Annotated in this window: 47 protein-coding genes and 4 pseudogenes; 19 read left to right on the forward strand and 32 right to left on the reverse strand. The window is 72.3% G+C overall.

The features are described from left to right. Window positions 1-226 precede the first annotated feature (226 nt). The 8 genes from ACIP82_RS24855 to ACIP82_RS24890 form a co-directional block, all read right to left on the reverse strand. Window positions 227-439: a DUF397 domain-containing protein gene (locus ACIP82_RS24855; RefSeq protein ID WP_400656353.1), complete on the reverse strand. Its 213-nt coding sequence runs from the start codon at window positions 437-439 to the stop codon at window positions 227-229. Window positions 440-530: 91 nt separating this feature from the next. Continuing rightward, on the reverse strand, window positions 531-743 hold the full coding sequence (locus ACIP82_RS24860; protein ID WP_400656355.1) for a DUF397 domain-containing protein: 213 nt from the start codon (window positions 741-743) through the stop codon (window positions 531-533). Window positions 744-802: 59 nt separating this feature from the next. Next, a complete protein-coding gene (locus ACIP82_RS24865) occupies window positions 803-1,012 on the reverse strand; it encodes a DUF397 domain-containing protein (protein WP_400656357.1) in 210 nt (69 codons plus the stop codon). Between the two features lie 91 nt (window positions 1,013-1,103). After that, complete coding sequence (locus ACIP82_RS24870; RefSeq protein WP_400656359.1) at window positions 1,104-1,298, reverse strand: DUF397 domain-containing protein; 195 nt, start codon at window positions 1,296-1,298, stop codon at window positions 1,104-1,106. Between the two features lie 75 nt (window positions 1,299-1,373). Beyond that, a complete protein-coding gene (locus ACIP82_RS24875) occupies window positions 1,374-1,583 on the reverse strand; it encodes a DUF397 domain-containing protein (protein ID WP_400656361.1) in 210 nt (69 codons plus the stop codon). Window positions 1,584-1,642: 59 nt separating this feature from the next. Next, complete coding sequence (locus ACIP82_RS24880) at window positions 1,643-1,846, reverse strand: DUF397 domain-containing protein (RefSeq protein WP_400656363.1); 204 nt, start codon at window positions 1,844-1,846, stop codon at window positions 1,643-1,645. Between the two features lie 213 nt (window positions 1,847-2,059). Next, a complete protein-coding gene (locus ACIP82_RS24885) occupies window positions 2,060-2,263 on the reverse strand; it encodes a DUF397 domain-containing protein (protein ID WP_400656366.1) in 204 nt (67 codons plus the stop codon). Next, window positions 2,260-3,087, reverse strand: coding sequence for a helix-turn-helix domain-containing protein (locus tag ACIP82_RS24890; RefSeq protein WP_400656368.1), 828 nt, complete (start codon window positions 3,085-3,087; stop codon window positions 2,260-2,262). Before ACIP82_RS24890 ends, ACIP82_RS24885 begins: the two co-directional genes overlap by 4 nt. Before the next feature lie 110 nt (window positions 3,088-3,197). Here ACIP82_RS24890 and ACIP82_RS24895 point away from each other — a divergent pair, with 110 nt between their 5' ends. From ACIP82_RS24895 to ACIP82_RS24915, 5 genes are all read left to right on the forward strand, one after another. Beyond that, the gene (locus tag ACIP82_RS24895; RefSeq protein ID WP_363613922.1) at window positions 3,198-3,467 is read left to right on the forward strand and encodes a hypothetical protein; all 270 of its coding nucleotides are present in this window, start codon (window positions 3,198-3,200) and stop codon (window positions 3,465-3,467) included. 10 nt (window positions 3,468-3,477) lie between these two features. Beyond that, on the forward strand, window positions 3,478-3,699 hold the full coding sequence (locus tag ACIP82_RS24900) for a hypothetical protein (RefSeq protein ID WP_400656370.1): 222 nt from the start codon (window positions 3,478-3,480) through the stop codon (window positions 3,697-3,699). Further along, the gene (locus ACIP82_RS24905; RefSeq protein WP_400656372.1) at window positions 3,696-4,055 is read left to right on the forward strand and encodes a hypothetical protein; all 360 of its coding nucleotides are present in this window, start codon (window positions 3,696-3,698) and stop codon (window positions 4,053-4,055) included. Before ACIP82_RS24900 ends, ACIP82_RS24905 begins: the two co-directional genes overlap by 4 nt. 233 nt (window positions 4,056-4,288) lie before the next feature. Further along, on the forward strand, window positions 4,289-4,660 hold the full coding sequence (locus ACIP82_RS24910) for a hypothetical protein (protein ID WP_400656374.1): 372 nt from the start codon (window positions 4,289-4,291) through the stop codon (window positions 4,658-4,660). 187 nt (window positions 4,661-4,847) lie between these two features. After that, entirely contained in the window at window positions 4,848-5,978 is a 1,131-nt protein-coding gene (locus ACIP82_RS24915) for a methyltransferase domain-containing protein (RefSeq protein WP_400656376.1), read from the forward strand. A gap of 94 nt (window positions 5,979-6,072) precedes the next feature. Here the strand turns inward: ACIP82_RS24915 and ACIP82_RS24920 are convergent, their stop codons facing one another. The 3 genes and pseudogenes from ACIP82_RS24920 to ACIP82_RS24930 all read right to left on the reverse strand — a co-directional run bounded on the left by ACIP82_RS24920 (window position 6,073) and on the right by ACIP82_RS24930 (window position 7,309). Then, window positions 6,073-6,459, reverse strand: coding sequence for a VOC family protein (locus ACIP82_RS24920; RefSeq protein ID WP_363613912.1), 387 nt, complete (start codon window positions 6,457-6,459; stop codon window positions 6,073-6,075). A gap of 41 nt (window positions 6,460-6,500) precedes the next feature. Continuing rightward, window positions 6,501-6,710, reverse strand: a pseudogene (locus ACIP82_RS24925) (hypothetical protein); the annotation flags it as partial. Between the two features lie 56 nt (window positions 6,711-6,766). Next, entirely contained in the window at window positions 6,767-7,309 is a 543-nt protein-coding gene (locus ACIP82_RS24930; RefSeq protein ID WP_400656379.1) for a GNAT family N-acetyltransferase, read from the reverse strand. Between the two features lie 222 nt (window positions 7,310-7,531). Here ACIP82_RS24930 and ACIP82_RS24935 point away from each other — a divergent pair, with 222 nt between their 5' ends. Then, entirely contained in the window at window positions 7,532-9,067 is a 1,536-nt protein-coding gene (locus ACIP82_RS24935; protein WP_400656381.1) for an AMP-binding protein, read from the forward strand. A gap of 30 nt (window positions 9,068-9,097) precedes the next feature. On the opposite strand, the gene ACIP82_RS24940 is transcribed toward ACIP82_RS24935, so the two are convergent. Continuing rightward, window positions 9,098-9,973, reverse strand: coding sequence for a LuxR C-terminal-related transcriptional regulator (locus tag ACIP82_RS24940; RefSeq protein WP_400656383.1), 876 nt, complete (start codon window positions 9,971-9,973; stop codon window positions 9,098-9,100). Between the two features lie 181 nt (window positions 9,974-10,154). Between ACIP82_RS24940 and ACIP82_RS24945 the strand changes: the two genes are divergently transcribed. Together ACIP82_RS24945 and ACIP82_RS24950 are read left to right on the forward strand one after the other, a co-directional pair. Then, on the forward strand, window positions 10,155-10,997 hold the full coding sequence (locus tag ACIP82_RS24945; RefSeq protein WP_363613904.1) for a TIGR03084 family metal-binding protein: 843 nt from the start codon (window positions 10,155-10,157) through the stop codon (window positions 10,995-10,997). A gap of 85 nt (window positions 10,998-11,082) precedes the next feature. Continuing rightward, a complete protein-coding gene (locus tag ACIP82_RS24950) occupies window positions 11,083-11,565 on the forward strand; it encodes a hypothetical protein (RefSeq protein ID WP_363613902.1) in 483 nt (160 codons plus the stop codon). Between the two features lie 406 nt (window positions 11,566-11,971). Here ACIP82_RS24950 and ACIP82_RS24955 read toward each other — a convergent pair whose 3' ends face one another. From ACIP82_RS24955 to ACIP82_RS24985, 7 genes are all read right to left on the reverse strand, one after another. Then, window positions 11,972-14,380: an FtsX-like permease family protein gene (locus ACIP82_RS24955; RefSeq protein ID WP_400656387.1), complete on the reverse strand. Its 2,409-nt coding sequence runs from the start codon at window positions 14,378-14,380 to the stop codon at window positions 11,972-11,974. Next, entirely contained in the window at window positions 14,380-15,054 is a 675-nt protein-coding gene (locus ACIP82_RS24960) for an ABC transporter ATP-binding protein (protein WP_363613898.1), read from the reverse strand. The genes ACIP82_RS24955 and ACIP82_RS24960 overlap by 1 nt, the downstream gene beginning before the upstream one ends. 34 nt (window positions 15,055-15,088) lie before the next feature. Further along, a complete protein-coding gene (locus ACIP82_RS24965) occupies window positions 15,089-15,358 on the reverse strand; it encodes a hypothetical protein (protein WP_400656389.1) in 270 nt (89 codons plus the stop codon). Between the two features lie 128 nt (window positions 15,359-15,486). Continuing rightward, entirely contained in the window at window positions 15,487-16,233 is a 747-nt protein-coding gene (locus ACIP82_RS24970) for a DUF4232 domain-containing protein (RefSeq protein WP_400656391.1), read from the reverse strand. Window positions 16,234-16,308: 75 nt separating this feature from the next. After that, the gene (locus ACIP82_RS24975) at window positions 16,309-19,575 is read right to left on the reverse strand and encodes an error-prone DNA polymerase (protein ID WP_400656395.1); all 3,267 of its coding nucleotides are present in this window, start codon (window positions 19,573-19,575) and stop codon (window positions 16,309-16,311) included. A 66-nt stretch (window positions 19,576-19,641) separates the two neighbouring features. Beyond that, a complete protein-coding gene (locus ACIP82_RS24980) occupies window positions 19,642-21,351 on the reverse strand; it encodes a DNA polymerase Y family protein (protein WP_400656397.1) in 1,710 nt (569 codons plus the stop codon). Between the two features lies 1 nt (window position 21,352). Next, window positions 21,353-22,144 carry a hypothetical protein gene (locus ACIP82_RS24985; RefSeq protein ID WP_400656400.1) on the reverse strand — a complete coding sequence of 264 codons (792 nt, stop codon included), beginning with the start codon at window positions 22,142-22,144 and terminating at the stop codon, window positions 21,353-21,355. Window positions 22,145-22,449: 305 nt separating this feature from the next. Here ACIP82_RS24985 and ACIP82_RS24990 point away from each other — a divergent pair, with 305 nt between their 5' ends. Further along, entirely contained in the window at window positions 22,450-22,848 is a 399-nt protein-coding gene (locus ACIP82_RS24990; protein WP_363613886.1) for a hypothetical protein, read from the forward strand. A 102-nt stretch (window positions 22,849-22,950) separates the two neighbouring features. Here the strand turns inward: ACIP82_RS24990 and ACIP82_RS24995 are convergent, their stop codons facing one another. From ACIP82_RS24995 to ACIP82_RS25005, 3 genes are read right to left on the reverse strand one after another with little or no spacing between them, the layout of a single operon-like run. Beyond that, window positions 22,951-23,805, reverse strand: coding sequence for a class I SAM-dependent methyltransferase (locus tag ACIP82_RS24995; protein WP_400656402.1), 855 nt, complete (start codon window positions 23,803-23,805; stop codon window positions 22,951-22,953). Beyond that, window positions 23,802-25,097 carry an RNA polymerase sigma factor gene (locus ACIP82_RS25000; RefSeq protein WP_400656404.1) on the reverse strand — a complete coding sequence of 432 codons (1,296 nt, stop codon included), beginning with the start codon at window positions 25,095-25,097 and terminating at the stop codon, window positions 23,802-23,804. The genes ACIP82_RS24995 and ACIP82_RS25000 overlap by 4 nt, the downstream gene beginning before the upstream one ends. Continuing rightward, window positions 25,094-25,333 carry a YciI family protein gene (locus ACIP82_RS25005; protein ID WP_400656406.1) on the reverse strand — a complete coding sequence of 80 codons (240 nt, stop codon included), beginning with the start codon at window positions 25,331-25,333 and terminating at the stop codon, window positions 25,094-25,096. The genes ACIP82_RS25000 and ACIP82_RS25005 overlap by 4 nt, the downstream gene beginning before the upstream one ends. A gap of 473 nt (window positions 25,334-25,806) precedes the next feature. Between ACIP82_RS25005 and ACIP82_RS25010 the strand changes: the two genes are divergently transcribed. Further along, entirely contained in the window at window positions 25,807-26,694 is an 888-nt protein-coding gene (locus ACIP82_RS25010; protein WP_400656408.1) for an oxygenase MpaB family protein, read from the forward strand. Between the two features lie 72 nt (window positions 26,695-26,766). Here ACIP82_RS25010 and ACIP82_RS25015 read toward each other — a convergent pair whose 3' ends face one another. Then, window positions 26,767-28,050, reverse strand: a complete 1,284-nt coding sequence (locus ACIP82_RS25015) for an MFS transporter (RefSeq protein WP_400656411.1) — start codon at window positions 28,048-28,050, stop codon at window positions 26,767-26,769. 378 nt (window positions 28,051-28,428) lie between these two features. Between ACIP82_RS25015 and ACIP82_RS25020 the strand changes: the two genes are divergently transcribed. After that, the gene (locus ACIP82_RS25020) at window positions 28,429-29,397 is read left to right on the forward strand and encodes a DUF2332 domain-containing protein (protein ID WP_363613875.1); all 969 of its coding nucleotides are present in this window, start codon (window positions 28,429-28,431) and stop codon (window positions 29,395-29,397) included. 109 nt (window positions 29,398-29,506) lie between these two features. Here ACIP82_RS25020 and ACIP82_RS25025 read toward each other — a convergent pair whose 3' ends face one another. The 3 genes from ACIP82_RS25025 to ACIP82_RS25035 form a co-directional block, all read right to left on the reverse strand. Next, a complete protein-coding gene (locus ACIP82_RS25025) occupies window positions 29,507-29,893 on the reverse strand; it encodes a hypothetical protein (protein ID WP_400656415.1) in 387 nt (128 codons plus the stop codon). A gap of 106 nt (window positions 29,894-29,999) precedes the next feature. After that, complete coding sequence (locus tag ACIP82_RS25030; protein ID WP_363613871.1) at window positions 30,000-30,467, reverse strand: NUDIX domain-containing protein; 468 nt, start codon at window positions 30,465-30,467, stop codon at window positions 30,000-30,002. After that, entirely contained in the window at window positions 30,454-31,038 is a 585-nt protein-coding gene (locus ACIP82_RS25035; protein ID WP_400656417.1) for an XRE family transcriptional regulator, read from the reverse strand. Before ACIP82_RS25035 ends, ACIP82_RS25030 begins: the two co-directional genes overlap by 14 nt. A gap of 248 nt (window positions 31,039-31,286) precedes the next feature. Between ACIP82_RS25035 and ACIP82_RS25040 the strand changes: the two are divergent. The 4 genes and pseudogenes from ACIP82_RS25040 to ACIP82_RS25055 all read left to right on the forward strand — a co-directional run. Next, window positions 31,287-31,595, forward strand: a pseudogene (locus tag ACIP82_RS25040) (TipAS antibiotic-recognition domain-containing protein); the annotation flags it as partial. A gap of 357 nt (window positions 31,596-31,952) precedes the next feature. Next, window positions 31,953-33,005 (forward strand): isopenicillin N synthase family dioxygenase, encoded by a 1,053-nt coding sequence (locus tag ACIP82_RS25045; protein WP_400656420.1) that lies wholly within the window; start codon window positions 31,953-31,955, stop codon window positions 33,003-33,005. Between the two features lie 239 nt (window positions 33,006-33,244). Then, window positions 33,245-33,988 (forward strand): MerR family transcriptional regulator, encoded by a 744-nt coding sequence (locus ACIP82_RS25050; protein WP_363614881.1) that lies wholly within the window; start codon window positions 33,245-33,247, stop codon window positions 33,986-33,988. Window positions 33,989-34,346: 358 nt separating this feature from the next. Further along, window positions 34,347-34,952 (forward strand): hypothetical protein, encoded by a 606-nt coding sequence (locus ACIP82_RS25055; protein ID WP_363614879.1) that lies wholly within the window; start codon window positions 34,347-34,349, stop codon window positions 34,950-34,952. 453 nt (window positions 34,953-35,405) lie between these two features. Here the strand turns inward: ACIP82_RS25055 and ACIP82_RS25060 are convergent, their stop codons facing one another. From ACIP82_RS25060 to ACIP82_RS25085, 6 genes and pseudogenes are all read right to left on the reverse strand, one after another. Then, a complete protein-coding gene (locus ACIP82_RS25060; RefSeq protein WP_400656424.1) occupies window positions 35,406-36,170 on the reverse strand; it encodes a class I SAM-dependent methyltransferase in 765 nt (254 codons plus the stop codon). Between the two features lie 27 nt (window positions 36,171-36,197). Beyond that, window positions 36,198-37,238, reverse strand: a complete 1,041-nt coding sequence (locus ACIP82_RS25065) for a hypothetical protein (RefSeq protein ID WP_363614875.1) — start codon at window positions 37,236-37,238, stop codon at window positions 36,198-36,200. Beyond that, window positions 37,235-38,425 (reverse strand): non-hydrolyzing UDP-N-acetylglucosamine 2-epimerase, encoded by a 1,191-nt coding sequence (gene wecB / locus ACIP82_RS25070; RefSeq protein WP_363614873.1) that lies wholly within the window; start codon window positions 38,423-38,425, stop codon window positions 37,235-37,237. The genes ACIP82_RS25065 and wecB overlap by 4 nt, the downstream gene beginning before the upstream one ends. A gap of 245 nt (window positions 38,426-38,670) precedes the next feature. Continuing rightward, window positions 38,671-40,917 (reverse strand): 3-hydroxyacyl-CoA dehydrogenase NAD-binding domain-containing protein, encoded by a 2,247-nt coding sequence (locus tag ACIP82_RS25075; RefSeq protein ID WP_400656427.1) that lies wholly within the window; start codon window positions 40,915-40,917, stop codon window positions 38,671-38,673. Window positions 40,918-40,953: 36 nt separating this feature from the next. Beyond that, complete coding sequence (locus tag ACIP82_RS25080; protein ID WP_363614869.1) at window positions 40,954-42,168, reverse strand: acetyl-CoA C-acetyltransferase; 1,215 nt, start codon at window positions 42,166-42,168, stop codon at window positions 40,954-40,956. 93 nt (window positions 42,169-42,261) lie between these two features. After that, window positions 42,262-43,377, reverse strand: a pseudogene (locus ACIP82_RS25085) (CaiB/BaiF CoA transferase family protein); the annotation flags it as partial. A gap of 288 nt (window positions 43,378-43,665) precedes the next feature. On the opposite strand from ACIP82_RS25085, the gene ACIP82_RS25090 reads away from it, so the two are divergent. From ACIP82_RS25090 to ACIP82_RS25105, 4 genes and pseudogenes are all read left to right on the forward strand, one after another. After that, entirely contained in the window at window positions 43,666-44,124 is a 459-nt protein-coding gene (locus ACIP82_RS25090) for a hypothetical protein (RefSeq protein ID WP_363614865.1), read from the forward strand. 19 nt (window positions 44,125-44,143) lie between these two features. Continuing rightward, window positions 44,144-46,288: a DUF6571 family protein gene (locus tag ACIP82_RS25095; protein WP_400656429.1), complete on the forward strand. Its 2,145-nt coding sequence runs from the start codon at window positions 44,144-44,146 to the stop codon at window positions 46,286-46,288. A 10-nt stretch (window positions 46,289-46,298) separates the two neighbouring features. Then, a complete protein-coding gene (locus tag ACIP82_RS25100; RefSeq protein WP_400656431.1) occupies window positions 46,299-47,387 on the forward strand; it encodes a hypothetical protein in 1,089 nt (362 codons plus the stop codon). A 611-nt stretch (window positions 47,388-47,998) separates the two neighbouring features. Next, window positions 47,999-53,562: pseudogene (locus ACIP82_RS25105) on the forward strand (hypothetical protein); the annotation flags it as partial.

Here is a 53,562-nt window from a genome sequence, read left to right on the forward strand (position 1 = left end):
AGGCACAAGATCATCCGACACGTGGAGCACTCTGCCGCCCGAACACATCAACTGCCAAGCCCCTGAGCTGAACTCATTTTGAAACGATCAGTAAGAATGATTTGCGGAGCCGTCGGAGGCGGATGATGCTGCAGGCGAGTTCGAGCAGGCCTTGGGGAGAGGGGGACAACGGGGAAATTACGTGACCGTCCACACCCGGTCCGGGTCCGGGTCCGTATGCCGTCGATCAGGCGGTGCCGAACTCCCCGGCCTTGACGCCTGCGACGAACGCGGCGAACGTGGCGGTGGGGAAGACGAGCGCGGGACCCTCAGGGTCCTTGGAGTCACGGACAGGGACAAGCCCGGGGTAGTCGGGGGCCACCTCGACGCAGGAACCGCCGTTCTGGCTGTGGCTCGACTTGAACCACGAAGCAGCGGTCAGGTCTACGGGATCGGTCATGGGTGCCATTCCTCTCGTACCTTGCGGACAGAGACCCCACCACGCCGGAGAGGTGGTGGGGTCTCGGGCGATGTGCATTCAGGACGCAGCATCAGACAGTGCCGAACTCACCGGCCTTGACGCCTGCGACGAACGCGGCGAACGTGGCGGTGGGGAAGACGAGTGCGGGGCCCTCGGGGTCCTTGGAGTCGCGCACGGGGACAAGCCCGGGGTAGTCGGGGGCCACCTCGACGCACGTCCCGCCGTTCTGGCTGTGGCTCGACTTGAACCACGAAGCAGCGGTCAGGTCTACGGGATCGGTCATGGGTGCTACTCCTCTCGCACCTTGCGAACAGAGATTCCTCCACACCGAGAGACATCGCCTCAGACGGTGCCGAACTCGCCAGTCTTGACGCCCGCCACAAACACGCTGAACGCGGCGGCAGGGAAGACGAGCGCGGGACCCTCAGGGTCCTTGGAGTCACGGACAGGGACAAGCCCGGGATAGTCCGGAGCCACCTCGACGCACTGCCCCTCTTGGGCACTGTGTGAACTCTTGCGCCAACGAGCGCCGAACAGGTCCAGGTCGGCCATGGGTGCTGTTCCTCTCATGCCTTGCGAGCAGAGACCCCACCACGCCGGAGAGGTGGCAGGATCTCGGGCGGTGTGCGCTCGGGGCGCAGCATCAGACGGTGCCGAACTCCCCGGCCTTGACGCCCGCGACGAACGCAGCGAACGCATCGGTGGGGAAGACCAAGGCGGGACCCTCAGGGTCCTTCGAGTCTCGGACGGGCACGATGCCCGGGTGGTCGGGCGAGACTTCTACACATGTCCCGCCGTTGCCACTGTATGAGGACTTGTACCAGCGAGGTTCGGTCACGACAGTTCCCTTCGTTGCCGGCTGATCACGGCCACGGAAGCAGTCTTCGACGGTGCTTCGTCCTGTAGTTGATGGTCAGGCGGTGCCGAACTCGCCCAACTTGACGCCCGCGACGAACGCGGCGAACGCATCAGCAGGGAAGATCAAGGCGGGGCCGCTCGGATCCTTGGAGTCGCGGACGGGCACAAGCCCGGGGTAGTCGGGGGCTACCTCAACGCAGGAACCGCCGTTGCCGCTGTGGCTTGACTTGAACCAGGAAGCGCCGGACAGATCTGAGTCGGTCATGAGTGCTATTCCTCTCCTGCCTTGCGAACGGAGATTCCTCCACGCTGGGAGACGTGGCGTCAGGCGGCGCCGAACTCACCGGCCTTCACGCCTGCCACGAACGCAGCGAACGTATCGGTGGGGAAGAGCAGGGTGGGACCGCTGGGGTTCTTGGAGTCACGGACGGGCACGGCACCGTGGGTGCCGGCCAAGTTGGCGGCCACCTCGATGCAGTCACCACCGTTGCTGCTGTAAGAGGACTTGAACCAGCGAGGTTCGGTCACGGTAGTTCCCCTTCATTGCCGGCTGATCACGGCCATGGAAGCAGCCTGCGACGGTGCCTCCACCTGTAGTTGATGGTAGGCGGTCGCATGGGTGCGGACTCGCTGTTTCGTTCCAAACGCCCCGACAGGCGGCACTCGCAGTACGCACCCTGTGTGAGACAGCGAGAGACCCCACCACATCGAGGAGAGGTGGTGGGGTCTCGGGGCGCGGCGTCAGACGGTGCCGAACTCGCCGACCTTGACGCCCGCCACGAACGCGGCAAACGCGGCAGCAGGGAAGACCAGGGCAGGGCCCTCGGGGTCCTTGGAGTCACGCACGGGCACGGCACCGTGGGTGCTGGCCAAGTTGGCGGCCACCTCGATGCAGTTGCCACCGTTGCTGCTGTAAGAGGACTTGAACCAGCGAGGTTCGGTCACGGTAGTTCCTTTCGTAGCTGGCGGATCATGGCCACGGAGGCAGCCTGCGACAGCGCCTCGGCCTGTAGCTGATGGTAGGCGGTCAGCGTAGGTAGTACGGACTCGCTGTCCCGTTCCAGGTGCCCTTGCTGCGCGGACTCCGCGTAGCACGCCAGCGATCTGTCAGGGAGCGTCAAGAGATTCACCGGCAGGTCGAACGATCGGCTTTCACCTATCTCGTACGGGGCCACCTGGAAGACCGTGTGCGGCAGCTCGGCAAAGGCAACCAGCCGATCCAGCTGCGCCGACATGACCGCCCGGCCACCAACCGGCCGACGGATGCAGCTCTCATCGAGCACCGCGTGAATCAGCGGCGGCGAGTCCCGATCCAGGCGGGCCTGTCGCTCCGCGAGGAACGCGACACGCTCGTTGGCCTGTTGCTCGGTAATGCTTCTCCGTCGCACTGCTCCGGCTGCGACGGCCGCAGCGTACTCCGGCGTCTGGAGCAGCCCCGGGATGATCCCCAACTCAAAGAGTCGGATCTCGACCGCTCGGGCCTCGTGGAGCACGTACTCCGGGAAGCCCTCAAGTAGTGCCGCGTGCCGGACCACCCGCCACAGGCGCTCGAACACATCTCCGGTTCCCAGCGCTTCGTCAGCTCTCTTCGCAAATCGACGGGTTGGGGATTTGCGATTTGTTTCAACGGCGGAGACATGCGTTCCCGAGTAGCCCATACGTTCAGCCAGCTCATCCTGAATCCACCCGCGCTCCTCTCGTGAACTGCGGAGTCGTGCCCCGAAGGCGGCACCCGGCGACGAGTCTGGGTCCAGATCCCGGCGATTCATAGTCCACCGCCCCAACTTTTCGTTCTCTTCCGACAGGTTGAAGACGCTTCCAACTGTAAGCCACAGTAGGCAGCCCTGGGTAGTGGATCCACTACGGAGAGGAACGGACGTTGACGCGGCGAACCACCCCCACCGACCCCCTGTACGTCCCCCAGCTCGGCGAAATCGTCAAGGACATGGCCCACCGAGGCGTCCACGGTGCCTACATGGGCACCGAGTCCGGCAAGGTCTACTTGCGGCCGGAACACGGCGGGATCGAGTGGACCACCTACCCGAGCGAGATCCAACCGCTCGTCAGACCAATGGACTCGAAGCCCCCCACGAGTCGGGGCAAGCCCCCCGGACGACTGCCCGAACCCTCGGCCGGCGACGCGGCGTAGGGCACCACCCATGGAGCGCTACACGCTGCCGGACCGGACGGCGTGGAACCTCGGCCGCTGCTTCTGCTGCGACCGGTGGACCCTGGTCGCGCCGGGACCGACCTACGGCCCCCCTGACGATCCGATGACACTCCCCCTGTGCGTGGTCGGGTTCGAGCGCGCCGAACGGAAGCGGCACCGGGCCCGGTTGCGGGCCGGCATGCACACCCGTACCGAGGGGGCCATCGCGTGAACCCCCACTCCCGAATCGCCTTCCTCGGCCGGATGTTGCGCGGGCTGGCCACCGAACCCCGGGTGACGTGGACCTGGGTCTGGGGCGTCTACCTGCAGTTCTGGCCCCCGGTGCTCTGGGTCAGCCCCAGGCGCCGAAGGGCTGCCCGCGAGTACGACCGGATACTCGCGCAGGAACAGTACGAGGCCGAGATCGGCCGCGAGATCACCCGAAGCATGATCCGGCAGGAACTCGACCGCCCGGTGTTCGACCCGCAGACGACCCTCAGCCTGCTCGGCGTGCTGATGGACAACCACCCGGATCACCCGGGCCACCGTCGCCCCCGGGGTGCCTGGCCCCCGGACCGGCCGGTCTGATCTTCCGCGCGGACGACGGGGAGCACGTCGGTTCGCCCGTGCGGAATCGAGGCCCCGCCCGTCACGGACACCCCGGCGGGACGGGTGGGGACGCCCAACTGAGCGTCGCCACAAGGGATGAACAGCAAGGCCGAACCCGGCGCGCACAAGCAGGACGCCTAGAAGCGCGCCGCTGGACGAGTCCAACGGGAAGTCCAGCGAGGACCCGAAGAAGGACCAGCACCGTGCTACCGATGAACTCCCCCAGAATCGTTGCCGACGGGTACGTCCCGCTGTACGCCAACTCAGCTGCATTCGAGAGCGGCGCGCCGACCCTGGCCGCGGTCCCCACGCTGGACTGCGGCTGCCCCCGGCGGGCGGAGGGCGGATGCGTCGAATCCCTCGACCTGCCCGCCCTGCAGGCCGAGGCCACGCTTCCGGACGGGCGGACCGGGGTGTTCCTCGGACGCGAGCGGACCGGAGATCCGATCACCGGAGAGATCCGGTACACCACCGTCGCCTTCCGGAGCCTGGACGAGAACGGCAAGCCCTTCACCTGGGCACTCCGCTGCGCCGGGCCGGCCGTCGTACAGAACCCGTACGAACGGGCCCGCAAGGGGCTCTGAGACTCCCGCCCCGGACGCCGGTCGAGACCCTTCCCCGTCCGGGGCGGGGCACCACCATGCATCAACTCGCCCATGCGAGCGGTGATTTCGTGACCGCGATCACGGAGCCCCAGGTCGGTGAAGCACCCAGGGTGCCTCGCATGACCGAGCCGGAGATCACCGGCAACTACCGGAAAGGAACACGCTGATGAACTGGCAGCACCACGCCGCCGCCCTGGCAGAGCGCGCCACCGAACCCGACTCCCGCTGGCGCGCGGCCGTCGCGGACACCCCTCGGCACACCCTGCTCCCGAACTGGTGGGAGAACGGGCCCGAGGGCTGGACGCTGCACAAGGGCGAGGACGACCCGGAGCGCTGGGCGCGAGTCGCCTACGGCAACGAGTCGGCCGTGACCAGCGTCGGCGGGCACCACGCCGACCACGCCGAGCCCGGTGACCACCCGACCGGGCTCCCCACGTCGTCGGCCACGCTCGCCGCCCTGGTGGTGAAGATGCTGCGGCACGGCCGGATCAACCAGGGGCACGATCTGCTGGACATCGGCACCGGGGCCGGCGGGCTGACCGCCTACGCGGCGCTGCGGCTCGGCTCCGGGCATGTGACCAGCGTGGACGTGGACCCGTACCTGGTGGACGCCGCGCGGGACCGGCTGGCCGCCCTCGGCCTGCACCCGGCGTTCGCCGCCGTGGACGCGACGGGGCCCCTCCCCGGCGACCACGACCGCATCGTCTCGACGGTGGGCGTCCGGCCGGTCCCGGCATCGTGGCTCGCCGCGCTGCGGAAGGGCGGGCGCCTGGTCACCACGATCCGGGACACCGCACTGATCCTCACGGCCTGGAAGACCCCGGACGGCGGAGCGCGCGGGCACATCGAACGCGACCGGGCCGGGTTCATGGGCACCCGGCACGGCGCGAACTACCCACCCGGACCAGCCGAGTTGTTCCGGACCGCCCGCGAGGCGGAGGGCGAGTCCATCACGACCGGCCGCTACCCCGTGAGCGATGTGCGGGAGGCGTGGGAGACCTGGTCGTTCCTGTCGGTCTCGGTGCCCGGCATCGAGTACGACTTCGAAGAGAGGGCCGGGTCCCGGACGGCGTACCTGGTCCACCGCGACGGATCGTGGGCACGGGCCACGGCCGTCCGGTTCGAGCCGCCCATCGTCCACCAGGCCGGGCCCCAGCGGCTCTGGACCGAGCTGGAACGGGTCCGGACCAGGAGCCTGGTCGAAGGCGGCCTGCCGCTGTACGGAGCCGATGCGACCGTCACCCCGGACGGCGTGATCCACCTGTCCCGGGGCCCGTGGTCGGCCACGATCGACTGAGGACGGGTGCGCGGTCTACCGAAGCCCGCGCCACCGAAGCCCGGGTCCCCGGAACGCGGGGACCCGGGCTGCCCGGCCGCCGGGCTGCGCGGTATCAGGCGCCGGTGGTCGCGGCCCGCTCGGCGGCGCTGCGCTCGACGCAGAACTCGTTGCCCTCGATGTCCGCCAGGGTCACCCAGCCGAGCCCGTCCGGGGTGCGGTGGTCCGCCACCAGGGTGGCGCCCAGGGCCAGCAGACGCTCCACCTCCTCCTCCCGGGACCGGTCCTGCGGCTGGAGGTCCAGGTGGACGCGGTTCTTCACCGACTTGCCCTCAGGAACGCCGATGAACAGCAGCGAGGCCCCCGCCGACTCCACCACCGCCTCCGCGTCGCCCGGGTTGTCGTCCTCGCCCACCGTGCCGTCCAGCGCCTGCGCCCAGAACTCGGCGAGGCGGAAGGGGTCGGTGCAATCGATCGTCACATGTCGCACAAGAGAAGCCATGAGACCACTCTGACCTGCTTCTTCGCTTCGGTCCAACCTGTTTACGGGTCTCGTCGATCCTGCCTGACGCCGCACGTGGCCTTCAACCGTCCGAACCCCATGGTCCCGGAGATCCGGATCCTCGGCCCGCCGGAGCCGGAGCGCCGCCGGGTCCTGTAGAGCAAGTCCTTCCACCCGGTGTGCAGATCCTCGACGTCGACGATCGCGTCGCGGGGCACCGTGATCCTGGCCCTGCCGGTGCCGAGCTGCAGAACCTTGACCGCCCGACCCGGCGAACCTGTGCGGCCGGAGCGCTAGCCGGGCGGGGTCACCGTCCGCACATGCAGATGGCCGTCCCGGGGGAACGGCGGCCGGGCGGGCAGGACCTCCGGAAGCGGTAGCCGGACTTCTCCGCCACCCGGCACGAGGCCGGATTGTCCACCTGGTGCAGCAGGTCGAGCCGGACCAGCCCGTCGGCGGCGAAGACCTCGAACGCCCAGGCGGTGAGCGCCTCCACCGCGCGCGGGGCCACGCCGCGGCCCCGGGCGGCGGCCGCCGTCCAGTAGCCCACCTCGGCCGAGGCCCCGCCCGGGGTGCCGCACTTGAGCACCACGTTGCCGACCAACTGCTCCCCCGCGCGCGCCGCGCCGGGCTCCAGCACCGCGAAGCTGTACCGGTCGCCGTCCGCCCGGCCCCGGCGCTGCACGTCCAGCCAGCGGGCCGCGTCCCCGGCGTCCGTCACCGGGAGCCTGGTGAAACGGCGCAGCAGCGGATCGCGGTAGATCTCCACCAGGGCCGGTCCGTCCTCGTCCCGGAACGGGCGCAGGAGCAGTCCGTCGGCCACCGGGAACGTGCCGGTGAGGGTGCTCACCTGAGACCGTCGGACAGGTTCTGGGGCCGTTGGTCGGTCGGTCATGTCCCGGTCTCCCCCGTCGTTCCCACCGCGGATCGGTGCGTTGCGACCTTCCTAGCAGCCGCCCGTTCCCGGCCGCTGGTCGCCCCCGGATCGGCAAGCGAAGGCCGGCCTTCCCCGAACGGGTGACACCCCCGATCGGGGGTGTGCAGGATGTGGAGGGCGGAGGACAGTGGGCGCATGCAGATTCCACTCTCCGTGATGGACTTCCTCGACCGGGCCGAGCTGGTCTACGGCGACCGGGTCGGCATCGTCGACGAGCCGGTGCAGCCGGCCGGATCCTGGGGCGAGCTGAGCTACCGCCGGGTCGCCGAACTGGCACGGGCGCAGGCGGCCGGGCTGGACCGGCTGGGCATCGGGCCGGGTGAACGGGTCGCGATCGTCTCGCAGAACTCGGCCCGGCTGATGACCTCGATGTACGGCGTGAGCGGGCACGGCCGGGTGCTGGTGCCGGTGAACTTCCGGCTGAAGGCGGAGGAGGTCTCGTACATCGTCGAGCAGAGCGGCGCGTCCGTGCTGCTGGTCGATCCCGAGGTCGCCGAACCGCTGGCCGGGGTCGTCGCCGAGCACAAGTTCGTGATCGGCCCGGACAGCGACGCGCTGCTGTACGACTTCGCGCACGCGCCGCGCCGGTACGAGATCGCCGAGAACGACACCGCGACGATCAACTACACCAGCGGAACGACCGCACGCCCCAAGGGCGTTCAGCTCACCCACCGCAACATCTGGCTGAACGCCGTGCTGATGGGCCTGCACTTCGGGGCCGGCGACCGGGACGTCTACCTCCACACGCTGCCGATGTTCCACGCCAACGGCTGGGGCCTGCCGTTCGCGCTGACCGGGCTGGGCGCACGGCACATCGTGCTGCGCAAGGTGGACGGCGCCGAGATCCTGCGCCGGATCGACCGGCACGGGGTGACCTTCCTGTGCGGCGCACCGGCGGTGATCTCGATGGTGCTGGAGGCGGCCGCCGACTGGGACGGGCCCGTCCCCGGCCGGGACCGGGTGCGGATCATCGTGGCCGGCGCCCCGCCGCCGACCTCGGTGGTGCAGCGCATCGAGTCCGAACTCGGCTGGGAGTTCATGCAGATCTACGGCCTGACCGAGACCTCGCCGGTGGTGACGGTCAACCGCACCCGCGCCGAGTGGGACGAACTCCCCTCGGCCGAACGGGCCGAGCGGCTGGTGCAGGCGGGCGCGCCGGCGATCGGCAACCAGGTCCGGGTGGACGACCAGGGCGAGGTGCTGGTGCGCTCCAACGTCGTGCTGAACGGCTACTGGCAGCAGCCGCGGGAGACCGCCGAGGCGATCCGGGACGGCTGGTTCCACACCGGGGACGGCGGCACCCTCACCGACGGCTATCTGACCATCTCGGACCGGAAGAAGGACATCATCATCAGCGGCGGGGAGAACGTCTCCTCGATCGAGGTGGAGGACTGTCTGTACGACCACCCGGCGGTGGGCGAGGTCGCGGTGATCGGTGTGCCGGACGAGAAGTGGGGCGAGACGGTCAAGGCGCTGGTGGTGCTCAAGCCGGGGCAGGGGGCGACGACCGAGGCGGAGCTGATCGCGCACTGCAAGCAGCGGCTCGCGGGCTACAAGTCGCCCACGTCGGTGGAGTTCCGGGACACGCTGCCGCGGACCACCACCGGGAAGCTGCAGAAGTTCCGGCTGCGCGAGCCGTACTGGTCGGGGCGGGACCGGAAGGTCAACTGACCATCGCCGCAACGCTCTTCGACCTTCGACTCAACCCGCCTCGTCGACCAGGCCGGACTCGCGCGCAGCCAGCGCGAGTTCGGTCCGGTTGCGGACGCCGAGCTTGTGCATGGCGCTCTTCAGGTAGCCGGTCACGGTGTTGCGGGTGAGGCCCAGTTGGGCGGCGATCTCCGGGTTGGTCCGGCCGGTCGCCGCCCAGCGCAGCACCTCGTGCTCCCGGCGGGTGAGCGGGGTCGGCAGCGGTGCCGCGGCGGCTCTTCGGGGGCCGGACCCGTTCCAGGGGCCCGGCCCGCTCCAGGCGGCGGCCCCGGCCAGCGCCCGGGTGGCGGCCGCGGCGAGCTTGGTGACGGCGGCGATCCGGACGTCCCCGAACGGGACGACGGCACGCAGCGAGGCGTACACCACCCCGTAGACGGTACCGCCGTGCAGCAGCGGGACGGTGAGCATCGCGTACAGGTCCTCGGCGACGACAGCGGCGTCGTAGTGGTGCGAAATGGTGGTGGCGGCGCGGTAGTCGGGCACCCAGTTGGGGGCGCGTTCGGCCAGCGCGCGGCCGCCGAGGCCGGTCCCGGCGGGGACGGCGAGGTCGTGCAGCAGATCGGCCCGGGTACCGGCCCAGCGGCGCAGCACCATGCCGTCCGGGCCCGCGCCCGCCCGGGCGCGCCGCGCGGGGTCCTCGTCCGGCACCCCGACCAGGCCGACGTCCGCGCCGCAGTCGGCGACCACCCGGCGGGCCAGGTCGCCGAGCAGGGCGTCCCTGACCAACTCGGCGGCCCGGACGGCGAGGTCGTCGGGTCGGTCCGGGGCGAGGCCTCCGGGGACGGGTGCAACGGGTGCGACGGGTGTGACGGCCCGGGTGACAGCGCCGCCGGCCGCCTGGATGGGGGTGTCCGCAGCCCTTGTCATCGCGCGATTGTCACACGCGGTACGGCCGGTGGCGAGAGTCGTGACGTGCGTGTTCCGTGGAGTGTCCGGCGGATCCGCGCGGCGCGTCGTAGGGTGCGGCCCTGGGTCACCGGCGGGTCACCGGCGGGTCACCGGCGGGTCACCGGCGCCCGGGACGACGACCGATGCGAAGGGGATGTCCATGACGAGCCCGAACAGCCCGAGTGAGCCGGGTGCTCCGGACGTGCTGGCCGGCCTGCTGGGCGATCTGCGGGCCGAGAGCGAGGTGCTGGACGGCCTGGTGGCCGCTCTGGCGCCGGCGGAGTGGGCCCGTGCGACGCCCGCCGAGGGGTGGACGATCGCGCACCAGATCGCCCATCTGGCGTGGACGGACGACTGGGCAGAGCTCTCCGCGCGCGACGCGGCGGCCTTCGCGGAGGCGGTCGGCGGGCTCTTCGGGAAGCCGTCGGCGGCGGGGGCGGGCCCGGTGGAGGAGGGTGCGGCGCGCGGCGCGGCCGAGGAGCCCCGGCTGCTGCTGGCGCGCTGGCGGTCCGGGCGGGAGCGGGTGCTGGCGGCGCTGGGTGCGGTGCCGACCGACATCCGGCTGCCGTGGTTCGGACCGCCGATGAAGCCCGCCTCGATGGCGACCGCACGGCTGATGGAGACCTGGGCGCACGGGCAGGACGTCGCGGACGCGCTCGGCGCGGTGCGGGAGCCGTCGGCGCGGCTGCGGCACATCGCGCATCTGGGGCTGCGGACCATGGGGTTCGCGTTCACCCTGCACGGGCTGCCGGTGCCGGAGGTCCCGGTGCGGCTGGAACTGACCGCGCCGGACGGCGGGCTGTGGGTGTGGGGGCCGGAGGACGCGGCGGACCGGGTGAGCGGGCCGGCGCTGGACTTCTGTCTGCTGGTGACCCAGCGCCGGCACCGGGACGATCTGGCCCTGACCGCCTCCGGGGAGACGGCGACGGCCTGGCTGGCGATCGCGCAGGCCTTCGCGGGCGCGCCGGGAAAGGGCCGGGACGCGGGCGAAAATTACATCTGACCAATCGTCAAAGAATATCGCCAGCAGGCTAAACCACCCCTTCCGGCGATATACAGAGTTCGTTGGCGAATGATGGAATTCCCTCATGAATCGCACGAACACCATGCGCGCCGCCCTGGCCGGCGCCGCCGCACTGCTCGCGATCGGCGGCCTGATCGCCGCCCCTGCCCAGGCTCTCGCCCTGCCCGCCGGCACACCCGGTGTGTCCCGGGTGGAGGTCCGGGCCGGCACCCCCGCCGCCCACCAGGTGGTCACCTTCTTCGAGGAGTACCGGCGGGCGGTGCTCGGCGAGAGCGGCGAGACCCCACAGGCCGTCCGCGAGCGCTTCCTCAGCCCACACCTGAACTTCCGCCTCGACGCCTGGGCCAATGAACACGACGCCGACCCGGTGTTCCGCGCCCAGAACGTCCCGGAGAACTGGTCCGTCCAGCAGGTCAACGAAGAGTACGGCTTCGCGTCGGTCCGCCTCACCGAGCTCTGGGGCGGCGGCGGCAGCCAGGACGTCTGGTACACCGTCCGGCTCACCGACCTGCTGATCGTCGAACTCAACGACCAGCCCGCCTTCTGAGCCCTCACCCGCCCACCCACACCCCCACAGACCCGACGCGGCGCAGGCATCCCCCCACGACTGCGCCGCGTCGGTCCACCGAATGCCGACCTGTCGGCCCCGCCGGATTGGATAGCTGCATGAACACACTGCTCAGCCGCCTGCCCGCCGTATCCGACCTTCGCGACCGCTGCCGCGGACTCGCGATGCTCGACGCCACCCTCAGCCCGGACGACTGGGAGAGCCGGTACCACTCCTTCGACTCCCGATGGGCGGAGGGCGAGGAGATGGCGTCGATGCGGAACGGCTCGGGCAGCGACTGGTTCGTGTTCTTCTCCCCCATCGGCGTCTACGACCTGAGGCCCAGGCCCCCCACGACCGGCCTGTCTCCGGGTTCTCGGGCCGGCCCGAGAACCCGGGGGAAGGGTCATTCGCGGTGCAGGAACTCCGCTTTGACCCTGCGCCCCAGGGCCGGGAGCGCGCTGAGGCCGGCCGCCACCGCGCCGAGCACCGCGATGCCGGCAATGCTCGCGAAGGCGTCCAGCGGGACGCCGCCCGGGGTCCCCCCGGTGCGGCCGTAGGCGCGACCCGCCAGGAGGGCCAGGCCCAGGGCGAGCGCGATGCCCGCTCCGTAAGGGACCAGGATCTGGACGAGCTGGGCGCGCCGCATGGTCGGCAGCGGCACACCCACCACCGCCTGCAGCGCGACCTCCCGGCGGCGCTCGATCGCCCGGTCGATCGACCCCACCGCGATGGTGGCGAAGGAGATGACGAGGGTGAGCAGCGTCCCCAGGATCAGCAGGGCCCGGAAGAGCGGGAACTGGTACTGCGCTTCCAGCGCGATGTCCGGGACGGACACCGTCAGGCTCGGGTCCAGGCGGGCCACGGCCGCGTTCAGCGCCTCGTACGTCGCGGACTTCCCGTCGGTGGCGATCAGGTACCTCTCCGCCGGGGCGCTCAGCTCGGACAGGCCAGGGGTGTCGGGCGGGAGCAGGATGTCGGCGGCCAGCGGCGAGTTGTCGGAGACGGCGTAGAGGTCGGGCACCGCGAGGGTGCGGGTGGGAGGGGTGACGGTCACGGCGGCGCCGGGCCGGGTCTGGGCCATGAGCGTCAGGGGGCCCGTGGCGGCGGGGTCGGTTCCCTGGTGAGGCTGGGGAAGCCAGTAGGCGGTGCCTTCCTGGCAGTCCGTGGGCGGCTGCTTGATCAGGGTGGCCAGGTCGGAGCAGGAGAGAACGACCGCGCTGTGCATGCTCAGAGGTGCCGCCGGGAAGCCGGCGGCACCGGCCGGTGTGCCCGGTGCGTTCTGCAGCGCGGCGGGCAGCGGTGTCTGCAGCCGCCGCACCGGGACGACCTCGCGCACGCCGGGCACGTCCCTGAGCGCGGATTCCGGCACGGGCAGGCCTTCGGCCGTCGCCGCCGGGCCCTGGAGGACTCCGGGAGCCATGAGCTGGGTCCAGGACTCGGCGGAGGCACGTGACTCGACGGCGGCGAAGACCGACTGGCCGAGCGTGCTGGCGAAGACGAGCAGGACCAGGCCCGTCACCACCCGGGTCGCGGTGGCGGCCTCGACCTCCAGACGGCGGGCGCCCAGCAGGACGGCGACCGATCGGGCGAGGCGGCCGAGCAGGACGCCGATGGTCCTGGCGATCAGGGGGGTGGCGGCCGTGACACCGACGAAGGTGAGCAGGAGGCCCGCGCCCATCACCAGAAGCATGGGGGTGTTGGGGTCACCCATCTCGGGGGCCGGGCTCAGGGCGGCGTAGCCGCTGAGTGCGGCGCCGAGCCCGAGGGGGGCCAGGCGCCACGGGGACAGGGGCTTGGGAAGCGCGTCCGCGCGGGCTGCCCGGGTGACCCCGGTGACGCGGCGCACCGCGACCGCGCCCACGCAGACGGCCAGCACGGGGACGGCCAGGAGCAGGGCAGCGGTCTGCCACAGCGGGGGCTGGAGGTCGGCGGAGAACCAGCCGTAGCCGGCGACGGTCCAGCTCGACGCGGCGGGCAGCAGGGCTTCGAAGACCGCCAGGCCCACCAGGACGCCCAGTGTCGAGACGACGGCCGTCTCGCCGGCGTTGACGACCTGGGTCTGGCGCGGTGTCAGCCCCAGCAGGCGCAGCGCGGCCAGGCGCCGGTCGCGGGTGGCGGCGGACAGGCGGGCGCAGGAGGCGAGGAAGAGGAGGACCGGGGTGAGGACGGCGATGATCCCGACGATGAGGGTCACGGTGTTCTTGCGGGTGTCCGCGACGGCGCCGGCCTGGGCGACGATGGCTGGTCCAGTCGCGCCGTGGGCCTGGGGCCCGTACCCGGCGGGGTGCTGGACGTAGGCGTCCGGGGTCTGGTCGACGCCGATGTAGGCGAGGAGTTCATCGGGCTGCAGGAGTCCGGACGGTGTGATCACGGCGGTGAGGCGCCCGGGCAGGCGGTCGCGCAGGGCTTGGTTCCCGGGGGTGTCGTAGAGCTTCTTGAGTGCCGGGGAGACGATGAGCTCGCCGGGCCGGGGAAGGCCCGTGAGGCCGGGCGGCGGCGCGGTGGCGCTGTGGGCGGCGGGGACGAGCTGGCGTTGCAGGGGCGTGCCCTGCCAGGTGTCGGACACGCTCTCCCCGATCAGTCCGCAGCCGGCCGCGGGTTGGCCGTCGGTGGCCGCGCACAGGACCGTCCTGGCGTCGGTGCGCTCGGCCCGGTGCCCCAGCATGCCGGGGACGGCGAGGGCCGTGAGCAGGACGACGGCGCCGAGCGCGGTGCCTCCGGTCATCAGGCAGACGCGTGCCCATCCCGAACGGCCGTAGCCGCGGACGAGCCTGAGGCCCAGCAGGAGGGGGAACAGGCGGGCGCGCAGCATCACACCCGTCCCTTCACGCCGACGATCTCGCCGTTGCTCATGAGGACTTCGCGGTCGGCGCAGGCGGCGACGCGGGCTTCGTGGGTGACGATGACGACTGCGGCGCCCTGGTCGCGGGCGGCGGTGGTGAGGGCGGTGAGGACGCGTTCGCCGTTGACGGTGTCCAGGGCTCCGGTGGGTTCGTCGGCGAAGACGACCTTCGGCCGGTGGATCAGGGCCCGTGCCACGGCGGCGCGTTGGGCCTGGCCCCCGGAGACCTGGGAGGGGCGCTTGTCCGCCAGATCCGGTATCTCCAGGCGGGCGAGGCCTTCGGCCGCCCGCTGGGCCGCCGCCTTGCGGGTAGTGCCGGTGAGCCGTAGGGGAAGGGCCACGTTCTCGAGGATCGAGAGTTCGGGGATGAGTTCGCCGAGCTGGAAGACGAACCCGAAGTCCTTGCGGCGCAGTTGGCTGCGCCCGGCCTCGGGGAGGTCGTCGATGCGCTCGCCGTTCAGGTGGACCGTTCCGCTCATCGGCCGCAGGATGCCGGCCAGGCAGTGGAGGAGCGTCGACTTGCCGGAGCCGCTGGAGCCCGTCACGGCGACGATCTCCCGTGGTGCGACATCGAAGGACACCCCGTTCAGGGCTCGGGTCGAACCGAAGTCGAGCCTCAGCTCCTCGGCCACCAGAAGACTCATCGTGCGCCCTCTCTATTGTCACGCTCAGTGCGGATCAACGGCGATCATCCCATCCGGGAGTTCCCTTTGAGAGCGGTTCCACATTCGGAATACTCGCCTCCGCCATGGCTTCGGGGCCGATGAACTCCTTGAACAGATCCTGGTGAACCTTTTCGGCGACCTGGGAGCAGGGGAAATCCGCGACGGCTGCGGCGATCTCCTTGCGATGGAATTCCTGATATCCCGAATCACTCTTCGCCCGGGCCTCCGGTTCGCCATGCGAGAGCTCTCTACCCGAGATCACCCGGCCGCTGATTCTCCTCATCACGCAGCCTGGCACTCCGCGCGCGCAGGTCGGCGATGTGGGAAATCCTGGAGGCGCATCCATATCCGCCGGTCTGAGGAGTGCAGCTTTCTTGACGACGACCCGGACCTATCGGTGAAAGCGCGAGGCTAAGGCCTGCTCTGGGTCTGGGTCTGGGGCTGGGTCTGGGGCTGGGTCTGGGTCTGGGTCTGAGGATAGGCGGGGGCGGTCGGCCGGTTGGTGCTCGGCTTGGTCCAGACGCCGACGCCCAGCTTTCCGGTGGTGCCGAGGTCGAGATAGGCGGGGACGGTGACACGGGGGCGGCCCGGGAGGGGCGCGACATCGAGGTACTGGCCGCTGTCCTTGGTGCCCGAGGTGACGGTGTTGCGCCAGACCAGTTGGAACACGGCGGACTCCTGGGGCTGGAGCGTCACCGGGGCCGGGGCCGCGTCGAAGCCCTCGATGGTCGCGATGCCCGCCGAGCCGCGGCGGACGTTGACGTCGAGTGGCTCGCGTTCGGCGCCGAGGACGCGGACGTCGGGGCGGCCGTTCAGCTTGTAGGGGCGGGTGCCGCAGTTGGTCAGCCGGATCGCCATGACGCGCAGCCCCATCGCGGCGTTCGCCTCCTCGGCGGCCAGCAGGACGCCCTCCGGGGAGCAGGTGGGTTCGGGGGTCGGCGTCGGTGTGGCGGTCGCGGCGGAGGTGGAGGTCGCGGTGCCGGTCGCCGTCGCGCCGGTGGGGCCGCCCGTGCCACGCCCCGGCGCGGGCGCTCCCCCGCCCGCGCCCGTCACCTGCGTGCTGCCGCAGCCTGCCAGCAGGGCGGCGCCGGCCAGCAGCAGGGCCGTGCGGGAGAGGGGCGGTATCCGACGGGTTCCGGTCCGGGGCGTCGCGTCCATGTGGCGATCATCGCACGGACGTTCGGCACCCCTGCCGGATCCCCGTCCACCCTCGGTACCACCCCTGCCACCGCCTCACGGCCCGATGCGGAGAGGGGCGAGCCGGGTGGCGACCAGGTTGGTGGCACCGCGATCGCGTTCGATGCGGCCGTGGACGAGCAGCCCGGCGCGGTCGAGGGCGGTACGGCGCTGAGGCTCCCAGACCGGCCGGCTGCAGATCACATTGATCAGCCCGGTCTCGTCCTCCAGGCTGAGGAACAGCACCCCGCCCGCCGTCGGCGGCCGCTGCCGGTGGGTCACCAGGCCGCCGACCACCACGGCGGTGCCTGGCGGCACGTCCGGCAGTTCGGCCGCACAGAGCGCGCCGCCGCGCTCCAGGTGGGCGCGGAGATGCTGAACGGGATGGCTGGTGGCGGAGGTGCCGGTGGCCCAGAGGTCGGCGATAGTCTCCTCCACCGGGGTCATCTCCGGCAGCGGCGGCGCCTCGGTGCCGGGCGTGGTGCCCGGGATCAGCGCCGCCGTGACCCCGGCGAACGCCCCCGCCGCCCAGAGCGCCTGCCGCCTGCTCAACCCGAAGCAGCCGAACGCCCCCGCCGTGGCGAGGGCCTCCAGCACCGGCGCGGCCAGACCCGTCCGACGGGCGAAGTCCTCCAGGTCCGCGTACGGCTGCCCGGCCGCGATCACCTCGGCCTGCGGAGCGCCGATACCCCGGACGGTCTCCAGGCCCAGCCGGATGGCCGGCTGCGGCTTGCCCGCGGTGAGCGGCGGCTTCGGAGTCGGCCCCCGGTACGGCTCCAGGGTCGGCCGCGGCCCGCTGGCGTTGACGTCCACCCCGCGCACCCGGACGCCGTGCCGCCGGGCGTCCGAGATCAGGCTGAGCGGCGCGTAGAAGCCCATCGGCTGGTTGGCCAGCAGCGCGCAGGTGAAGGCCGCCGGGTAGTGGTACTTGAGCCAGGCGCTCGCGTACACCAGGTAGGCGAAGCTGATCGCGTGACTCTCCGGGAAGCCGTAGTTGGAGAAGGCCTCGATCTTGGTGTAGACGTCCTCGGCGACCTCCTCCGGGATGCCGCGCTCGGCCATACCGTTCAGCAGCCGCTCCCGCAGGCGGGCGACGCGCTCGTGCGAGCGCCTGGACCCCATCGCCTGGCGCAGCCGGTCCGCCTCCGCGGGGGTGAACCCGGCGCAGTCGATGGCCAGTTGCATCATCTGCTCCTGGAACAGCGGCACCCCGAGGGTCTTGCCCAGCGCGTTCTCCATCAGCGGGTGCGGGCAGCCGGCCGGTTCGGTCCCGGCCCGGCGCCGCAGGTACGGGTGGACGGAGCCGCCCTGGATCGGGCCCGGGCGGATCAGCGCGACCTCGACCACCAGGTCGTAGAAGTGGTCCGGCTTCAGCCGGGGCAGGGTCGCCATCTGGGCGCGCGACTCCACCTGGAAGACGCCGACGGTGTCCGCCCGCCGCAGCATCGCGTACACGCCCGCGTCGTCGTCCGGGATGGTCGCCAGGTCGTAGCGCAGGCCGTGGTGTTCGGCGACCAGGTCGCAGGTGTCGTGCAGCGCGGCGAGCATGCCGAGGCCCAGCAGGTCGATCTTCACCAGCCCGGCACCGGCCGTGGAGTCCTTGTCCCACTGCAGCACCGACCGCCCCGGCATCCGGGCCCACTCGGTCGGACAGATCTCGCCGATCGGCTCCCTGGTGAGCACCATGCCGCCCGAGTGGATTCCCAAATGGCGCGGCAACCCGTGGAGTTGCCCGGCCAGCCCCAGAACGTCGGCCGGGATGACGGCGTCCGCGCCGGGTGGGGAGCGGAAGTCGCTCTGCCGGCTGAACGCGTCCACCTGCCCCTGCGGATAGCCGAGCACCCGGGCGGCGTCGCGCAGCGCCAGCCGGGGCCGGTAGGTGATCACATTGGCCACCTGGGCGGCGTGCTCGCGCCCGTAGCGGCGGTAGACGTACTGGATGACCTCCTCACGGCGGCGGTTCTCGATGTCCAGGTCGATGTCGGGCGGTCCGTCCCGGGCGGTGCTCAGAAAGCGCTCGAAGAGCAGCTTGTAGTGCACCGGGTCGACGGCGGTGATCCCCAGGGCGTAGCAGACCGCCGAGTTGGCCGCCGAACCCCGGCCCTGGCACCAGATGGACTCGCGGCGGCAGAAGTCCACGATGTCGTGGACGATCAGGAAGTACCCGGCCAGGTCCAGGTCCTCGATGACGTCCAGCTCCTTGGCGAGCTGCCGCCGGGCCGGCCCGTTCCCCGGCCCGAACCGGGCCGGACCGCCCTCGGCGACCAGCGTCCGCAGATGGCTGATCTCGGTGTGGCCGGGCGGGACGGGGAAGCCGGGCAGCTCGGGGTCGAGCCTGGTGAAGTCGAAGGCGCAGGACCGGGCCAGTTCGACGGTGGCCTGCCGCACCCCAGGGAAGCGGGCCAGCCGGGCGGCCATCTCCCGCCCCGAACGCAGATGCGCGGTGCCGGCCGCCTGCGTCCAGCCCGCCGCGTCCTGGAGCGTGCGGCGCCCGTGCAGCGCGGCGAGGCTCTGCGCCAGCCGCCCCTGGGCCGGGCCCGCGTGGTGGGCGTTGGTGGAGGCGACGACCGGGAGGCCGAGCCCGGCAGCCAGGGCTGCGAGGGCGTCGTTGCGCAGGTCGTCGCCGGGCAGCCACTGGTCGATCAGCTCGACGTACACGTTGCCGCGGCCGAACGCCTCGACGAGGGTGTGCAGTTGAAGCTCGGCGGCGGCGACGGGGGACCGTCCGGAGGGGCCGGGGGCCGCCAGGGCGGCGGGGACCCGGCCGAGGCGGCAGCCGGTGAGCACCGCCCAGTGCCCGTCGTGCGCGTCCGCCAGCGCCGCGAAGTCGTACGCCGGACGGCCCTTGGCTCCGCCCGCCAGCTGCGCGGCACCGATCGCCGCGGAGAGGCGGCGGTAGCCGGCCGGATCGCGGGCCAGGACGAGGAGGTGCTCGGCCTGGGCAGCTTTGTGACGGATCGTCAACTCAGCGCCGAACACCGTGCCGACGCCGGCCTCGCGGGCCGCCTCGGCGAACCGGACCGCGCCGTAGAGGCCGTCGTGGTCGGTCAGGGCCAGCACCTCGATCCCCAGCCGGGCCGCCTCGGCGACCAGCGCCTCGGGGTCGCTGGCGCCGCCGAGGAAGCTGAAGGCGGAGTGGACGTGCAGCTCGGCCCAGGGGACGGGGGGCTCTCCGGTGGGATCGGTGGGGTCGACGGGGTGGACCGGGTCGGCGGGCGGTCGGCGGAGGGGGACGACCTCGCCACCCGCCGGGCCCGGCCGGCCACCGGCCAGGCGTCGGTGCAGCTCGCTCCAGGGGAGCGTGGGGTGGCTGGTGAATCCCATCGGAAGTGCCTTCGTTCCTGCTGTTCGCCCCCCTGGGTTTGCCTCCTGTCGACCGGCCGCCGGACGTCAGTCGTAGCCGGCCTCCATGAACCACTCGCCACCCTCCACCGTCAGCAGCAGGGCACGGCCGTCTGCGGACGCGACCTGGAAACGCGCCCGGCGGCGGGCGAGCGACTGGTCCCACCAGTACTCGACGGCCGGCCAGGGCCCGGTCCAGCCGTCCACCAGCAGCTCCCGCCCCCGCACCACGACGGTGGACGGCCGGGCCGACACCCCTGCCCGGCCGTCCACCGTCACCGGCCGGCCGTCGGCGTCCACCACCGCGACCGGCACCGGGGCCCGGTGCACCACGGCCGGCCACACGTCCCGCAGCCGCCCCGGCCAGGGGGCATCGACCGGTGCCCCCGGCTCGTGGGGTTCACCCCACGGCACCCGGACCGCCTGCTCGCCCGGCCCCCGCCCGCCGGCCGGTTCGATCCGGCGCAGCCCGGCATGCCCGAGCACCGCCTGGACCCGGGCCACCGCGCGCTCCACCCGGTCGTCCACGACCGCCTGCCCCCAGAGCGCCAGTTGCCACCCCTGGTCGGGGGCCAGCCCGTCGGGGACGAGGCGCAGGGCGGTGAAGCCCGCGTCGTGTGCTCCCTCGGGCGCTCCGTCTCGCCCTTCGCCGGGCGCGTCGAACGCGCCCGTGCTCTGCCAGGCCTGGAGCTGCCAGCGAACGCGCTCGGCGAGCGCCGTCGCCGACAGCCGGCCCTCGTGCCGCCAGAGCCGCGAGGCCGTCCGCCCGTCGGCGCACACCACCTCGACGGCAACCCGCCCGCAGGTCAGCCCCGCCCCGGTGAGCCGTTCGTGCAGCCGCTCGGCGAGGGGGCGGGCGACGAACACCAGCGGTTCGGCCAGCGGTTCGGGCGGGTCGAAGCGCTGCTCGACGGAGAGGTCCGGCCCCTCCTCGCGTGGCACCGGCGGACGCGGCTGCAGCCCCCGGGCCAGCCGGTGGGCGGCCGTACCGGCCGGGCCGAAACGGTCCGCGACCGCCTCGGCGGGCAGCGCGGCGAACGCCCCGACGGTGGGCAGGCCCAGCCGGTCCAGCAGTTCCGCCGACACCTCGTCACCGAGCGCGGCCACCGGGTAGGGCGCGAGGAACTCCGCCGTCCGCCCGGCCGGCACCAGCACCCCGGCCCGGGCCGCCAGCACGGCGGCGAACAGGCCGTCGGCGACGCCGACCTGGGCGTGCGGAGCCTCGGCACGCGGACCGGAGGGGTGGTCCAGCCCGGCCGGATCCGCGTCGGCGGGGTGCGCGCCGTCGGCGGGGTGCCCGGGGTGCGCGGAGCCCGTCGCCCACTCCCCCGCCAGCGCGGCCGCCACCGCCGTACGGACCTTCGACGCCAGCGCCTCCTCACCGCCGAAGTACCGGCCCGGCCCCTTCACCGGGATCGCGCACAGACCCGGACGCAGCACCTCCACCCGGGGCGTGAACGCCTCCACCGCCGCGGCCACCGGCTCGAAGCGCCGGGTCTCCGCCTCCGGGTCGCGGTCCCGCAGTTCCAGCGCCGGGCAGAGCCGCTGGGCCAGTTTGAGCCGCTGCCCCTGCCGCACCCCGGCCGCCCGGGCCACCTCCGAGCAGGCCAGGATCCGCCCGCCGGCGGTCACCGCCACCGGGCGCCCGTCGGTCCCCGCGCCCTCGACGGCCGCGACCGGCCAGTCCGGACACCAGACCACCAGCACCCTCGGCGTGCCGGGCGTACCGACCGTCCCGGTCATCGCGCCGTCCGCCATCTCACACCACCGCCATGCGTTCGAGGCCGACCCCGGCCCCCGGCGTCACGTCCTCCCCCATCCCGTGCACCTCGTGCATCTCGTCCGGCCCATCCAGCCCATCCAGCCCAGACGTCCCGGTCACCGCCCGCGCCTCTCCGCGCTCGTCCGGCAGCCAGAGCCTGGCGGCACGGCCGCGCACCGCCGAGCCACGCCCCTCGGCCACCACCTCCACCTGCCGCCCGGTGAGCTGCCCGTGCCCGTCCCCCAGCCCGAACCACCGCCCGGACCGCACCCCCACCCGCAGCACCGCGCCCGGCCACGGCCCGGCCACCAGCAGGACGCACCCGCTGTGCCGCAGCACGGCCGCCAGCCGGGCGGCCGCGCTGGGCGCCACCGGCCCGTCCGGGCGCAGCATGACCAGCTCGACCGCACCGGCCAGGACCGACACCACCTCGGCCCAGTGCGGCCCGGGGTCGTCCGCCACCAGCAGCCGCCGCAGATCCAGCCCGTACCCGGCGGCCGCGGCCAGCCCGAGATCCGGCAGCCCGACCGCGGCGACCCAGCCACCCTCCGCCTCCCCCACCCCGGCCGCCAGCGCCAGCAGCAACCCAGCGTCCCCGCCCCCGACCGACACCGCCGTCCCCCGCCGCAGCCCGCCCTCCGGCAGCACCGCCCCCAGCGCGGGCGGCACCGGCAACAGCCCCCGGTCCCCGGCGACCACCCCGCCCCCACGCGACGCAGCCGTCGACACCACCGGCCGGAGCGGCTCCCGCTCGGCGATGGATTCGAAAGCAGATTCGAAAACGGGCACACCTCAGGATCGAACATTCGTTCGTAAAGATTCAAGTCCGATTCGTCCACCCGCCCGGTCACCCACCGTTGTCCCTCATCGAAGAAGGCGTTCCCCTCCGCCTGCGGCTTGGTCGAGGAAGGTTCCCGAGCCGCCGTCCACGGTCCCGCGCCGGCCGCCCGCAGCATGTGCCCGCGCTCTGCCGCCGACCTGCGCCATGCGCACTTCTACAAGACGCCGTCTCCATCCCGAGCACAGGCTTCTCTCCAGGAACGAAGCCGCCGGGTGTCGCGCGGTTTCGTTGGCACCGAAAGAGGGGCGGGAGAATGAAGATCAAGACGAGCCGACGGCTCACCACTGTCATCGGGGGGCTCGCGGTGGTCGTGGGGGCGGGGGTGGGCCTGGCTCCGGCGGCCAGCGCCTGGGACGGCAACACCCACATCAACCGGTGCGGCGTCTTCCGCACCGAGAACTGTGGTCACGGTGGTGTCGGCGACGGCAACAGGAGGGTGTTCGCCTATGACCAGCGTTCTGACGACGCCGGCTTCCGGACGAACTACCGGATGATCAACGGCGTCGTTGACTTCGTCAAGGACCCCGACGGCAACGGCGGCGGCTCCGGCCAGGTGTGGACACCCGAGCTCGTCTCCGCCTACCAGGTGTGCTCCGAGCAGCCCGGCGGCCCCGCCTGGTGGTTCTGCAGCGACTGGATCTCCGTCATCTAGCCTCGACACCAGTGGCCCGCGCCGTTCACCACCGGCCGGCCACCTGGCGTGACGCCCCGCCCGGGCCGGTGGCGAACACCGGCCCGGGCGGGCCCGGCGCCGTTACGCCCGCCCCGTGAGGAGGGAGACCCTGACCTGCTCGGGGTAGGCCGGACCGGGCGGGAGTGCGGCGCGCAGGCGGGCGGCGAAGGCCGGGCGGGCGGGCGGGGCGGGCAGGTCGGGGGCCGGGATCGCGGAGTAGAGGGAGCCGAGGAGCTGCTCGAAGGTCAGCTCCGCCGCGTAGTCGAGGGTGGTCTCGTGCACGTCGGCGAACCCGGCGGCGGTGAGGGCGCGGGCGTAGCGCTCCCGGTCGTCGGCGGCGGTGCCGCAGGAGGTCGCGAGGGAACCGCCGAAGTGGTCCTCCAGGGCGGTGCGCAGCGCGCGGGACCAGTCCGTCTCCTGGGCCCAGATCGGGGTCCCGTTGGCGATCACCGCGACGCCGCCGCCGGGGCGGGTGAGCGGGCGGATGGCGCGGAAGAGCTCCTCGTACCGCATCCAGTGGACGGCGTTGCCGATCACCGTCAGGCCCAGCCGCGCGGGCAGTACACCGTGGAGCGCGGGGACGTCGGTGTCCGAGCCGAGGACCCAGAGCGCGTTGCCGACCCCGCGCCGGGCGGCCTCCGCCCGGGCCTGGCGGAGCATGTCCGGCTCGGGGTCCATGCCGATCACCGTACGGACGCGGGTGGCGAGCGGGAGGGCGAGCTGCCCGGTGCCGCAGCCGAGGTCGAGGGCGAGGTCGCCGATGGCGGCGTCGGCGTCCAGGGTGAACGCCGTCTGCAGGGCGTCGAGGACCGCCGACGGGTAGCCGCGCCGGAACTCTGCGTAGTACTCGGCCACTTCACCGCTGAAGGCACCGGAGTCGCTGTCGGCGGTGGCGGATCCGGTGCTGCTTCCCTGGGCCTGTGCGCGCGTCGTCATGGTGCGCACTCTGCCACCCCGCCACCCCCGGCGGGGTGCTGATCGCTGTCGGCCGAATCCGCGAGCCGGGCCGCCCGGAGGGTGAGGTAGTGGCGTTCCGGGAGGCTGGCGGTGCGCCGGGCGGCGGTGCGGTAGTCGGCGACGGCGGCCTCGCGGTCGCCGGCCAGCTCGGACAGGTGGGCGCGGACCGCGTACAGGCGGTAGTGCTCCAGCAGGGCCGGGGCGGCGGCGAGGACGGCGAGTCCGGCGGCGGGGCCGTCCACCATCGCGGTTGCGACCGCCCGGTTGAGGGTGATCAGCGGATTGTCGGAGATTCGCTCCAGCACCCCGTACAGGGCGAGGATCTGCGGCCAGTCGGTCTCCCCGGCCGTCGGGGCCTCGTCGTGGACGGCCGCGATCGCCGCCTGCACCTGGTAGGGGCCGACCGGCCCGCGCGGCAGGGCGGCCGTGATCAGTGCGACGCCCTCGGCGATCGCGGCGGCGTCCCAGCGTCCGCGGTCCTGCTCGGCGAGCGGGACGAGTTCGCCGCCGGGGCCGGTGCGGGCCGGGCCGCGGGCGTCGCTGAGCAGCATCAGCGCCAGCAGGCCGGTGACCTCGCCGTCGTCCGGGAGCAGCGTGTGGACGGCCCGGGCCAGCCGGATCGCCTCCCGGGAGAGTTCGACGCGTCGCAGGTCGGGCCCGGCGCTGCTGGTGTAGCCCTCGTTGAAGATCAGGTAGAGCACGTGCAGCACCACGTCCAGGCGGGCCGGCCAGTCGTCGGCGTCCGGCATCCGGAACGGCACGCCGGACGCCTTGATCCGCTGCTTGGCCCGGCTGATCCGCTGCCCCATGGTCGCCTCCGGCACCATGAAGGCGCGGGCGATCTCCCCCGTGGTCAGCCCGCCCACCGAGCGGAGCGTGAGCGCGATCGCCGAGGCGGGCGAGAGGGCGGGGTGACAGCAGAGGAAGAGCAGGGTGAGGGTGTCGTCGTGAGCGGCCTCGCCCCCGGCGTCCGCCGCCGGCGCCGCCTGCCGGTCGGCCGGCACCTGCCCGGCCACCAGGTCCTCCCGGCGGCGGCGGGCCTGCTCATTGCGGACCTGCTCGGTCATCCGGCGGGTGGCGACCTGGATCAGCCAGCCGCGCGGGTTGCCCGGCAGGCCCTCCCCGGGCCACTGGACGGCGGCGTTCAGCAGGGCCTCCTGGACGGCGTCCTCGGCGGTGTCGAAGTCGCCGTAGCGGCGGGTGAGCACGCCGAGGACCTGCGGCGCGAGTTCGCGCAGCAGGTCCTCGACGGTACGGTCGCCGGTGCTCACAACTCGGTGGGCGGCGCCGACATCACCTGGCGCACCTCGATCGGCATGTTCAGCGGCCGCCCCCCGGGGCCGGGGGCGGCGGAGACGTCCGCGGCGATCTCGACCGCCCGCGCATCGCTCTCGCAGTCCACGATCCACCAGCCGGCCAGGAACTCCTTGGTCTCCGGGAACGGCCCCTCGGTGACCACCGGCGCGCCGCCGCTGTGCGAGCGCACGATCCGCGCGGTCTCCGGCATGGCCAGCCCCTGGGCGTCGGCCAGTTCCCCCGGCCTCGGCGAGCTTCCGGTTGGTGTCCTGCATGAAGCGGATGTGCGCCTGGACGTCCTCGGGCTTCCACTCGTCGATCTTGGGGAAGTCGACGGTCTTCTCGCTGAACTGCATCAGCAGCATGTACTTCATGGCCCTGCTCCTCGTTCTCTCCGGTGCCGCGCCCCTCGTCCGTCCCGCCGGGGCACTCTCACGGGCAGGTAGAAGCACGGCCCGCGATTTCGACATCCCCGGCGAGGATTTCCGGAGAAAAGTTAGCGGGCCCCCGGGCGCCGGCCCGGCAGCGACGCCCGGACGGCACCGACGGGACCCGTCCCGCCGGCGTTGGCCCGTTCGCGCTGACCCGTTCCGGCCGAGCCGACCCGTCCGCGTTGACCCGTTCCTGACCGGCCCCTATCGTCGGCCTGTGCAGCGATACGACTGGCTGAAGCGGATTCAGCGGATGGATCCCGAAACCGAGTTCACCGAGATCTACCGGATCAGCAGCTGGTACGAGTTCCCCTGGGACACCACCCAGTCGCTCAGCTTCGCCCTCTACCGCACCTACGCCGTGCCCGGCATCGGCCGGCTGCTGGCCGGGACCGGTGAGTTCACCCGGCGCGCGCAGAAGCGGTACGACGACACCACGCTGATCCTGGAGGCCGTCGTCGAGCACGGCTTCGCCTCGGAGCAGGGGCGGGAGGCGATCCGGCGGATGAACCAGATGCACAGGCGGTACGACATCACCAACGACGACTTCCTGTACGTGCTCGCCACCTTCGTCGTGGTGCCCAAGCGCTGGCTCGACGACTACGGCTGGCGCCCGTACTCGCCGCACGAGGTGCGGGCCACCACCAACTACTACCGGGAACTGGGCCGCCACATGGGGCTGAGCGGGATCCCGGGCACGTACGAGGAGTTCGAGCGGCTGCTGGACAACTACGAGCGCGCCCACTTCGGCTACGACCAGGGCGGGCGGGACGTCTCCGACGCGACGCTCGGGCTGATGGCGTCCTGGTACCCGGCGCCGATGCGGCCGTCCATGCGGACCTCGTCGATCTGCCTGCTGGACGACCCCCTGCGGGAGGCGTTCGGATACGCGAAGCCGCCGGCGGCCCTCCAGCAGGCCGTCCGGGGCGGCATGCGCCTGCGCGGGCGCCTCGTCCGCCTGCTGCCACCGCGCCGCCGGCCCCGCCTGGCCCGGGACAACCGGCAGGTCAGGGGCTACCCCGGCGGCTACCGAATCAGCGAGCTGGGGACGTTCCCGGACGGCGCGGGCCCCGGGCGCGGCTGCCCGTTCCCGGCTGCGGGACCGGGCGCTGTGGGACCCGCCGCCCGTCAGGAGGGCTGAACCCGCGCGGCGCGCGTAGAGCGGAGAGCGGAAGTCCGCTCGGGTCCCCTGCGAAGACCACGGGATGGAACTTCAAGCTCGCTTGAGGTCACGTGCGGGTGACGCGGGAGAGACCACCGCCGCCGGCGGGTCGGGGAGGCGGCGGCGGGTGCGGATCGGCGAGAGGTAGACCGGGAGGAAGGCCACCGCGAGGAGGACGCCGCCGACCCAGAGGGCGGGATGGAGGCCGGCCAGTTCGCCGAGCAGACCCGCCAGGGCGGCTCCGACGGCCATGGCGCCGGTGAGCAGGAAGCGGAAGGTCGCGTTCATCCGGCCGAGCAGGGCGTCCGGGGTCATCCGCTGACGCAGGCTGACGCCGAGCACGTTGTCCATTCCGGTCTTGAAGAGGAGCAGCAGCCAGCCCGCCCCGGCCACGCAGAGCCAGGCGCCGCCGCCGATCAGCGGGACGAGCAGCCCGGCGGGCGCCACGCAGAGGCCGACGAGGCCGAGCGCCCGGCCGTAGCCGAGGCGGGCGGCGATCGGGCGGGCGCAGCGGGAGCCGAGCAGGATGCCGGCCCCGCCCACCGCCCAGAACAGACCCAGGGCGCCTGCCGGGAGATGGAGTTCACGGACGAACAGCACCGGGAGCAGGGTGTTGACGATCTGGAAGCCGAGATTGGTGATGGCGGCGGAGACGGCGAGGGCCCGTAGTTCGGAGTTGCCGAGGACGTGCCGCAGCCCCTCGGCGATCTGCGCGCCGAGGCCGGTCCCGGCGCGGGCGGCCGCCGGGGGCGCGGGGGTTCGGCGCAGGGCGATCAGGCGCAGGGCCGAGCCGAGGTGGCTCAGCGCCGTCGCGCCGATGGCGAACGGGGCGGTCAGGAGCTGGACGAGCGCGCCGCCCGCGCCGCGCCCGGCGATGTTGCCGACGGCCATCAGGCCGACCACGGCGGAGTTCGCCTGCACCAGGTGTGCGCGGCCGACGAGTTGCGGCAGCACGCTCTGCGAGGCGATGTCGAAGAAGACGGTCGCGCACCCGCTCAGCAGCGCGACCGCGTACAGCTGCCAGAGGGTGAGCGCGTCCGCCCACCAGGCGAGCGGGACGGAGGCGTAGAGCGCGGCCTTCACCAGGTCCGCCGCGATCAGCACGCGCCGGTGGCACATCCGGTCCACCCACGCGCCGGCGGGCAGGCCGATGAGGAGGAAGGCGAGGGTGCTCAGGGTGGCGATCGCCCCGACCTGCCCGGCGCTCGCGTCGAGCGCCGAGACGGCGATGAGGGGGACGGCGACGTAGCCGATGTTGGTGCCGAGCTGGGCGAGGGCGGTGGCGGTGAACAGGGTGCGGAAGTCGGCTATCCGCCAGGGTGATTCGGGACGCATGGTCGCTTCGTTCAGTCGGAGGGGCGGCTCGGGAACGGTGCGGGCGGTGCGGGTGGAGCGGGTGGAGCGGGTGGAGCGGGTGGAGCGGGTCGGGCTCGGGGTCGTACGCGAACAGAGGCGATCATGCCGTGTGCACACCGACCGTGGCCAGGGAGATCCGGGCCCGGGCGGCCGCCGTCGGCGCGACGCGGGCGCCGACCTTGGACTTCGGCGGCTTCATGACGGCTCCTGGCGGGGAGGGCTACGGTCGGTTCGGGTGGACTCGATCTCCGGCGACCGGGTCGGCACCCGTACAGCGGACGGCGAAGGCGGACAAGAGTCCGCCGGAATCCCTTGGCAGAGACGGAACAGCGGCGGCCGGGGGTGAGAGGAGAGAACGTGGAACCGGAGACGGGCGAGCTGTACCGGAGGTTCGCGACCCGCGAGGCCCGGGGGAACTCGGCGAGCTATCAGGAGCTCTCCGAACGGTGCGCCGAGGACGTCGAGTTGATGGGGCTGGTCAGCGCGCTGCCGGCCCCGAAGCGGCAGCCGAACCTGCTCTTCGGGGCGGTCCGGTTCCTCGGCGGCCCGGTGGGCGACGGCTACCCGGCCTTCCGTGCCTGGGTGCTGGCCCGCTGGGAGGACGTCCGCGCGGCCATGCTGCGGCGCCGGACGCAGACCAACGAGCCCGGGCGCTGCGCGAGCCTGCTGCCGCTGCTGGCGGCCCTGCCGCAGCCGCTCGCGCTGATCGAGGTGGGCGCCTCGGCCGGGCTCTGCCTCTACCCGGACCGGTACCGCTACCGGTACGACGGACGGCCGGAGTTCGGGCCCGGCGACGGTCCGGCGACGCTGGAGTGCGCCACCAGCGGCCCGGTGCCGTTCCCGGCCCGGCCGCCCGAGGTGGTGTGGCGGGCCGGGGTCGACCTCAACCCGCTGGACGTCCGGGACGAGGAGGACGTCCGCTGGCTGGAGGCCCTGGTCTGGCCGGAGCAGACCGCCCGGCTGGAGCGGCTGCGCGGCGCCGTCCGGATCGCCCGGGCGGACCCGCCGGAGCTGGTGCGCGGCGACCTCAACGAGACGGTCCGGGAGCTGGTCGCCCGGGCGCCGGAGGGGGCCACACCGGTGGTGTTCCACAGCGCGGTGCTCAGCTATCTGCCCCCGGAGGCGCGGGAGGAGTTCGCGGCGACGATGCGCACGCTGCCCGGGCACTGGATCTCCAACGAGTCGCCGGTCATCCTGCCCGAGGTCCTCCGTCGGCTGCCCCGGCCGGCACCGGCCGACCTGGCGGTGTTCGCGCTCGCCCTGGACGAACAGCCGGTGGCGATCGCCGCACCGCACGGGCAGTGGCTGGACTGGTTCGGGGCGTAGCGCGCGGTCCCGGGGCCCGAGGTACGCGCGGCCGCTCCGTACTACGGGATTGGCCGGACCTGCCCACCTTGATTCCCCACCCGTAGGAGGCTGACCGGGACGTCAGGGGTCAGCCTCCGATGGCGGCCTGGAACTCCTTCGCCTGGGCAGGCGTCAGGATCTTCGAGACCCGTAGTGAGTCGGTGAATGTCACCTTCGAGGTGTATTGGCCGGGCCGTCCAAGCAGGTGGTTGGGGTCGTCCTCGGCGGTGACGGTCTTGCCGAGTTTCGCGGTGGGGACGGCCTTGGCGACCGCTGTGAATGCGGCGGCGGCTGCTGCTGGGGTCGCAGTGGTAGTAGCGGTACCCGGTGCGGCGGCTGCCGTGTCCTTGGCGAGGGTGGCGCCATTCGTGGCTGTGGGCGTGCTCGGGCCTTCCGATTTGTCGCTGCTGCTGGAGCATGCGGTGGCTGTGGCGATGAGGCCGGCGGTGAGCAGGGCGATGGTGGCGCGGCGCATGAATGTTCCAGAGCGTGTGGTGAGTGTGGTGAGGGGGACCGTATCGGCGGTGCGGGTGGTGTGGGCACGCCGTGACGGACCTGTGCAAAGAGGAAACGGGCAACGGTCAGCGAACGACAGGGCCCTCACCCGAGCGCCAGTCAGCGAGCCGCTTGCGGATGCTGGCCACCATCGGCAGCTCGTCCGTCTCGGCCGGGGTGACCCAGGCGACCTCGGTCGACTCGTCGGACACCTGGATCTCGCCACCGACCGGGCGCCCGAGAAGGCAGATGGAGAACTCCTGCCGGACCTCGCCGTCGTCGTAGGCGAAGACGTGGCCGGGGTTGGTGTAGGTGCCGACGATGCCGGTGATCTCGACGACGATGCCGGTTTCCTCCAGCGTTTCCCGGATGCCGCAGTCCGCGAGGGATTCGCCCAGGTTCATCTTGCCGCCGGGCAAGGCCCACATGCCGTTGTCGGTGCGGCGCTGGAGGAGGACGCGGCCGTCGTCGTCAACGACTACGACGCTCGCGGCCGGCACCAGCGAGTTGGCCTTGGGAGCGTTGGGGTCGTCTTCGTAGTCACGCCTGGGCATCGGCCGTCACCTCTGCTGTCGGGATTGTCCATACGTCACGGCCGCGTGCCCACAGGTCTTCGACGTGGCCGGCGAAGCGGTCGAAGACGCCGTCATCCTGTGCCCGCCGCAGGTGCATCATCGGGGCATCGTGGCCGATCCTACCGGGCAGCAGCGGTGTGACGATCATGTCCTGGTCGAACCTGAAGACGGACAACGAGACGTGCCCGGTCTCGTACCGCGCCTCGACGGTGGTGTCTTTCAGCTTGGCCAGCTCGGACAGCGTCACCTCGATTCGGGTGGACAAGGTCAGCGGCACGTCCTCCGCCAGCTCGCGCTGCCGGGTGACCGGGCTGGCGGGGTCGCCGAGGACGAATCGCACGCGGCATCCCCGCGCCGTCTTATTCCGTAGGAGGTCGCCGAAGTTCGACTGCTCCAGCCATAGGAAGTAGTTGGTGTAGCCCGCGAAGGTCAGCTCGTGGTCGGCCTGGTGGATGAGCTGCCGCCACAGGGACGTCGGCGCGGCCGACCGGTACGGGTACATCTGCACCAGCGGAGATGCACCGGAATCGTTGACTGGATCACCAATCACGTCGGGTGCGTACGCCCAGCCAGGCCTCAGGTGAGCACTGGCGGCGGCGTGCCTGCGGAGGCCCCGGTCGAGCTGGGTATCTGTCCGAACTGTGGCGCCCGGGTGTACGGGCGGTTCATCGAGGACCTGACCGCCTACACGTCCAGCGTCGAACACGATGGCTGCCCGATTCCGGAGCCCGACGATGTCTGAGTTCGAGACTCCTGGCCGGCCGCGCTGCGGAGCCGGAGCTGGCCGCGACCGTCGAGCGGGTCACCGCGACCATGAGCGAGGCCGAGATCGAGGCCGGGCAGCGCGAGCGCACCGCGCTGATGGTCCGGCTGGCCGAGCTGATGGCCGCCGGCGTGCCCGCCGACGCCGAGGCCGTCCAGGCCGAGGCCGACGGGCAGTACCGGGCGCTGGCCGCGCTCCGGCCGGTCTCCGCCGAGGAGTACCGCGCGATCGGGCGCTCCTGCGTGGAGAACGAGCAGTGGCGCGCGGCGTACGAGGCGATCGCCCCGGGTCTGGCCGCGTACCAGCGGGACGCCATCGAGGCGTACGCCGCCCGGCTGGGCTGAGCCGCACCGGGCCGGGCCGTCGCCGCGGAGGGACGGGCTCCGCGGCGACGGCCCTCGCGCACGCTGCCGGGGCCGCCGACCGCCCCGACTCCGAGGGGGATCTCCCCGCCGCCACGGCCGTCATTTACGCTGGTCACGTGCTCATACTCGTTCGCCGCCGCCACGTGGACCTGCTCCGCGTCACGAGCATGTCCTGTCGACGCTCCGGCTGAACCTCGCGCCTCCCACCCTCAAGCGCGGCCCCACCCGGCCGCCTCCCCCTCCCGGCACCCGGGGCACCCGCCGCACCAGGCGTGGCCCCGGCGCCCCCGGTCGACCACCGGGACCGGCCGGGACGAGACCCAGCGGATGTCATCCATGACGCAGCAGCGCCCCTCCTCCAGCTCCTCCTCCGCCCCCGCGGACGACGCCCTCCCGGTGATCGACCTGTCGCTCGCCGACGGCGGTCCCGACGACCGGCTCCGGCTGCACGACGAGCTGCGGGCCGCGGCCACCGGCGTCGGCTTCTTCCAGCTCGTCGGCCACGGCGTGACCCCGGCCGAGACGGCCGCCCTCACCGACGCGACGCGGGCCTTCTTCGCGCTCCCGGAGGCCGACCGGCTCGCCGTGAGCAACCTGAACTCCCCGCACTTCCGCGGCTACACCCGCACCGGTGACGAGCGCACCGGCGGCAGCCGGGACTGGCGCGACCAGCTCGACATCGGCGCCGAGCTCCCCCCGCACGTACCGGGCCGGGGGGAGCCGCCCTACTGGTGGCTGGAGGGCCCGAACCAGTGGCCCGAGGCGCTCCCGGAGCTGCGCACCGCCGCCCTCGGCTGGATCGACCGCCTCGACGCGGTCGCCCGCCGGCTGCTGCACGAGCTCCTCGCCGCGATCGGCGCCCGCCCGGACTTCTACGACCAGGCCTTCGCCGGCCACCCGCACCTGCGGCTCAAGCTGGTCCGTTACCCCGGCACCGCCCCGGACGGCGCCGGCCAGGGCGTCGGCGCGCACAAGGACTACGGCTTCATCACCCTCCTCCTCCAGGACACCGTCGGCGGCCTCCAGGTGGAGCGCGCGGACGGCAGCTTCCTCGAAGTCCCGCCCATGGCGGGCGCCTTCGTGGTCAACCTCGGCGAGCTGCTGGAGGTGGCCACCGACGGCTACCTGAAGGCCACCAGCCACCGTGTGGTCAGCCCGCCCGGCGCCCGCGAGCGCTTCTCGGTCCCGTTCTTCTACAACCCCCGCCTCGACGCCCACATCGAGCGCCTCGACTTCCCGCTGGCCCACCACGCCCCCGGCGCCACCCAGGACCCGGACAACCCCCTCTACGCCGACTTCGGGCTCAACGAGCTGAAGGGCTACCTGCGCGCCCACCCCGAGGTCACCCGCCGCCACCACCCCGCCCTGGCCGACACCGCCGCACGCTGACCGGCCCGCACCCTCCACCCGGGATTCGGGCTCAACGAGCTGAGGGGCTACCTGCGCGCCCACCCCGAAGTCAGCCGCCGCCGGCCCGCGCCCTCTACCGGCCGAGGGCGCGGGCCGGTTCCGCGTCTCCGGGGTCCACCCGGCCCGGTGGTGACGGGGGCAGGCAGTGGACCGGGGCTGAGCGACACTGTCACACTTCCGCTGTCACAGCAGTGGTGCGACAGAGGTGGAGGCGGCGGATGGGGGCGCGTGAGGTGGGGGTGCGGCTGACGGTGGACGAGTTGGCCGCGCGGGCCGGGGTGACGGTGCGGACGGTGCGGTTCTACGGGACGAAGGGGCTGTTGCCGCCGCCGGTGCTGGGGCCCCGGCGGGTGGGGCTGTACGGGGCGGAGCATCTGGACCGGCTGGGGCTGATCGGGGAGTTGCAGCGGCAGGGGCTGACGCTGGCGGCGATCGAGCGGTATCTGGCGCGGCTGCCGCAGGACAGCACGCCGCTGGATCTGGCGATCCACCGGGCGCTGGTGGCGTCGTGGACACCGGAGGCGGCCGAGGAGGCGGGCCGGGTCCAGCTCGAACGACGGGCCGGGCGGGGGCTGTCGGAGGAGCAACTGGACCGGCTGGTGGCGATGGGGGTGCTGGAGCGGACGGCGGACCCGGAGGTGTTCCGGGTGGATCCGGGGCTGCTGCCGCTGGGGGTGCGGGTCCTGGACGTGCCGATCCCGCTGGAGACGCTGCTGGCGGCACGGACGGTGGTGCTGGAGCACAGCCGGGCGACGGCGCACGAGTTGCAGCGGCTGTTCCGGGAGACGGTGTGGAAGCCGTACCGGGAGAGCGAGCCGGCGCCCGAGGAACTGGAGCGGATGAAGGAGTTGACCGACCACATCCAGCCGATGGTCGCGCAGGCACTGGTGACGGCGTTCCAGCGGTCGCTGCGGGAGGAGTTGGGCGAGGCCGCGCGCGACGGCGCGGGCTCGCCCGGCTGATCGGCGCCGGGCCGGTACCGGTCCCTACCGGCGGCGGTGACGATGGCCGGGTCGGGTGACGGCGGGTTACCGCGTTCGGCCTGCTACCGCGTTCGGCCTGTTACCGGGGTCGGTCGCACACGGTGCGCTCACGCCACAGGCCGGACGGCCTTGGCGGCCGATGCCGGACGGCTGTCAACGGGACGCGCCAAAGTGCCATCCACGCATAAGGATTGACACTTTGTCACCAGGCGACCGCCACGTGTCCTTGCGGGGGTGCGCGGCGCCGTCCGACACTGACGGGATCGTCTCCTCACGGAATGGATCCGTCTCATGGCGCACCGTAAGGTCTACCTCGCGGTTGGCAGGAAGAACACCCGTGCTCAAGCGGAAGGTCTTCCTACCGGCCGAGGCCAGCAAGGCCGGCGGTTCGCGGAAGTCGTACTCGGCCACGTTCTTCGACTCCGTCGGCAACTTCTACGCCCTCGACTCCGCCGGCAACGTCAACCACCTCGACCTCACGGGCGCCACCATCCCCGACCGGGCCGAGCGGATCGGCCACGGAAAGATCCCCGTCGACGAGCTGGAGGTCATGAACGGGGCCGGGCGCATCACACCGATGCCCATCCCGCCCAGCTACGACGAGATCGTCGTGAAGAAGAAGTTCAACGGCTCGTGGGGCAGCAGGACCTACAGCTTCGAGCTGACCCTCACGGCCGTCGGCAGGACCAGCGGCAAGGGCCATGACGTGAGCAGGTTCCGGATCTCGTTCGACCTGCCGACGGTGCCCGGGACGAAGGTCGAGGCATCCGGCGTCGACGTCACCTACGCGGACGGCAAGGCCTACATCGACTCCCAGGCCGATCAGCTGCTGTCGGCGGGGACGTCACGGCCCATCGGCGTACAGATCACCGTCCCCGGCGACCCCGACAAGCTCCCGAAGGAGTACCCGCTCGACGGGCTGAAGGCCACCCGCCTGGCCTGACCCCCGCCCCGGGCCGCCGCGCTCTCCCGCGATCGCGGCGGCCCGCACCCTGTCCGGTCCGGGCGACGCCGGGTGCCGCAGTCGGAGCACTCGGCGGCCTCGGGCGGGGCCCCGGTGCACGGCTCCCGGGCGGACCCTCGGCACGGGCGGCGGCGGGCCGAACCGGGTGCCAGGACCGACCGCCGCTCCGCGCACAGGACTTCGGCAACTTCTTCGCCAAGCACAGCGGCACGGACGATGTCTACCAGGACCTGTTCTCGCTCCTCCACCTCACCCACAAGTCGAACGGGAACATCACCCTGGTGAGCCAGTGGAGCAACGAAGACCCCAAGCTCCTGGAGGCTTTCGTCGACGAAATCGAGAAGGGTGGGCCGGGTCTCCTCGACGGGCCGGCCGGTCGGCGGAGCAGCCGGGGAGGCCCCTGGCTCTCAACGCCGGGGAGGAGACGCCCGGTCAGGAGCGGCCGAGGGTGAGGGTGTAGAACTGCGCCCCGGCGGGGGCCGTGGTGACGCCGTAGTCGTAGCTGGTCGACCGGATGGTGAGGCCTGCGGCTTCGGCGTGGGCGAGGAGGTCGGGCTCGCGGTAGGGACGGATCCGGTCGCAGGTGGTGAACTCCTCGCGCAGGCGGCCGCTGTCGTCGTGGAGGCGGTAGCGGCGCTCGATCCGGTGGCACCCGTCGTCGAGCACGGTGATTCTCTTGTCCCGGGCGAGGAGGCCGTGGGCGTACGGACGACGGTAGTCCGGACGGAACTCCTCGTGGTGCTGGACGGCCTTCGGGACGAAGCCGTCGAGGACGAGGACGCCATCGGGTTCGAGAAGGCCGCGGGCGGCGGCCAGGAAGTGGTGCAGTTCGCCCGGCGTCGTGAGGTAGGTGACGAGCGAGTACGGCGCCAGGACGGTGGTGAACGGCCCGCGCAGAGCAAGGCGCTGGAGGCTCATCCGGGCCACCCGGGGAGTCAGGTCCAGCGCGGCCGCGTTCCGGCGCAGGCGGCGCAGCATCGGCAGGGACAGGTCGATGCCGATGGCGTCCGCGCCGTCCCGCAGGAGCGGGAGCAGGATGCGCCCGGTGCCGCAGCCGAGTTCGAGGGTGCGGCCACCGCGTCGCCGACAGAGGTCCCGGTACCAGCCGATGTCGTCGTGGGGCATGCTGTGCCCCATGTCCTCGGCGTAGATGTCGGCGATCAGGTCGTAGGACCAGGTGTCCGGCTGGGCGTTCACGGCGGTGTCGCTTCCTGCTGGGAGGGGTCAGACGAGGTCGCCCGGCGTGACCCGCAGCGGCAGTCCGGCGGTGCGGGCCTGGTGCCAGGAGAGTGCCTGCTCGGCGAACATGGCGCTCCAGACGTTGAGCTGGAGCGGCCGGGCGGCCGGGTCGAAGGGGATGGCGCCGTCGGCGCGGACCCTGGCGGCGAGTGCGGCGGCCGTCCGGTCGAGGCCGGGTTCGTCGCGGTGCAGGAGCAGGCCGAGGCGCAGGGCCTGGGCCATGACGTCGCTGCGTCGGACGGTGGGCGTGTCGAGTGATTCGGGCAGCGTGCCGGCCGGGTCGCACTGTCCGAGGAGCTCCGCGAGGACGGCGGTGGCTGCGGCGTGGTCGGCACCGGGTGAGGTGAGGTGGCCTTCCAGGAAGTACAGGGTGGGGTGCAGCGGGTGGTCGAAGGCCCGGGCGGGGTCCGGGCGGTGGCGGGTCAGGTGACGGGCACAGGCCTGGGCGAGGGCCGGTGGCAGCGGTACGACGGCCGCGGCGGCGAGGACGCGGGCGGCGGCCTTGGCGAGGAAGGGGCCGCTGCGGGTGGACCAGCGGGGTGCGGGCGGGGCCGCTCCGGGCTCGGGGCGGAACGGGCGGAGCGTTCCGTCGTGGTCCACGAAGTCGACGAGTGCTGTCAGCAGTGCCCGCAGGGCCCGCTCGGGCGGGTTCAGCAGCCCGGCGCGGGTGGCCGCGGTGAGGCCGCCGACGAGCATGGCGAGGTCGAAGAAGAACTGGGCGTCGTTGCGCCAGTCCTTCTCCGCCGCGCCGTGGAGGTGGATGCGGGTCGGCGGCAGCGGGCCGGTGGTGCAGCGGCGTTCGACCCACTCGGCGGCGGCGCGTGCCGCGGGTTCGCGCCGCGGGTCGGCCGGCAGGTGCGGGGAGGCGAGCCAGTGCAGGTAGTAGCCGGTGATCTCGCCGTAGACGTAGGCGGCGCGGCCGTCGGGTGCGAGTGCGCCGGCGACCGCCCCGTGCTCGCTGCCGTGCCGCTGCTGGGCCGGTCCGTCGAGAAGCCATTCGCGCAGGGCGCTGGCGGCGTCGGTCATGCGGTGGCCTCCCGGGCGGGGTTCGGCTGTCCCGGGCCGGACGTCCTCGGCCGGCTGCGGATGAAATGGGCGAGCCGCCGGGCGATCCGCTCTCCGGCCCGGCCGTCCCCGAACGGGGCGGTGCGGTCGAATGCCTGGGCCCTGGGCCTCGGTGCGGCGAGCAACTCGTGCGCGGCGTCGAGGACCAGCTGCGGGTCGGCCGCGACCAGCCGGGTGGTGCCGGTGGTGAGGGCCTCCGGGCGCTCGGTGTTCTCGCGGGCCACGAGCACGGGGACACCCAGGTACGGCGCCTCCTCCTGGATCCCGCCCGAGTCGGTGACCACGAGGGCGGCACGGGCCAGCGCGTGGACGAAGACCGGGTAGGGCAGCGGGTCGGTCAGCGTGATGCGGGGGTGACCGGCGAACCGGCGCTGCAGGCGCGCCCGGACCGCGGGGTTGGGATGCTGGGGGCAGAGCACGTGCAAGTCCGGCCGGGAGCGCAGAAGTTCGAGGACCGCCAGGCAGAGCGGGTCGAGGCGTCGACCGACGTTCTCGCGGCGGTGGAAGGTCACCACGACCAGCGGGGCGCGGGGCGGTACGAGTTCCCGCAGGGCGTGGGGGGCCGGGCGGCCGAGCGTCTCGCGCAGGACGTCGATGATGGTGTTGCCGACGGTCTCGACGCACCTGCCGGTGATGCCTTCACGGCGGAGGTTGGCGGTGGCCTCGGTGGTGGGGGCGAAGTGCAGGTCGGCCAGGGAGCCGACGCGGCGGCGGAACAGTTCCTCCGGGAAGGGGCGTAGCGGGTGCGCCGTACGCAGCCCCGCCTCGACGTGTGAGAGCGGCACACCGGCCGCGCGCGCGGCGAGCGCCCCGGCGTAGGTGGTGGAGGTGTCGCCGTGGACGACCATCAGCCGGGGCGCCAGGCGCCGGATCGCCTCGTGCACGGCCTCGCGCAGGCCCCGTACGGTGGCGGCCAGCGAGCCGGAGCCGCGGGACGGGGCGAGGCCTTCGGTCGGGGCGAGGCCGAAGGGTGCGAGCGCGGCGGCCACCATGCCGGGGTGCTGGCCGCTGTCGACGAGGACCGTCTTCACACCCCGCTCCGGTAACGCGCGCAGCAGCGGGATCAGCTTGAGTGCCTCGGGTCTGGTCCCGGCGAGCAGCACGGCGGGCCCGTGCGGGGGCTGTGGGTCGGGCGAGTCGGAGGTCACGATGGTGTTCTCTTCCCTGGGCCGGATCGGCGTGAACGCGGAATCTCACATTCACTCAGATCTCGTCGGCCGGGCCGGCCTGGCGGCCGGATGCGGGCCGAGGCTTCCGTCGGATCGAGCACCGGAACCGCGCCGGAGCCGGACCAGGGCTGCACGAACCGTCGCGGAGCGGGGCGGTTGCGGGGCGGTTGCAGGACGGTCGCGGCTCAGGCCTGCCGAGCCGCGACCACTGACCACCCGTTGGATCAGCACACCCGACGGCCCGGCACCGGCTGGTCGGTGAAGGTCCGGCCCTCGGCGGCGATCCGTTCCAGCAGGGCGGGCGGTGCGAAGCGCTCGCCGTGGGCGGCGGCGAGTTCGCGGGCGCGGGCCGCGAAGCCGGCCGGGCCGCCCGGGTAGCCGTTGATGTACTGGAGGACGCCGCCCGTCCAGGCCGGGAAGCCGATGCCGAGGATGGAGCCGATGTTGGCGTCGGCGACCGAGGTGAGCACGCCCTCCTCCAGGCAGCGCACCGAGTCCAGGGCCTCGCTGAAGAGCAGCCGCTCCTTGAGGTCCTCGAACGGAACCCCGGAGGGATCTGAGGTGGGCTCTGCGGTGGGCTCTGCGGTGGGCTCTGCGGCGCCCGGGCGGGCGAAGTGCTCGCGCAGGCCGGGCCAGAGCCGCCCGCGCCGGCCGTCCTCGTCGTACTCGTAGAAGCCGGCGCCGCCGCTGCGGCCGGGGCGGCCGAACTCGTCGACCATCCGGTCCACCACGGCGTCCGCCGGGTGGGCCGCCCAGCTGCCGCCGGCCGCCTCGGCGGCGCGCCGGTACTCGTCGCGGATCCTGCGGGGCAGGGTCAGCGTCAGCTCGTCCACCAGCGAGAGCACCTTGGCGGGGTAGCCGGCCTGGGCGGCGGCCTGCTCGACGGTGGCCGGGTCGACGCCCTCGCCGACCATCGCCACGCCCTCGTTGATGAACCGGCCGATGACCCGGGAGGTGAAGAAGCCGCGCGAGTCGTTGACCACGATCGGGGTCCGGTCGATCTGCCGGACCAGGTCGAACACGCGGGCCAGCGCCTCGTCACCGGTCTGCGGCCCGCGGACGATCTCCACCAGGCGCATCCTGTCGACCGGCGAGAAGAAGTGCAGGCCGATGAAGTCGGCGGTGCGCCCGACGCCTTCGGCGAGCAGGCCGATCGGGAGGGTGGAGGTGTTGGAGCAGAGCAGCGCGTCCGGTGCGACGACTCCCTCGATCTCCTGGAACACCTTCTGCTTCAGCTCGGGGTTCTCGAAGACGGCCTCGATCACGGCGTCACAGCCGGCCAGGTCGGCGGCGTCGGCGGTGGGGGTGATCCGGGCCAGCAGTTCGTCGCGCGCCGCCCCGGTGGAGCGTCCGCGCGCCACGGCCTTCTCCAACAGCCCTGCGGAGTAGGCCTTTCCGCGTTCGGCGGCCTCGACGGTGACGTCCTTGAGCAGCACCTCGATCCCGGCCCTGGCACAGGCGTACGCGATGCCCGCGCCCATCATTCCGGCGCCGAGCACCGCGACCCGCCGGACCTCGCGCCTGGGGATGTCCTTCGGGCGTCCGGCACCGGAGTTGACGGCCTGCTGGTCGAAGAAGAGCGCCTGGATCATGTTCGTGCTGGTCTGCCCGCAGGCCAGCTCGGTGAAGTAGCGGGCCTCGGTGACCATCGCGGTGTCGATGTCCACCTGGGCGCTCTCGACGGCCGCCGCGAGGATGTTGCGCGGCGCCGGGTACGGCGCGCCGGCCAGCCGCTTGCGCAGGCCGGCCGGGAAGGCGGGCAGCTGGGCGGCGAGCGCCGGGGTGGCGGGGGTGCCGCCGGGGATCCGGTACCCCTTGACGTCCCAGGGCTGGACGGCGGTCGGGTTGGCCTCGATCCAGGCGCGCGCCCGCGCGGTCAACTCCTCGGGGCTGGAGACGATTTCGTGGACCAGTCCGTGCTGGAGGGCTTGCGCGGGCCGGTACTGGCGGCCTTCGAGCAGCACCTTCAGCAGGGCGTCGGTGATGCCGAACAGCCGTACCGTCCGCACCACTCCGCCGCCGCCCGGGAGCAGGCCGAGGGTGACCTCCGGCAGGCCGATCCGGCTTGCCGGGGCGTCCAGGGCGATCCGGTGGTGGCAGGCGAGCGCGATCTCCAGGCCGCCGCCGAGCGCGCTGCCGTTGACCGCGGCGACCACCGGCTTGCCGAGGGTCTCCAGGCGGCGCAGGGCGCGCTTGATCCGCATCGACTTCTCGAAGACGGCGGCGGCGTCCCCCGGGCGGGCCGCGGAGAGCATCCGGAGGTCTCCCCCGGCGAAGAAGGTCTTCTTCGCCGAGGTGACGACGACGCCGCGCAGTGCGTCGCCGAGGCCGGCGAGCCGCTCGACGGCGGCTTCGAGGTCGGCCGTGAAGGCCTCGTTCATGGTGTTGACGGACTGGGTGGGGTCGTCGAGGACGAGGGTGACCAGGCCGTCCTGGTCCTGCTCCCAGCGGATGGTGGTGGTGTCGCTCATGGGGGTTCGGGTCTCCAGGTGAGCCGGGAACGGAGGTCAGATTCGCTCGACGACGGTGGCGATGCCCATGCCCCCGCCGACGCAGAGGGTGGCCAGGCCGTAGCGCAGGTCGCGCCGTTCCAGCTCGTCGATCAGGGTGCCGAGGAGCATCGCACCGGTCGCGCCGAGCGGGTGGCCGAGGGCGATCGCGCCGCCGTTGACGTTCACCTGGTCGTGCCGGAAGCCGAGTTCGCGGATGAAGCGCAGCGCGACGGCGGCGAACGCCTCGTTGATCTCGACCAGGTCGATGTCGGCCGCGGTCAGCCCGGCCTTGGCGAGCGCCTTGCGGGTGGCCGGGGCGGGGCCGGTGAGCATGATGGTGGGCTCGGAGCCGGAGACGGCGGCGGAGACGATCCGGGCGCGCGGGCGCAGCCCGTACCGTTCGCCGATCTCGCGGTTGCCGATGGCGACCAGGGCGGCACCGTCCACGATGCCGGAGGAGTTGCCGGCGTGGTGGACGTGGTCGATGGCCTCCACCCAGTGGTACTTCTGCAGAGCGACGGCGTCGAAGCCGCCTGCCTCGCCGATGGTCGCGAAGGACGGCTTGAGGCCGGCCAGGGTCTCCACGGTGGTGCCGGGCCGGACGAACTCGTCGCGGTCCAGCACCACCAGGCCGTTGCGGTCGCGGACCGGGACGAGCGAGCGGTCGAAGAGGCCGTCGGCCTGGGCCTTGGCGGCGCGTGCCTGCGACTCGGCGGCGAAGGCGTCGACATCGGTGCGGGAGAAGCCCTCGATGGTGGCGATCAGGTCGGCGCTCACGCCCTGCGGGACGAAGCCGGTCGCGTAGTTGGTCATCGGGTCCATCGCCCAGGCGCCGCCGTCGGAGCCCATCGGGACCCGGGACATCGACTCGACGCCGCCCGCGAGGACGAGGTCCTCCCAGCCCGAACGGACCTTGGCGGCGGCCAGGTTGACGGCTTCCAGACCGGAGGCGCAGAAGCGGTTCTCCTGGACGCCGGCCACCGTGTCGGGCAGGCCGGCCGCGATGGCGGCGATCCGGGCGATGTCGGAGCCCTGGTCGCCGATCGGGCTGACCACGCCGAGCACGATGTCGTCCACCGCGGCCGGGTCCAGCCCGGGGAGCCGGCGGCGCAGTTCGTGGATCAGGCCGACGACGAGGTCGATCGGCTTGGTGCCGTGCAGTGAGCCGGTGGCCTTGCCCCGGCCGCGCGGGGTGCGGATCGCGTCGTAGACGTACGCTTCGGTGGTCACGGTGGAGTGCCTTTCAGGCTCGGGGGACTGTCCGAGTTCGCGAGAGGTGGTCGGGGACTGTCCGGGGCGGGGCGGGGGTGTCGGGGCAGGGCTCGGGGCGGGGCCCAGGGCGGGCACGTCCCAGTCGCGGGCGACCTCGGCGGTGTGGACCCCCGGCCGGGCGGGCGGGCGGCGCAGCGCGCCGGGGGTGACGGAGAACCGCGGGGCGGGGGCGGGCTGGGTGACGCCCTCCTCCTCGACGTAGGTGCCGCGGGCGGCCAGGTGCTCGTTCACCGCTGCCTGACGTAGCGTCAGCACTGGTTCCACGCAGGCGTCGGACCCGGCGAAGACGGCCTCCCACTCGGCGCGGGTGCGGGTGGCGAAGCGGGCGGCGATCCGGGCGCGCAGTTCGGGCCGGCGGGCGGTGTCGTACTGGCCCGGCGCGTCCGGGCCCAGCTCCAGCAGACGGGCGAACTCGGCGTAGAACCGCGGTTCCAGCGCGCCGACGGCGAGATGGCCGCCGTCCGAGGCCCGGTACACCGAGTAGCAGGGCTCGCCCCCGTCCAGCAGGTTGGCACCCCGGCGGTCCTGCCAGTGGCCGGCGGCGAGCAGACCCCAGAGCATGCTGGTGAGGTGGGCGGCGCCGTCCACCACGGCGGCGTCGACGACCTGGCCGGCGCCGGTCGCGCGGGCGTGGTGCAGGGCGGCGAGCAGGCCGACGACCAGGTAGAGCGAGCCGCCCGCGTAGTCGCCGAGCAGGTTGACGGGGATGGCGGGCGCTTCGTCCGGGGAGCCGATCAGGCCGAGGACGCCGGCGACCGCCGTGTACCCGATGTCGTGGCCGGCCGTGGCGGCGAGCGGCCCGTGCTGGCCCCAGCCCGTCATCCGGCCGTAGACCAGGGCGGGGTTGCGGGCGAGGCAGGCGTCCGGGCCGACGCCGAGGCGTTCGGCCACGCCCGGGCGGTAGCCCTCGATCAGCAGGTGGGCCCGGTCGACGAGGTCCAGCACCAGGCCCGGCCCCGCGGGGGACTTGAGGTCGATCAGCACCGAGCGCTTGTTGCGGTTGGTGATGTCGTACGCCGGGTCGGTGCCGAGCGGCGAGGGGTCGGGCCGGTCGACGCGGACCACGTCGGCGCCGAGGTCGGCCAGCAGCATCGCGGCGAAGGGGCCGGGACCGATGCCGGCGAGTTCGACCACCCGGACGCCGGCCAGTGGGCCGGGGCCGGTCACGTCGGGGCTGTCTGTGTCACTCACCTGCTACTGCCCCTTCAAGGGTTTGACAGTAAAGCTGTAACACTCGCGATGATAGGGAAGCGACCGGCGGGTAACAAGACCTTCACCCCTCGCCCGGGACCGTGCCGGACTCCTCCACGGAATCCCTGGCAAACCCCTGTTGCGGCCCCCGCAACCCGAGGCCCGGAGGGTGCGTCAGTACACCGACGGACGTCCCGGTACGGTCGTCTCTGCTGTGGGAGGGGTTCTGACCTCTCGTCGGAGGAGAAGGAAGCAGACGCACACATGGTTTACCCAGGGTTCACCACCGGGCCGGTCGCACCGGCCCCCGCCACACCGTCGCCCAGCACGTCACCACTCGCCCGGCCGGTCAGCACGTCGGCCGGCACGCCGAGCCCTTCGCCCGGCCCGGCCCCGTCCGCGCCCACCACCCAGCTGGACAGCCCGCACGAGCTCAACGCCTCGGCCGGCATAGCCCGCCAGATAGCGACCGACCTCGACAACGCCAACGGCAAGGCCGGCCACGGCGCGCACAGCCTCGGCGAGTACGCGAGCACCGCCGCCACCAAGATCCGCGGGTTCTCCTTCGGCGGCGCCCTCACCAGCGCCACCGAACGCTGGACGCAGCAGTGCAAGACGCTGCACGACAAGCTGACCGGCACCGCCGACAAGCTCGACGAGACCCAGCGCAACTACGCCGCCAACGAAGCCCGCACGGCCGGCCAGTTCGGCTCGTCGCACTGAGGGAGGGGACCTCACGGACATGGTGTCATTCAAGGAACTGCACGAAGCCGACTTCTCCGGCGTCACCGACGCCGCCGAGGCCTGGGCCGGGGTGGCCAAGGCCCTCGGCTCGCTCGAGGGCCGGGTCGGCAAGGAGCTCACCAGCACCCCCCAGCGGGCCGGCTGGAAGGGCGCGGCCGCCGACGACGCGGGCCGGACGCTCCAGGGCATCGACACGGACTTCAAGCAGGCCGCAGGCGTCGCCACGGCCCTCTCGGCGATCATCCGCGACGCGGCCGAGGACTTCGCCGCCGCGCGCAAGGACCTCGACAACGCGATCCACGACGCGGAGTCGCAGCAGCTCACCGTCGCTGCCGACGGCACGGTCAGCTGGCCGCCGATAACCGGGCTGCCGCACAACGACCCCGACTCGCAAGAGGTCCAGCGCAAGTACCAGGCCGATATGAAGGGCAAGGCCGAGGGGATATCCACCCGGCTGACCAAGGCCGTCGAGAAGGCCACCGCCGCCGACCAGCGGGCCACCACCGCCCTGCAGACCGACATCGGCACCAGCACCACGTCCTTCAACGCCCACCCGCTCGGGGGCGGCGACGCGGCCGACGCCGACCGGGCCAAACTGCTGCTCGCCAAGGCCGGCAGCCTCTCCGACGAGGAGCTCAAGCGGCTGCAGGACCTGATGTCCGCCAACGCGGACTCCAAGGAGTTCTCCACCACCCTGCTCAACGGCCTCAACGTGGGCGGCAAGACCGGCCCGGAGGCGCTGCTGGAGTACTCCAAGGTCTACGGCGACCTCGCGCACGGCAACCACAACGCCAAGGGCTACGAGGACGTCTACGGCAGCCTCTCCCAGGTCCTCGCCACCGCCACCAAGGACGGCGGCATGGGCAAGGAGTGGGGGGACAAGCTGCTCAAGGCCGCCCGCAAGCCCGGCGGTTCGGCGGCCGGGTACAACGACAACTACCCGGCGCTGACCGAACTGATGGGCGCCCGGGGCACCTTCGACAAGTCGTTCCTGGAGAAGGTCGGCAACGACCTGGTCGACTACGAGCGCAACAGCAAGCTCAAGGGCGAGGAGCTCTGGGGTCCCGCCTACACCGCGATCACGGGCAAGCAGGGCGACCCGATGGGCGGCCTGATGCGGGCGATGAGCCGCAACCCGGAGGCGTCCAAGGAGTTCCTCGACCCGGGCAGCAACAAGAACCTCGACTACCTGCTCAAGGACCGCAAGTGGCCCAACCAGGGCTACGAGCAGAACCAGATCGACGCCTTCGCCCGGCAGTCGTCGCGTGGTGCCTTCGGCGACGCCCTGGAGGCCGCCACCACCGGCCGCGACCCGCACGGCAACCAGCCGCCGGCCCGCCCGCACGACGAGGCGATGGCACGGATCATGTCCGAGACCATCACCACGATCGGCGGGGACAAGCCGGGCAACGAGAACAACCTGCCGGCCGGTCTGCGGCGCCCGCTGGGCAACATGATCGCCGACTACGCTCCGGACACGTACGAGATCCTCGGCAAGAACACCGGCGGCACCTCCGAAACCAGCAAGCTGACCATCGGACGCGATCAGCTCATCCGGACCATCAGGGGCGTCGCCGAGGACCCCGAGGCCTTCCGGGCCATCCACTACGCGGAGAGCCAGGAGATCGCCCGGCGACTGGACGGCTACCCCGCCGAGGCGTTCAGACCCGACTCCACCGGCCGCCCCGATCACCGGATCGAGGGATTCACGCAGGAGGCCGGCCAGGTCATGGGCGTACTCAGCGGCACCCGGTCGGACGTCGTCACCGATCACCGCGACGACGAGATCTTCAAGAACAACTGGCGGGCCAAGATGGACTACCACGTGATCGGCACGCCCCTGACGGCCATCCCCGTCGCCGGCGACCTGGTCCAACGGCTGGTCGACGTCGGCACGTCCGAGTACGCGAACGGGCTCAACGCCGACGCCGAGCTGAAGGCCTCGCAGGAACTGTCGAAGACGTTCTCCTCGGGCTACAACCAACTGGATGTCATGATCCGGGAACGCGCCCAGATCGCCGGACTGAGCACGGATGAGATCAACAGAACCGGTGGCGTGACCCAGAACCTGCTGCACCAGGTCGACACCAGCTACCACACCGGGGTCAACGAGACCTACCGCATGGCACTGGGCCGGAGCTGAGGAGCACCAGATGAATCAGCGAACGAACACCTCCAGCGACCAGCACCCGGACGCCGAGGGGATCGGTCCAAGGCTCGACTCTGCTCTCACCCGACGCGGTTTCACCACCCGGCGGCTGCGCCTGCGGGCGGCGGCCGTGATCGTGGCGATCACGGCCGGGGTCTCGGGGGTTCTGCTCTACAACCTGACCAACGTGCTCGGGCCGGACACGGTGTGCGGTGGCGCGGCAACGGCCGACGACCTGCACGCCGCTCTGGGACCGGGGCGGATCAGCGAGGAGAAGAGCTCCGGTTATTCGCCGACCGCCTACGACCGGACGAACAGCTGCGTGGCGACGGTCAGCTCCGGGCTGTTCGGCAAGTCCGAGCGGTCGGCGTCGTTCAGCATCGGGTTCAACCAGAACAGCGTCGCCTACCGGCCGGACCCTGACACCCGCCTGTTCTCCGGGGCCTCGGCCGGAGGCGTGACACCGGACAGGGCGTGGGCGCTGCTACCGGAGGGCTGCACGAAGGGCCTGTTCACGGACATCAACGTCGGCAAGGGCAGCCTGGACGGCGACCGTGCCGAAGGGGCCGCCCGGATGGCCGTGGCATACGCGAACCTGGTCGCCAAGGACAAGAACTGCGGGGACGGGAAGATGCAGGCACCGGGGAACCTGTCCGCCACGGGCTCGCCCCAGCCCGTCGACCCCGGCGGTATCTGCGGCCTGCCCGGCATGGCCCCGGCCATGAACCCCGGCATCAAGGACAGGTACCGCCAACAGGCCACCACCGCCTTCGGCCCGGTCTGGTCCTGCAGAATCAGCGACCCGAGCGACCAGAACACGCTCGCGTCCTTCACGATCACCACCGATGCACGGGTCACCGGCCTCGACCCGGAAGAGGCCCGCTCCGAGGCCTACGGGCGCTCGCGGTTCATCACGGCGCCGGGTGAGAACGTCGTCGCCACCTGCCAGGGAAAGGCGACGTACTTCCACCTCGAGCGGAGCTACGACCCGAGCGTGAGCGGCAGCGGGCTCTTCGCGGACGGCAAGGACCTCTGGAAGCAGTTCCTCACCGCCGGCGGCAAGGCGATCGGCTGCGAACCGCTCATCCCGTAAGCAGAAACGGATCCACGGGCCCGCCCGGGCAGCACGCCCGGGCGGGCCCGTCGCGTTGTCGTCGGCCCAGTCCTCCATGAGCGAGCGGCGAGGCCGCCCCCGTGTCGCCCTGTGCGGCGAACTCCGTTGGTCATTCAGCACCTTCCGGCTTCTGTCGCGGTATCCCGCGAAGCACGTTTCGCACTCGGTGCAACCGCCCTCCGCTGAGCCACTCCGCGCCCGTTCGGCGGCTGGGGTCGATATCACCTTCCGAAGGGGGGCAGCGCGAAGGCGCGCCGGTCCCTTCGTGACAAATACCCCCACCTCCGAAGCAAGGTTGCGAAGGGGACTCAAGTATGTGGTGGATGCTTGAAGTTGCGATGTTTGTCCTGTTACGTTCCCAAGCGCCGGGCACCACCGGAATGCTCCTTATGTCGCGGTACATGCCACCTCGTGTGCCGCTGTTCGTCGTGCGCGGCGGCGTGTGAACCACCATTGACCGCGCCGACTCGGGGCTGGACCGGCTCGTAGCTCAGTCAACTGAAGACTCGTTCTTGCAAAGACAACCCTCTGAGGGGGAAACGGTGTCACACCGGATAGCCGCCGCGTGGGCGGGGGCACGTCGTAGTGGCGTGCTGGCCCTAGTGGCCGCGTTCGCCATGCTGGCGGGACTGATCGGGCCGGCGGTGGTCGCGGGTGCGGCCGGTAACGCGGTCCTCAGCGTCTCGATCCAGCCCGTCGACTCCCTCACCGGGCAGCCGCAGACGGACGCCTCCTACGGGGCCCACAACGACCAGCTCGCCTACAGGGTGGCGTACTCCTGTGCGGCCGCCGACTGTGCGGGCACCACCGTGCAGTTGTCTCCGGCGCCACCGAATCCCTACGGGCTGGCGACCGAACCGATCCTGAGGTACGCGAACTGGACGGCCCCGGCCGGGGTGTCGGGCGCGACGATCAGCGGCACGGCCACCACGGGCATCACGGTCAAGCTCGGTGACCTGTCCGCCGGTACGTCGGGCACGTTCCTGGTCGTCTTCAGCATCCTCGCGGACGAGACCTACACCACGCCCCGGCCGGCCCAGTACTACCCGTCCGGGTTCCAGATCCCGATGTCGGCCACCATGGCCGCGACCAGTGCCACCGGGCAGGCCAAGGCCGACGCGCAGCCGGTGACCTGGACGAGCAGGGTGCCGGAGCCGGGCATCGTCCAGACGAGTCCGGGATCGGTGAAGCCCGGTGTGAACGTCACGTGGTCGGTGTACATGGGGTCCGGTTCGTTCCCGCGCACCTCTGGCAGCCGCATCGCGGGGACGTCGGAGTGGGTCGCGGCGGGCAGTTACACCGTGACGGAGAAGCTGGATCCGCGGGCGACGTACGTGTCGAGTACGGGCGGCGGCGTGTACGACGCGGCGACGCACAGCGTGACGTGGTCGCTCGGCACGAAGGATGCCCCGGACGCGAACGCTTCGGGCGGTTGGGGTACCACCAGCACCAGCGGCTGGGTCACGCGCGGCCCGTACTACCCGCGTGCGGTCACGGTGAACTACCCGGCGGCCAAGTTCACTTCCGATCCGGGCGGTTGCAACTTCGAGGAAACCGTCACGCACGACTCCAGCGTGTCGCTCACCTACCTGGACGCGGCCCGCACCACCAAGAACGCCTCGCACCAGATGACGCACACCGTTTCGTGCTACGACCCGTTCGCCCGGGCCGACATGACGAAGGACAGCACCAACAACGCCGGCAACGGGAACACCCGGCTGGTGAACGTTCCGCCGGACGTGACCGGGCTGACCTGCCCGGCCGGCGGCCGTGACGACTGGAACCGCACCTGCACCCCGGGCGCGGCCCTCGCCCCCTTCGCGGACAACTCCTTCAACTGGGTCGTGACGGCGCGCAACCAGTCGAACGTCGCCGGTGTCGCGGTGATCGAGGACGACACTCTCGACCAGGCGGACGCGCGGGTCAACAGGATCACGACGACGGCCACGACGCCGGCGGCCACGGTCGAGTGGACGCTCAGCGACGGTCAGACGGGGACGTCGAGCGGGTCTGCCACCGCCCCCGCCGGCACCTGGTTCACCAAGGCGAAGGTCACGAGCGGCTCCATCGCGCCGCCGAACGTCCGGCCCAGTGACAGCGGTTCCGTCGCGTTCAACGTCAACTTCTCCTACACGGTGACGAAGACCGCCCCGATCGGTGAGCAGCGCACCAACACGGCGAAGGCGACGATGTCCTGGCCGGACAGCGGGCTGTCGCCGATGGGCCTGGGCCCGGTCTCCCGCACGATCCAGTTCCGCGAGACCCCGAAGACGACGGTGAAGCCCGCTTTCACCGCGGCCTTCGCCGCGCCCGCCGCGGTCGAGGGCGGTGGCAACGCCGTGCCGGGCAAGAACACCACCTTCAGTGTGAACGGGACGACGTCGAACGTTCCGGCCGATGCGCAGATCACGCCGCAGTACGTGTTCATCGCGCCCGCGGGCTGGACGATCAACAAGGGTTCGGCGGCGTTTCCGCCGAACAGTGTCCCGGCGGGTGTGAAGTTCGAGTACACGACGAAGACGATCGGCGGTGTCGCCCGCGAGGCCGTGGTGGCGACGTGGCCGAACACGGTCTCCTTCGGTGCGAACGGGACCTGGCCGACGATGACGGTGGTCGCCAAACCGACCTTCGCGGTCACGGCCGGCACGACGAGCGTGGCGACGGCGTGGGCGGGCGACTCCCGGAACACCTGGGACAACACCCAGGCCACGTACACGGGCGCTGTGCAGGACGGGCAGCCCGCGCAGTGGTTCTCCAGCGTGAACCAGAACGTGCTCGTCTCGGCGGCCGACGCCCTGAGCGCGGTCAAGGAGATCTGCCGGCCGACGCCGGGCGCCGCTGACGGCTGCACCTGGCTGTCCGACCCGGACGAGTTGGTCGGTGTCTCGCCGACGGCGACGGACATCAAGTACCGGATCACGCTGAAGAACACCGGCAACACGACGCTGGGCAACGTGGTCGCGTACGACGTGCTGCCGTACGTCGGTGACAAGGGCACCAGTGCGGGCACGGCGAACGTGCCGCGTGGGAGCACCTTCGAGGAGGCGCTGGCCAGTGTTTCCGATGTGTCCGGGAATCTGGCGCTGTCCTACTCGGCGTCGACGAACCCGAAGCGTGACGAGGTGTATCCGTCCGCGCCGGGTGCGGTGGACGACTGGGGTCCGGATGTGTCGGGCAGGAAGGCGATCCGCGCAGCCGTTCAGGGCTCGCTCGCGCCCGGCCAGTCGGCGGGCTTCACGTACGCGGCTTCCGTCAACCCGGGGTCGGCGGCGGACGCGCGGGCCTGCAACTCGGTGGCCATGAGGAGCGGGCAGACGCTGGCGGCCGAGCCGCGTCCGGTGTGTGCCACCACGCAGGAGGCCGACCTGAGCGTGGCCGTGCCGGACCGCCTGCCGCTGCAGGCGGGCCGTCCCGGTGTCGTGCCGTTCACGGTGAAGAACGGCGGTGGCTCACAGGCGTCCCCGGCGACGGTGACGGTCTCGGTGCCGGCCGGTCTGACGGTGACGAGCCTGAAGCCGCAGGGCTGGGCGTGCACCGCCCCGCCGGAGAACGCGCCGTACGAGGGGCCGCTGTCGCTGACGTGCACGCCGGTCGACGGCGATGCTCCGGCCAAGCTGCAAAAGGGGGCCGACGTTGCGCTCGACATCCCGGTGGTGCCCTCGATGGCGGGCAAGGTCTGCGTGAAGGCGTCGATCACCGGGCCGATGCACGACCCGGATCCGTCCAACAACGAGGCGACGGGCTGCACGGCGGTGGAGGAGGCGACGGCCGGGCTTTCGCTCACCAAGACCGACGGGCTGACCTCGGTCGCCCCGGGCCAGGAGTACACCTACACCCTGGACGTGATGAACCTGCTGCCCTCCGAGAAGATCAAGGGTGCGATGCTGACGGACCCCCTGCCCGCGGGCGTGGCGTTCGTCTCGGCGACCGACGGCGGCCAGATCAGCGGCCAGGGCGACCAGGACGCTTACGGCAACCGGCCCGGCGGCGTGGTGACGTGGGCGCTGGGCGACCTCGGCGGTGCGGCGGTCGCGTCCCCCGAGGGGGACAGGACCGACGGCGGCACGGACACCACCGCGAGTGTGAAGGTGACCGTGCGGGTGCTGCCCGGTGCCCAGGGCGATGTGGTCAACACCGCGGCGGTGACGGCCCCCGACCCGGCCGACGGGAGCGCGAAGCTGAGCGCGGAGGCGAGTGACACCGACGGGCTGCGTTCGCTCGCCGTCACCAAGGCGTCGGACGCCAAGGCCGCCGGTGTGAGCGAGGGCGACACGGTGACGTACACGGTGACGGTGAAGAACACCGGCACCGCCGACTACACCGACGCCGACCCGGCAGTCGTGACCGACGACCTGGCGGGCGTGCTCGACGACGCCGGCTTCGTCAACGGCTCGGCCTCCGTCACGGTCGACGGCGGTTCCGCGACCAGGGTCGACGACCCGCAGACCGGTCTGCTGACGTGGAAGGGCGCGCTGAAGGCGGGCTCCACCGCGACGCTCACCTACAAGGTGACCGTCAAGGACGGGGGTGACCACGCGCTGGTCAACACCGTCTACGGCGGGCTCGGCGGGGCGGTGTGCGACAGCGCGACCGGCCGGGACGGCAGCGGTGTGCCGTGCGCTGTGACCAGCGACGGCTTCACCGCGGAGCTGACCAAGTCGGTTCGCTCGGCAAGCCAGGGCGACGACGGCCGTTGGACGGTCGAGTACGCGATCGGCGTGGTCAACCCGAGCCCCGGGCACACGGTGACCTACGGCCTCGCCGACGACCTGCGCTTCGGTGAGGGCATCGATGTGGTCGACGCCAAGGTGACCACCGTGCCGGAGGGCGTGGCTGCGGCCGATGCGTGGCACGGCTCGGGCGCCGTCGCCTCCGCGGTCGAACTTCCGGGTGGCAAGTCCCACGAGTGGGTCGTGACCGTCACGGCGGACGCGCACGGTACTGCCGGGACGCAGCCCGGGCAGTGCGTCGACGGTTCGGCCGGCGGCTTCGCGAACCGGGCCACGCTGGCCCTCGCGGGTGATGTGCAGCGGACCGCCGACGCCTGTGCGGCACCGGTCAAGCCGACGGTCACCAAGGCCGTCGACGGGGCGCCGAAGCAGAACGAGGACGGCAGTTGGGACATCGCCTACCTGATCGTCGTCAGCAACGACGCCCGGACTCCGGCCGGCGGGCTGAGCTACGGGCTGCAGGACAGGTTCGCGTTCCCCAAGGGCGTGGAGGTGAAGGAGGTGACCGCCACCGCCACGGGTGACGGTGCCGCGGTGAACCCGAGGTTCAACGGTGGCCTCGACAACATGGGCGGCGAGGCTCTCACGCCTGATGCCGTCCTGCTCACCGGGAACGACCGGGTACCGGCGGCGACCGACGAGGGGCCGGGTACGCGTGCGTACCGGGTGACCGTCACGGCGACTGCCGACCGCGCCGAGCTGAGCGCGCAGGACGCGAAGTGCTCGACGGACGGCGGTCAGGGCTACGGCAACCTCGTCGCCCTGACCTCGACGGACGCGGTGGTCGGGAAGGACAGTGCCTGCGCGGACATCGCCCTGCCCGAGGTGCGGTTCACGAAGTCGGTGGACAAGGCGGGGCCGGTGCGTGCCGGTGACGTCCTGACCTACACGATCACGGCCAAGAACACCGGTGGCGCGGACTTCCTCGCGGGCGACCCGGCCGCGATCGAGGACGACATGACCGATGTCCTCAAGCACGCGACCTACCGGAACGACGCCGACCCGAGTGCGGGGAAGGCTGAGGTCGACGGTTCGCGTCTGGTGTGGACCGCGCCGATCAAGAAGGGTGGGACGGCGACGCTCACCTACTCGGTGGTGATCGGCGAGGTCACCGAGAAGGGCACCCGGATCAGCAACGGTGTCTCGGTCGTCGGTTCCGCGCCCAGCGGCGACCCGCAGTCCTGCCCGACGGACTCGTCCGTGGAGGCGGGGAGGGCGTGCGTCGTGACGACGGAGCTGGAGCAGGAGCCCGAGCCGACGCCGACGCCGACGCCGACGCCGACGAGTTCGCCTTCGCCGACGGTCTCGCCGTCCCCGACGGTGGAGCCCTCGCCGACGGCCTCCCCCACCGCCACGGGTTCGCCCTCGCCGACGGCCTCCCCCACCGCCACGGGTTCGCCCTCGCCGACGGCCTCCCCCACCGC

The sequence above is a fragment of the Kitasatospora sp. NPDC088548 genome, assembly GCF_044753005.1.
Taxonomy (GTDB): Bacteria; Actinomycetota; Actinomycetes; order Streptomycetales; family Streptomycetaceae; genus Kitasatospora.

Excerpts from the sequence above, each read along its gene's own strand:
- ACIP82_RS25030 (WP_363613871.1), bottom strand. The coding sequence starts at position 30,467 with ATGCCCAGGCGTGACTACGAAGACGACCCCAACGCTCCCAAGGCCAAC.
- ACIP82_RS25015 (WP_400656411.1), bottom strand. The coding sequence starts at position 28,050 with ATGCGTCCCGAATCACCCTGGCGGATAGCCGACTTCCGCACCCTGTTC.
- ACIP82_RS24875 (WP_400656361.1), bottom strand. The coding sequence starts at position 1,583 with ATGACCGACTCAGATCTGTCCGGCGCTTCCTGGTTCAAGTCAAGCCAC.
- ACIP82_RS25100 (WP_400656431.1), top strand. The coding sequence starts at position 46,299 with ATGAATCAGCGAACGAACACCTCCAGCGACCAGCACCCGGACGCCGAG.
- ACIP82_RS25005 (WP_400656406.1), bottom strand. The coding sequence starts at position 25,333 with ATGCCGGAGACCGCGCGGATCGTGCGCTCGCACAGCGGCGGCGCGCCG.
- ACIP82_RS25050 (WP_363614881.1), top strand. The coding sequence starts at position 33,245 with ATGGGGGCGCGTGAGGTGGGGGTGCGGCTGACGGTGGACGAGTTGGCC.
- ACIP82_RS24940 (WP_400656383.1), bottom strand. The coding sequence starts at position 9,973 with ATGACAAGGGCTGCGGACACCCCCATCCAGGCGGCCGGCGGCGCTGTC.
- ACIP82_RS24975 (WP_400656395.1), bottom strand. The coding sequence starts at position 19,575 with ATGGGATTCACCAGCCACCCCACGCTCCCCTGGAGCGAGCTGCACCGA.
- ACIP82_RS24900 (WP_400656370.1), top strand. The coding sequence starts at position 3,478 with ATGGAGCGCTACACGCTGCCGGACCGGACGGCGTGGAACCTCGGCCGC.
- ACIP82_RS25010 (WP_400656408.1), top strand. The coding sequence starts at position 25,807 with ATGGATCCCGAAACCGAGTTCACCGAGATCTACCGGATCAGCAGCTGG.
- ACIP82_RS25095 (WP_400656429.1), top strand. The coding sequence starts at position 44,144 with ATGGTGTCATTCAAGGAACTGCACGAAGCCGACTTCTCCGGCGTCACC.
- ACIP82_RS24970 (WP_400656391.1), bottom strand. The coding sequence starts at position 16,233 with ATGGACGCGACGCCCCGGACCGGAACCCGTCGGATACCGCCCCTCTCC.
- ACIP82_RS24995 (WP_400656402.1), bottom strand. The coding sequence starts at position 23,805 with ATGACGACGCGCGCACAGGCCCAGGGAAGCAGCACCGGATCCGCCACC.
- ACIP82_RS24960 (WP_363613898.1), bottom strand. The coding sequence starts at position 15,054 with ATGAGTCTTCTGGTGGCCGAGGAGCTGAGGCTCGACTTCGGTTCGACC.
- ACIP82_RS24865 (WP_400656357.1), bottom strand. The coding sequence starts at position 1,012 with ATGGCCGACCTGGACCTGTTCGGCGCTCGTTGGCGCAAGAGTTCACAC.
- ACIP82_RS24935 (WP_400656381.1), top strand. The coding sequence starts at position 7,532 with ATGCAGATTCCACTCTCCGTGATGGACTTCCTCGACCGGGCCGAGCTG.
- ACIP82_RS24955 (WP_400656387.1), bottom strand. The coding sequence starts at position 14,380 with ATGCTGCGCGCCCGCCTGTTCCCCCTCCTGCTGGGCCTCAGGCTCGTC.
- ACIP82_RS25065 (WP_363614875.1), bottom strand. The coding sequence starts at position 37,238 with ATGACCGACGCCGCCAGCGCCCTGCGCGAATGGCTTCTCGACGGACCG.
- ACIP82_RS25075 (WP_400656427.1), bottom strand. The coding sequence starts at position 40,917 with ATGAGCGACACCACCACCATCCGCTGGGAGCAGGACCAGGACGGCCTG.
- ACIP82_RS24950 (WP_363613902.1), top strand. The coding sequence starts at position 11,083 with ATGAATCGCACGAACACCATGCGCGCCGCCCTGGCCGGCGCCGCCGCA.
- ACIP82_RS24915 (WP_400656376.1), top strand. The coding sequence starts at position 4,848 with ATGAACTGGCAGCACCACGCCGCCGCCCTGGCAGAGCGCGCCACCGAA.
- ACIP82_RS24860 (WP_400656355.1), bottom strand. The coding sequence starts at position 743 with ATGACCGATCCCGTAGACCTGACCGCTGCTTCGTGGTTCAAGTCGAGC.
- ACIP82_RS24990 (WP_363613886.1), top strand. The coding sequence starts at position 22,450 with ATGAAGATCAAGACGAGCCGACGGCTCACCACTGTCATCGGGGGGCTC.
- ACIP82_RS24890 (WP_400656368.1), bottom strand. The coding sequence starts at position 3,087 with ATGAATCGCCGGGATCTGGACCCAGACTCGTCGCCGGGTGCCGCCTTC.
- ACIP82_RS25090 (WP_363614865.1), top strand. The coding sequence starts at position 43,666 with ATGGTTTACCCAGGGTTCACCACCGGGCCGGTCGCACCGGCCCCCGCC.
- ACIP82_RS24855 (WP_400656353.1), bottom strand. The coding sequence starts at position 439 with ATGACCGATCCCGTAGACCTGACCGCTGCTTCGTGGTTCAAGTCGAGC.
- ACIP82_RS24945 (WP_363613904.1), top strand. The coding sequence starts at position 10,155 with ATGACGAGCCCGAACAGCCCGAGTGAGCCGGGTGCTCCGGACGTGCTG.
- ACIP82_RS24980 (WP_400656397.1), bottom strand. The coding sequence starts at position 21,351 with ATGGCGGACGGCGCGATGACCGGGACGGTCGGTACGCCCGGCACGCCG.
- ACIP82_RS24910 (WP_400656374.1), top strand. The coding sequence starts at position 4,289 with ATGAACTCCCCCAGAATCGTTGCCGACGGGTACGTCCCGCTGTACGCC.
- ACIP82_RS25045 (WP_400656420.1), top strand. The coding sequence starts at position 31,953 with ATGACGCAGCAGCGCCCCTCCTCCAGCTCCTCCTCCGCCCCCGCGGAC.
- ACIP82_RS24965 (WP_400656389.1), bottom strand. The coding sequence starts at position 15,358 with ATGAGGAGAATCAGCGGCCGGGTGATCTCGGGTAGAGAGCTCTCGCAT.
- ACIP82_RS25025 (WP_400656415.1), bottom strand. The coding sequence starts at position 29,893 with ATGCGCCGCGCCACCATCGCCCTGCTCACCGCCGGCCTCATCGCCACA.
- ACIP82_RS24920 (WP_363613912.1), bottom strand. The coding sequence starts at position 6,459 with ATGGCTTCTCTTGTGCGACATGTGACGATCGATTGCACCGACCCCTTC.